This is a genomic window from Rhodanobacter thiooxydans LCS2 (assembly GCF_000264375.1).
GTDB lineage: Bacteria > Pseudomonadota > Gammaproteobacteria > Xanthomonadales > Rhodanobacteraceae > Rhodanobacter > Rhodanobacter thiooxydans.
The window spans coordinates 110,121-154,103 of sequence record NZ_AJXW01000020.1; the positions used below are offsets into that span (position 1 = coordinate 110,121).

The 43,983-nt window shown below is 67.4% G+C and carries 40 protein-coding genes and 6 tRNA genes (1 of these 46 cut by a window edge); 37 read left to right on the plus strand and 9 right to left on the minus strand.

What is annotated here, in order from left to right:
• From lon to UUA_RS04930, 5 genes are all read left to right on the plus strand, one after another.
• A protein-coding gene (lon, locus tag UUA_RS04910; protein ID WP_039953580.1) for an endopeptidase La crosses the window boundary here: on the plus strand, positions 1-918 show its 3' portion. 1,557 nt of this gene lie to the left of the window's left edge; 918 of the gene's 2,475 nt are visible here — the last part of the coding sequence; its start codon lies off the left edge, out of view; the stop codon is at positions 916-918.
• 346 nt (positions 919-1,264) lie between these two features.
• A complete protein-coding gene (locus UUA_RS04915; protein ID WP_007511239.1) occupies positions 1,265-1,537 on the plus strand; it encodes an HU family DNA-binding protein in 273 nt (90 codons plus the stop codon).
• Between the two features lie 19 nt (positions 1,538-1,556).
• A tRNA-Val gene (locus UUA_RS04920) sits at positions 1,557-1,631 on the plus strand.
• 9 nt (positions 1,632-1,640) lie between these two features.
• Positions 1,641-1,717, plus strand: a tRNA-Asp gene (locus UUA_RS04925).
• Positions 1,718-1,851: 134 nt separating this feature from the next.
• Positions 1,852-3,753, plus strand: a complete 1,902-nt coding sequence (locus tag UUA_RS04930; RefSeq protein ID WP_008434778.1) for a SurA N-terminal domain-containing protein — start codon at positions 1,852-1,854, stop codon at positions 3,751-3,753.
• Positions 3,754-3,923: 170 nt separating this feature from the next.
• Here UUA_RS04930 and UUA_RS04935 read toward each other — a convergent pair whose 3' ends face one another.
• Positions 3,924-4,964, minus strand: coding sequence for a transglycosylase SLT domain-containing protein (locus UUA_RS04935; RefSeq protein WP_008434780.1), 1,041 nt, complete (start codon positions 4,962-4,964; stop codon positions 3,924-3,926).
• 200 nt (positions 4,965-5,164) lie between these two features.
• The gene (gene gloB, locus UUA_RS04940; RefSeq protein WP_008434781.1) at positions 5,165-5,929 is read right to left on the minus strand and encodes a hydroxyacylglutathione hydrolase; all 765 of its coding nucleotides are present in this window, start codon (positions 5,927-5,929) and stop codon (positions 5,165-5,167) included.
• Between the two features lie 227 nt (positions 5,930-6,156).
• Here gloB and UUA_RS04945 point away from each other — a divergent pair, with 227 nt between their 5' ends.
• The 3 genes from UUA_RS04945 to dnaQ are packed head-to-tail and all read left to right on the plus strand — an operon-like array spanning position 6,157 to position 8,040.
• Entirely contained in the window at positions 6,157-6,864 is a 708-nt protein-coding gene (locus UUA_RS04945; protein ID WP_008434783.1) for a methyltransferase domain-containing protein, read from the plus strand.
• 25 nt (positions 6,865-6,889) lie between these two features.
• Entirely contained in the window at positions 6,890-7,333 is a 444-nt protein-coding gene (gene rnhA / locus UUA_RS04950; RefSeq protein WP_008434785.1) for a ribonuclease HI, read from the plus strand.
• On the plus strand, positions 7,330-8,040 hold the full coding sequence (dnaQ, locus tag UUA_RS04955) for a DNA polymerase III subunit epsilon (RefSeq protein ID WP_008434787.1): 711 nt from the start codon (positions 7,330-7,332) through the stop codon (positions 8,038-8,040). The genes rnhA and dnaQ overlap by 4 nt, the downstream gene beginning before the upstream one ends.
• 216 nt (positions 8,041-8,256) lie before the next feature.
• Here dnaQ and UUA_RS04960 read toward each other — a convergent pair.
• Positions 8,257-8,346 (minus strand) — tRNA-Ser (locus UUA_RS04960).
• 111 nt (positions 8,347-8,457) lie between these two features.
• On the opposite strand from UUA_RS04960, the gene UUA_RS04965 reads away from it, so the two are divergent.
• A complete protein-coding gene (locus UUA_RS04965) occupies positions 8,458-9,159 on the plus strand; it encodes a PP2C family protein-serine/threonine phosphatase (protein WP_008434789.1) in 702 nt (233 codons plus the stop codon).
• 95 nt (positions 9,160-9,254) lie between these two features.
• Here UUA_RS04965 and ppsA read toward each other — a convergent pair whose 3' ends face one another.
• Complete coding sequence (gene ppsA / locus UUA_RS04970; protein WP_008434791.1) at positions 9,255-11,627, minus strand: phosphoenolpyruvate synthase; 2,373 nt, start codon at positions 11,625-11,627, stop codon at positions 9,255-9,257.
• A gap of 219 nt (positions 11,628-11,846) precedes the next feature.
• Here ppsA and ppsR point away from each other — a divergent pair, with 219 nt between their 5' ends.
• The gene (gene ppsR / locus UUA_RS04975; protein WP_008434792.1) at positions 11,847-12,662 is read left to right on the plus strand and encodes a posphoenolpyruvate synthetase regulatory kinase/phosphorylase PpsR; all 816 of its coding nucleotides are present in this window, start codon (positions 11,847-11,849) and stop codon (positions 12,660-12,662) included.
• 18 nt (positions 12,663-12,680) lie between these two features.
• A complete protein-coding gene (locus UUA_RS04980; RefSeq protein ID WP_008434794.1) occupies positions 12,681-13,169 on the plus strand; it encodes a DUF1249 domain-containing protein in 489 nt (162 codons plus the stop codon).
• A gap of 191 nt (positions 13,170-13,360) precedes the next feature.
• Here the strand turns inward: UUA_RS04980 and UUA_RS04985 are convergent.
• The 3 genes from UUA_RS04985 to UUA_RS04995 form a co-directional block, all read right to left on the minus strand.
• Positions 13,361-13,437: transfer RNA gene (locus UUA_RS04985), tRNA-Asp, on the minus strand.
• A gap of 29 nt (positions 13,438-13,466) precedes the next feature.
• Positions 13,467-13,542: transfer RNA gene (locus UUA_RS04990), tRNA-Glu, on the minus strand.
• Positions 13,543-13,608: 66 nt separating this feature from the next.
• Positions 13,609-13,684: transfer RNA gene (locus UUA_RS04995), tRNA-Ala, on the minus strand.
• A 169-nt stretch (positions 13,685-13,853) separates the two neighbouring features.
• Here UUA_RS04995 and UUA_RS05000 point away from each other — a divergent pair.
• From UUA_RS05000 to UUA_RS05020, 5 genes are all read left to right on the plus strand, one after another.
• A complete protein-coding gene (locus tag UUA_RS05000; protein ID WP_008434795.1) occupies positions 13,854-15,620 on the plus strand; it encodes a cation:proton antiporter in 1,767 nt (588 codons plus the stop codon).
• 160 nt (positions 15,621-15,780) lie between these two features.
• Positions 15,781-16,527 (plus strand): FKBP-type peptidyl-prolyl cis-trans isomerase, encoded by a 747-nt coding sequence (locus UUA_RS05005; protein WP_008434797.1) that lies wholly within the window; start codon positions 15,781-15,783, stop codon positions 16,525-16,527.
• 154 nt (positions 16,528-16,681) lie between these two features.
• Positions 16,682-18,025: a UDP-glucose dehydrogenase family protein gene (locus UUA_RS05010; protein WP_008434799.1), complete on the plus strand. Its 1,344-nt coding sequence runs from the start codon at positions 16,682-16,684 to the stop codon at positions 18,023-18,025.
• Positions 18,022-18,246, plus strand: a complete 225-nt coding sequence (locus tag UUA_RS05015; protein ID WP_008434801.1) for a SlyX family protein — start codon at positions 18,022-18,024, stop codon at positions 18,244-18,246. The genes UUA_RS05010 and UUA_RS05015 overlap by 4 nt, the downstream gene beginning before the upstream one ends.
• 37 nt (positions 18,247-18,283) lie before the next feature.
• Positions 18,284-18,862, plus strand: coding sequence for a DUF2058 domain-containing protein (locus UUA_RS05020; protein ID WP_008434803.1), 579 nt, complete (start codon positions 18,284-18,286; stop codon positions 18,860-18,862).
• Positions 18,863-18,907: 45 nt separating this feature from the next.
• On the opposite strand, the gene UUA_RS05025 is transcribed toward UUA_RS05020, so the two are convergent.
• A complete protein-coding gene (locus tag UUA_RS05025) occupies positions 18,908-20,965 on the minus strand; it encodes a 3-hydroxyacyl-CoA dehydrogenase NAD-binding domain-containing protein (RefSeq protein WP_008434804.1) in 2,058 nt (685 codons plus the stop codon).
• Positions 20,966-21,169: 204 nt separating this feature from the next.
• Between UUA_RS05025 and UUA_RS05030 the strand changes: the two genes are divergently transcribed.
• The 11 genes from UUA_RS05030 to recO all read left to right on the plus strand — a co-directional run bounded on the left by UUA_RS05030 (position 21,170) and on the right by recO (position 33,330).
• Positions 21,170-21,664 carry a hypothetical protein gene (locus tag UUA_RS05030; protein WP_008434805.1) on the plus strand — a complete coding sequence of 165 codons (495 nt, stop codon included), beginning with the start codon at positions 21,170-21,172 and terminating at the stop codon, positions 21,662-21,664.
• A gap of 13 nt (positions 21,665-21,677) precedes the next feature.
• Positions 21,678-24,239: a putative bifunctional diguanylate cyclase/phosphodiesterase gene (locus tag UUA_RS05035; protein ID WP_008434807.1), complete on the plus strand. Its 2,562-nt coding sequence runs from the start codon at positions 21,678-21,680 to the stop codon at positions 24,237-24,239.
• Between the two features lie 171 nt (positions 24,240-24,410).
• Positions 24,411-25,025, plus strand: coding sequence for an RNA polymerase sigma factor RpoE (gene rpoE / locus UUA_RS05040; RefSeq protein ID WP_008434808.1), 615 nt, complete (start codon positions 24,411-24,413; stop codon positions 25,023-25,025).
• Positions 25,022-25,696, plus strand: coding sequence for a sigma-E factor negative regulatory protein (locus UUA_RS05045; RefSeq protein WP_008434809.1), 675 nt, complete (start codon positions 25,022-25,024; stop codon positions 25,694-25,696). The genes rpoE and UUA_RS05045 overlap by 4 nt, the downstream gene beginning before the upstream one ends.
• 159 nt (positions 25,697-25,855) lie before the next feature.
• The gene (locus tag UUA_RS05050) at positions 25,856-27,334 is read left to right on the plus strand and encodes a Do family serine endopeptidase (RefSeq protein ID WP_008434812.1); all 1,479 of its coding nucleotides are present in this window, start codon (positions 25,856-25,858) and stop codon (positions 27,332-27,334) included.
• Positions 27,335-27,493: 159 nt separating this feature from the next.
• Positions 27,494-29,284: a translation elongation factor 4 gene (gene lepA, locus UUA_RS05055; RefSeq protein WP_008434813.1), complete on the plus strand. Its 1,791-nt coding sequence runs from the start codon at positions 27,494-27,496 to the stop codon at positions 29,282-29,284.
• A 101-nt stretch (positions 29,285-29,385) separates the two neighbouring features.
• Positions 29,386-30,282, plus strand: a complete 897-nt coding sequence (gene lepB / locus UUA_RS05060) for a signal peptidase I (protein WP_008434814.1) — start codon at positions 29,386-29,388, stop codon at positions 30,280-30,282.
• 183 nt (positions 30,283-30,465) lie between these two features.
• On the plus strand, positions 30,466-30,849 hold the full coding sequence (locus UUA_RS05065; protein WP_008434816.1) for a DUF4845 domain-containing protein: 384 nt from the start codon (positions 30,466-30,468) through the stop codon (positions 30,847-30,849).
• Between the two features lie 3 nt (positions 30,850-30,852).
• Positions 30,853-31,512, plus strand: a complete 660-nt coding sequence (gene rnc, locus UUA_RS05070; RefSeq protein WP_008434818.1) for a ribonuclease III — start codon at positions 30,853-30,855, stop codon at positions 31,510-31,512.
• 82 nt (positions 31,513-31,594) lie between these two features.
• Complete coding sequence (gene era / locus UUA_RS05075; RefSeq protein WP_008434819.1) at positions 31,595-32,527, plus strand: GTPase Era; 933 nt, start codon at positions 31,595-31,597, stop codon at positions 32,525-32,527.
• A gap of 77 nt (positions 32,528-32,604) precedes the next feature.
• Complete coding sequence (gene recO / locus UUA_RS05080) at positions 32,605-33,330, plus strand: DNA repair protein RecO (protein ID WP_008434820.1); 726 nt, start codon at positions 32,605-32,607, stop codon at positions 33,328-33,330.
• Positions 33,331-33,384: 54 nt separating this feature from the next.
• Here the strand turns inward: recO and UUA_RS05085 are convergent, their stop codons facing one another.
• Positions 33,385-34,122 carry a response regulator gene (locus tag UUA_RS05085; RefSeq protein WP_235605932.1) on the minus strand — a complete coding sequence of 246 codons (738 nt, stop codon included), beginning with the start codon at positions 34,120-34,122 and terminating at the stop codon, positions 33,385-33,387.
• A 45-nt stretch (positions 34,123-34,167) separates the two neighbouring features.
• On the opposite strand from UUA_RS05085, the gene UUA_RS05090 reads away from it, so the two are divergent.
• The 10 genes from UUA_RS05090 to UUA_RS05135 all read left to right on the plus strand — a co-directional run bounded on the left by UUA_RS05090 (position 34,168) and on the right by UUA_RS05135 (position 43,914).
• Complete coding sequence (locus UUA_RS05090; RefSeq protein ID WP_008434822.1) at positions 34,168-36,192, plus strand: translocation/assembly module TamB domain-containing protein; 2,025 nt, start codon at positions 34,168-34,170, stop codon at positions 36,190-36,192.
• Between the two features lie 52 nt (positions 36,193-36,244).
• A complete protein-coding gene (locus UUA_RS05095) occupies positions 36,245-36,850 on the plus strand; it encodes a YdbL family probable chaperone protein (RefSeq protein WP_008434823.1) in 606 nt (201 codons plus the stop codon).
• Positions 36,851-37,034: 184 nt separating this feature from the next.
• Positions 37,035-38,372: a 23S rRNA (uracil(1939)-C(5))-methyltransferase RlmD gene (rlmD, locus tag UUA_RS05100; protein ID WP_008434824.1), complete on the plus strand. Its 1,338-nt coding sequence runs from the start codon at positions 37,035-37,037 to the stop codon at positions 38,370-38,372.
• Between the two features lie 165 nt (positions 38,373-38,537).
• Positions 38,538-39,059: a CYTH domain-containing protein gene (locus tag UUA_RS05105; RefSeq protein WP_008434825.1), complete on the plus strand. Its 522-nt coding sequence runs from the start codon at positions 38,538-38,540 to the stop codon at positions 39,057-39,059.
• Entirely contained in the window at positions 39,053-40,069 is a 1,017-nt protein-coding gene (nagZ, locus tag UUA_RS05110) for a beta-N-acetylhexosaminidase (protein ID WP_008434826.1), read from the plus strand. The genes UUA_RS05105 and nagZ overlap by 7 nt, the downstream gene beginning before the upstream one ends.
• Positions 40,066-40,629 (plus strand): hypoxanthine-guanine phosphoribosyltransferase, encoded by a 564-nt coding sequence (locus UUA_RS05115; protein ID WP_008434827.1) that lies wholly within the window; start codon positions 40,066-40,068, stop codon positions 40,627-40,629. The genes nagZ and UUA_RS05115 overlap by 4 nt, the downstream gene beginning before the upstream one ends.
• A 274-nt stretch (positions 40,630-40,903) precedes the next feature.
• A complete protein-coding gene (locus tag UUA_RS05120; RefSeq protein WP_008434828.1) occupies positions 40,904-41,665 on the plus strand; it encodes an S-methyl-5'-thioinosine phosphorylase in 762 nt (253 codons plus the stop codon).
• A 160-nt stretch (positions 41,666-41,825) separates the two neighbouring features.
• Positions 41,826-42,029: a cold-shock protein gene (locus UUA_RS05125; RefSeq protein ID WP_008434829.1), complete on the plus strand. Its 204-nt coding sequence runs from the start codon at positions 41,826-41,828 to the stop codon at positions 42,027-42,029.
• An 82-nt stretch (positions 42,030-42,111) separates the two neighbouring features.
• Positions 42,112-43,158: a glycosylasparaginase gene (locus UUA_RS05130; protein ID WP_008434830.1), complete on the plus strand. Its 1,047-nt coding sequence runs from the start codon at positions 42,112-42,114 to the stop codon at positions 43,156-43,158.
• Between the two features lie 12 nt (positions 43,159-43,170).
• Positions 43,171-43,914 carry a copper homeostasis protein CutC gene (locus UUA_RS05135; protein ID WP_008434831.1) on the plus strand — a complete coding sequence of 248 codons (744 nt, stop codon included), beginning with the start codon at positions 43,171-43,173 and terminating at the stop codon, positions 43,912-43,914.
• Positions 43,915-43,983 lie beyond the last annotated feature (69 nt).

A 43,983-nucleotide genomic window follows, 5' to 3' on the forward strand; every position in this document is an offset into this window, starting at 1 on the left:
CTGAAGCCGGAGGAACTCAGCGTCACCGAGGGTGCCTTGCGCGACATCGTGCGTTATTACACGCGCGAGTCGGGCGTGCGCAACCTGGAACGCGAGATCTCCAAGATCTGCCGCAAGGTGGTCAAGGAGCTGGCCCTGGGTCAGGTGAAGAAGGCCAAGGCGAAAGCTTCGCCGGCGAAGGCGGCCAAGGGCAAGGCGAAGGCCGGCCCCGACCGGGTCAAGGTGGATTCGTCCAACCTGGACCACTATCTGGGCGTGCGCCGCTTCGACTTCGGCCGCAAGGAACTGCAGAACGAGGTGGGCCTGGTCACCGGGCTGGCCTGGACCCAGGTTGGCGGCGAGCTGCTCAGCATCGAGGCCTCGGTGGTTCCAGGCAAGGGTCGGCTGGTGCATACCGGCCAGCTTGGCGACGTGATGAAGGAATCGATCCAGGCGGCGCTGTCGGTGGTGCGCGCGCGCGCCGACCGGCTGGGCATCGATCCGGAGTTCCATCAGAAGTTCGACATCCACGTGCACGTGCCCGAGGGCGCCACGCCGAAGGACGGCCCCAGCGCCGGCATCGCCATGTGCACCGCGCTGGTTTCCGTGCTGACCAAGGTGCCGGTGCGTTCGGAGGTGGCCATGACCGGCGAGATCACCCTGCGCGGCCGCGTGCTGCCGATCGGCGGCCTCAAGGAAAAACTGCTGGCGGCGCATCGCGGCGGGATCACCACGGTGATCATTCCGGAGGACAACAAGAAGGACCTGGTGGACATGCCGGCCAACATCACCTCGTCGCTGGAGATCCATCCGGTGCGCTGGATCGACGAGGTGCTGGATATCGCCCTGGAGCGCCCGTTGCAGCCGAATCCGGCCAAGGAAACCACCCCCGCTGCGGTTGCCGGCGAGTCGACGGAAGGGCACTCGTTGACGCACTGATTCGCCCGGTGTTGCTTCACCGGTGGTGTTCCATCCGAAGTGCCCTGCCATGCAGGGCACTTTTTTTGTTTTTCCCCGTGGGTCGACGAAGTTGTCCCACTGCTCCCGCGGTATCGGTTTTGCAAGCGTTTCCGCAAGTGGTGAATCTCCGGGAAACCTTGCTGTGACTTGTGTTGCGGAGCCCGGCAGGGCACTGGTATAAAGGCGCTACCGCAGTCCCGGCGTTGTATGTCAGCGCAGCGATGCGGGGTTGCGTTACGGCCCAGGCATGAGCCAACCATCCATGTCGCTGCTGTCCGTCTCCGTACCGACCGCACTGACGAAATCCGAACAAGGGAGTTTTTCAATGAATAAAACCGATCTGATCAATGCCATCGCCGAGAAGGCCGAGCTGACCAAGGCCGACGCTGGCCGTGCTCTCGAAGCCTTCTTCGAGACCGTGCAGAAGTCGTTGAAGAAAGGTGAGGATGTCTCGGTGGTGGGCTTCGGCACGTTCACGGTGCGCAAGCGCGCTGCCCGTACCGGCCGCAACCCGCGCACCAACGAGGCGATCAAGATCAAGGCCTCGAAGGTGCCTGCCTTCAAGGCTGGCAAGACCCTCAAAGATGCCCTAAACTAAGCGGCTAACGCTTGGTTTCGGGTGCTTAGCTCAGCGGTAGAGCGTCGCCCTTACAAGGCGGTGGTCGTAGGTTCGATCCCTACAGCACCCACCAGAAAAATGCGGAGTGGTAGTTCAGTCGGTTAGAATGCTGGCCTGTCACGCCGGAGGTCGCGGGTTCGAGTCCCGTCCACTCCGCCACAGTTCGCAAGGGCGCCCGTGTGGCGCCCTTGTCATTTGAGCGATGTGCGCACGCGCGGTCCTGCACGCACGTCGGCAGGCGGTTTGTTCCATCCGCGCATCATGCGCTTTCACCACCTTGCGGGAAGATTGCAATGCTGCAGGCAATGCGTAACAAGATGCACGGATGGCCGTCCATCATCGTGCTCGGCCTCGCCGTCCTGGCGATGTCGCTGTTCGGCATGGAGAGCTACTTCATGTCCAACGACGACGCCTTCGTGGCGAAGGTCGGCAAGCACGAGATCGACCAGCGCGCCTATCAGGATCGCGTGAACCAGCTGCGGCAGCAGGCAGCCGAACAGCAGGGCGAGCATTTCGATTCCAGCGCCTTCGAAAAGAACGAGACGAAGCTTCGCATCCTCGACGGCATGATCGACGAGCAGTTGCTGCTGCAGGCCAATACGGACTGGGGCCTGCGGGTTTCGGATCTGTCCATGCGTGATTACATCGCCTCGATCCCGGCGTTCCAGGTCAACGGCCAGTTCGACGCCACCAGCTACCGCGCATGGCTCACCAGCCAGTACAAGACGCCGGAGATATTCGAAAACGAGATCCGCGCGTCATTGGCCACCCAGTTGCTGCCGGCGGCGATCAGCGCCAGCACCAGCACCAGTGACGCCCAGCTCGACGGCTTCCTGAAGCTGCTCAGCCAGCGCCGCGACCTGCGCTACTTCCAGCTGCCGCGTCCCGCGCTGGAGAACAACGCGGTCAGCGATGCCGAGATCGAAAGCTGGTACAAGGCGCACCAGGCCGATTACATGAACCCCGAGCAGGTCTCGGTGAAGTACGTCGAAGTCGTCGGCGCCGACCTGCCGCTGGCGGCCGAGCCGAGCGACGAGGAGCTGAAGAAGCGCTACGCGAGCGAGAAGCAGCGTTTCGTGCAGCCGGAACAGCGGCAGGTCTCGCACATCCTGATCAACGTGCCGGCCAACGCCACGCCGGAGCAGCAGAAGGCCGCCCTGGCGAAGGCCGAGAAGATCGCTGCGGAGGCCAACCCGGGCGACTTCGCCAAGCTGGCCGAGCAGGATTCGCAGGACCTGGGTTCCCGTCGCCTGGGTGGCGACCTGGGCTGGCTGGAAAAGGGCGTGACCAACGAAGCCTTCGATTCGGCCCTGTTCGCGATGCAGAAGGGGCAGATTTCCAAGCCGGTGCTGTCCTCCGACGGCTACCACATCATCTGGCTGCGCGACATCCGCAGTGGCGAATCGAAGCCGTTCGAGGAGGTGCGCGAGCAGCTGGTCAAGGAAGCGACCACTGCCGAACGCGACCGTACCTACAACGACGTCGCGGGCAAGATGTCCGACAACACCTACCAGAACCCGACTTCGCTGGAGCCGGCCTCGGTCGCCCTGAAGCTGCCGATCAAGACCACGGCGCTGTTCACGCGCAAAGGTGGCGAGGGCGTGGCGGCGAACCCGAAGGTGATCGCGGCGGCGTTCAGTGACGACGTGCTGGTCCAGGGCAACAACTCGGGGTTGATCGAGCTGGGCAACAACCACTCGGTGGTTATTCATATCGACCAGCACGTGGCCGCGGCGGCCAGGCCGCTGGCGGAAGTGCGGGCCGACGTGCAGCAGAGGATCCTCGACGCGCGCGTCGCCGCCATCGAGAAGAAGCAGGCCGACGACGCCTTGGCCCGCCTGCGCAAAGGCGAGTCGATGGACGATGTAGCGAAATCGCTGAGTGCCAGCATCACTACGGCGAACGAAGTGGTCCGGCGTGCGCAGATGCCGGCGCCGCTGCTGACGCAGGCGTTCCTGCTGCCGCACCCGGCGGCGGGCAAGCCGCAGTACGCCGCGGTGGACATGCAGGACGGCAGCTATGTGCTGCTGGCCGTCGACAAGGTGCAGGACGGTGACTTGTCGAAGGTGCCGCCGGAGCAGCGCGAGTCGCTGCGCCAGCAGATGGCCCAGGCCTACGGCTATGAAGCCACGCGCGAGTTGATCGACCAGCTCAGGGCGAAGACCAAGATCAAGATCAACCAACAGCGACTCTGAGTCGTCGGCGAGCGGACGCGACCGGCACCATGCAGAAGGGGCAGCCAGTTTTCGGCTACCCCTTTTCACGTACGGCGGGGACTGCCGAGTGCTGCAGTGGAACACCGATAGTGCGGATGGTGCGGCGCTTGCCGTTCGGGCAATGGAGCCAGGGATTCTGTTCTGGCTCGTCATCCCCGCTTTTGCACGGGTGACGGCAGTTCTTCGGACCTTTCCTGGTTCGGCGCGCTTACCGTCAGGGTCTGGCCAGGCTTCAGTGCATGGCCGCCCAGGCGGTTCCAGCGCTGCAGCTGGCTGACGCTGATCGAATAGACGCGGGCGATCTGCCACAGGCTGTCGCCGCGCCTCACGGTATGGGTCTTCCGGACCATGCTTGCCTCAGGCGCCGGCCTGGCCGCGATGTCGCCGCCGCCCGGGCCGGCCAGCAAATCGCCGCCGGCGCTGCTGGCTTGTTCGAGTAGGGCATCGCGGAACTGGCGGGCGTGGCGGGCCGGCAGGATCAGGTAGGGGGCCTTGCTGGCATCGATCGTATTGCTGCGGAACGCCGGGTTGAGGTGTCTCAACGCCTCCACCGACATGCCGGCGTGATCAGCCGCCCGCGTGATCGGCATCGAGCGGGAGATCCCGGTCTGCACCAACTGCTGTTCGTCCGGCAGCGTGGGCAGGCTGACGTTGAAGCGTTCCGGTTCGCGTACTACGCAAGCCATGCCGAGCAGCCTGGTCAGGTGTTCGCGCGTCACCTTGCGCACGGGCAAGTGCGGGATCGCTGGCTGCTCCGCGGGCATGCCGTGCGTCCGGATCATCTGGCGTATCTTGAATTCGCCGGCGTTGTACGCGTAATCGGCCACGCGCCAGTCCTGGAACTGTTCGTGGTACTGCTCGAGCAGTTTCATCACGGCGTTGGCGGCGGCGGGCACGTCGAGCCGGCCGTCGTAGTGGCCATCGACACGCAGCCCCATCGCGCCGGCGGTCACCGGCATGATCTGCCACATGCCGGCCGGGCGGCGCTTGCGCGCAGCTACCGGCTGGAAGCGGCTTTCTACCCAGGGCAGCAGCACGAACTCGCCGGCGACGTCGTAGCGGTCCGCCACTTGCTGCACGTAGACCAGACGCGGCAGCACCGCCTGCAGCTGGCTTTCGAACTGCCGCGGATGGCGCGTGTAGTATCTGGCCCACGCCAGCACGGCGGGGTCGGCGTCGCAACCCGGCATGGCAAAGCTGCTGCGCAAGCGCTCCCAGACGTCTGCCTCGGGAGCGGGCGCAGGTTCGGCAGCCGGGGCTGCGGTTTCGGCGGAAACCGGGGATGCCGGCGGGTTCACTGCGGTCGGCGGTTGGGGGCTGTGTGTGGGAGCGCTGGCGCAGGCAGCGAGCGCCATCGCCAGAAATGCCGGCAGAAAGCGGGCAGCCCGCCTCATCCGGCGAATCCGTCTTTGGCACTGCGCATGGCCGCAAAGCGCGCGGTGCGGCCATGGCCGGCGCCCTGCCGCCCGCCCCAGGCGATGACGGCGTCGGCGTCGACGCGCAGGAACGGATTGGTCGCCCGCTCGCGGGCAAGCGGCACCGGCAGGGTCGGTCGAAGTTGCCCGCGCAGCGCGGCCACTTCCTGCAGCCGTTGCCGCAGGTCCGCATTGGCTGGTTCGATGGTGCGCGCGAAGCGCCCGTTGGCTTCGGTGTACTCGTGGCCGGCGCATACCAGGGTATCGCCAGGCAATTGCGCGAGGCGATCCAGCGAGGCGAGCATCTGCGCCGGCGTGCCCTCGAACAGGCGACCGCAGCCCAGGCTGAACAAGGTATCGCCGCACAGCAGGAAACCGGCGCCGACGTAGGCGACGTGGCTGAGCGTGTGGCCGGGAATCGCGATCACCTCGAAGTGCGCAGAGGGGGCGGCCAGCTCGACCCGATCGCCGTCGCGCACTCGTATGGTCACGCTGGCAATGCGTTCGTCGTCGGGCGCGTAGACCGGAACGTCGTGGCGTTCGCGCAGGGCCGGCACGCCGCCGATATGGTCGTGGTGGTGATGGGTCAGCAAAATCGCACGCAGTTGCAGACGATGCGTGGCCAGTGCCTGCTCGACCACCGCGGCATCGCCCGGGTCGACCACGATCGCGTTGCCGTCGTCGTCGTGCAGCAGCCAGATGTAGTTGTCGGTCAGCGCCGGTAACGGGATGAGATGCAAGGCGGGCTCCGCTGCGTTTGGGGAACATCCGGCGAACCGGGTGTCTTCCCTGTGGAACGACAGACGCAGCCATCCGGGGCGCGCATGAGGCGGTCGAATATAAAGGGGCGTCGATACTCGCTCGTTAGCAGAACGTTAACCCGCGGCGCTGCTGTTCAGCAGCGTGCGGCAGTTCCGTCTCGCCTGCGACCTGCTGCGCGATGTCGCCAGCGGCTACACTCCTTCAGATGAACGACCGGGTCAGCCGCAAGCAACAACGTGATGACCTCATCTATGCCAGCGCGCCGTTGCGTCGTTTGCTGGATGCGCAGAGCTGCGCGCTGAAGCCGGCCCTGCAGCGTTGTGCCGGCGTCCATGCGCTGTTGCTGGGCGCTGTCCGCGGCGATGCGCCGCCGGCGCTGCCGATGCTCGGCTGCTGGACCAGCCTGCACCTGCTGGAAGGACGCTTCGTGGGTGATCTGCGGGCCGCCGCGGACGAGCCCTTGCCCTTCATCGACGATGCGTTTGAACTGGTGTTGCTGCGGCATGCGCTGGAGGTGGCGCCGCTGCCCTCGAACCTGCTCGATGAGGCGGTACGCGTGCTGGCGCCGGGCGGCGTGCTGGCGTTGACCGGGATGCACCCGTTCAGCGGCTGGTCGCCATGGTGCCGCTGGCATGCGCGTCGCAGGCCCCCGGCCCTGCAGATGCCGTGGCGGCTTCGACGCCAGCTCGAGCTGGCCGGCATGACGATCGAGCAGCTGCAGCGGGTGGGCAGCGTGTGGCCGGGAGGAAAGACCGCGCGGCATACGCTCGCCGGCGCTTTCGGTGGCGGCTATGTGCTGGTGGCGCGCAAGCGTCGGCGCCTGGCCACGCCGCTGCGGCTCAAGCCGGCGTCGGTGCGCGTGCCGGCGAATGGTCGGCTGTCGCCGGGGACCCGGCGCAGCGCGGCTCTGTGATTTCCAATGGAGTACGTGGGCAACGATGAGCGAAGTGGAAGCATTTACCGACGGCGCCTGTCTCGGCAATCCGGGGCCGGGCGGCTGGGCCGCATTGTTGCGGGCCAAGGGCAGCGAACGCATGTTGGCCGGCGGGGACCCGGCTACCACCAACAACCGGATGGAGCTGATGGCCGCGATCGGTGCGCTGGAAGCATTGAGGCGGCCGTGCCGGGTGACCCTCACCACGGACTCGCGCTACGTGATGCAGGGCATCGAGCAGTGGCTGCCTAAATGGCGCGCGAACGGCTGGCGCACTGCCGACCGGAAGCCGGTGAAGAACCAGGACTTGTGGCAGCGCCTGTCCGATGCGATCGGCGACCACCAGGTGCGCTGGCAGTGGGTGAAAGGCCACAACGGCCACAGCGAGAATGAACGCGTCGACCAGGCCGCGCGCGAACAGGCCGAACTGTTGAAGGGCAGGGCATGAGGCAGATCGTTCTCGACACCGAAACCACCGGCCTGGAAGTGCGCCAGGGTCATCGGCTGGTGGAAATCGCCTGCGTGGAAATGGTGGAGCGCCGACTCACCGGCCGTCACTGGCAGACCTACCTCAACCCCGGGCGCGCGATGGACGAGGGCGCCAGCCAGGTCACCGGCATCCGCGATGAGCATCTGGTCGACAAGCCGCTGTTCGCCGACAAGGTGGACGAGTTCCTCGCTTTCGTCGATGGCGCCGAGCTGGTCATCCACAATGCCAGCTTCGACGTGGGCTTCCTCGATGCCGAGCTGGCGCGGCTGGGCGAATCCTATGGGCGCATCGGCGACCGCTGCAGCGTGCTGGACACCTTGGCGATGGCGCGCGAGCGCTACCCCGGCCAGCGCAACAGCCTCGATGCGCTGTGCAAGCGGCTCGGCGTGGACAACTCGCGGCGCGACCTTCACGGCGGCCTGATCGACGCGCAGCTGCTGGCCGATGTGTACCTGGCGATGACCTCGGGGCAGGTGGCCTTCGACCTTGGCTTCGAGGGTGCGAGCGAACAGCTCGACGTAGTGGTGACGGCGCCGATGGTGCTGCACGCGCGGCCGCAGGTGCTGCGTGCCTCAATGGAGGAGTTGTCGGCGCACGAGCAACGTCTGGATGCGCTGGACAAGGGCAGCGCGGAAGGGCAGAGCGTGTGGCGGCGGTTGGGGTGATGCGTTCAGCGTGACAAGCAAGATGCCCCGCGAGAGTGGGCTGCAGGTGGGATTGTTCGGCCCATCCATGGGCTGAACCCCTTCGCGCTGCGCGCTGCGGGGCCAGCCTTCGGCTGTCCAAATTCGTTCCTGACGAATTTGTCGAACCGGTGGGTTCTCATCCAGCCATCGCCACTAGAAAAGCAAAACGCCCCACTTGGGGGCGTTTTGCTTTTCTGGCGGAGAGGGTGGGATTCGAACCCACGGTACGCTTGCACGTACGCCTGATTTCGAGTCAGGTACATTCGACCACTCTGCCACCTCTCCGGTGCGGTGCATGGTGGCGCATGCGAGCCGGGAATCATACGCGAGCGAACTTGCCGTGACAACAACCCGCGCTTCCGGCATGCTGCAGCGGATCGCACCCGCTGAAAACCCATGATCGAATTCGGACACGGAACGCACGTCGGCCTGCGCCGCACGCGCAATGAGGACACTTATTACGCCGATGCCTCGCTTGGCCTGTTCCTGGTGGCCGATGGCATGGGCGGGCATCAGCATGGCGAGGTGGCGTCGGCGCTGGTGCGTGACACCGTGGTCGAACTGGTCGGCCAGGGGCATGGCCTGGTCGAGGCCGCGCGCACCGCCGCGGAGCGACTGCTTGCGCACGCCCGACCCAGCTTCGACGTGCTGCCCATGGGCACCACCGTCGCTGCGCTGCGCATCGTCGGCGAAGGCTACGAGGTCGCCTGGGTCGGCGACAGCCGGATCTACCTGTGGAAGAAGGAGCTGAGGCAGATCAGCCACGACCACTCATTGGTGCAGGCACTGGTCGAAGCCGGCCAGCTCGATCCGACGCAGGCGGCCCAGCATCCGCAGCGCAACGTGCTGACTCAGGCGCTGGGCGTGACCGCCATCGAACAACTGCATATCGGCATGGCGCGGGGGCAACTGGAACCGGGCATGGGCTTCCTGCTGTGCAGCGACGGATTGACCGAGGGCGTCAGTGACACCTCGATCGCGCGGGTGGTGGCGCGTACCGACCTGGCTGCCCAGGAGTGCGTGGACCAGTTGCTGTTGAGCGCTCTCGACAGTGGCGGCGACGACAACGTCACGGCATTGCTCGTGCGTTGCAGCTGAATCCGGCGGTCGCGCGCCGAAAAAGGGCCGGTTGATTCCGGCCCTTTGCTCGTCTGCGGCGTGGGTGTGCGGGCTTGGCGGCAGGCGGTGGCGGCTCAGCCAGCCTTCTTTTTCGCCAGCCGCAGCCAGGTGTCGACGACGGTGTCCGGGTTCAGCGACAACGATTCGATGCCCTGTTCCATCAGCCACTCGGCCAGGTCCGGGTGGTCGCTGGGACCCTGGCCGCAGATGCCGATGTACTTGCCCTTGGCGCGCGCGGTCTTGATCGCCATCGCCAGCAGCTTCTTCACCGCCGGATCGCGTTCGTCGAACAGGCCGGCGACGATGGACGAATCGCGGTCCAGGCCCAGGGTGAGCTGGGTGAGGTCGTTGGAGCCGATCGAGAAGCCATCGAAGATGTCCAGGAACTCGTCGGCAAGCAGGGCGTTCGAGGGCACCTCGCACATCATGATGACCTTGAGCTCGTGCTCGCCCTGCTTGAGGCCGTTCTTTGCCAGCGCCTCGATCACCTTGCGGCCTTCGCCGAGCGTGCGCACGAACGGGATCATCACCCACACGTTGGTCAGACCCATCACCTCGCGCACGCGCTTGGCCGCCTGGCACTCCAGCGCGAATGCCGCCTCGAAACTCGGGTCGATGTAGCGGCTGGCGCCACGGAAGCCGATCATCGGGTTTTCCTCGTGCGGCTCGTAGCGCGAGCCGCCGATCAGACCGGCGTATTCGTTGGACTTGAAGTCGGACAGGCGCACGATCACCGGCTTCGGGTAGACCGAGGCGGCGATGGTGGCGATGCCCTCGGCGAGGCGGTCGACGTAGAACGACACCGGATCGGCGTAGCCAGCCATGCGTTCATCGATCTTCGCCTTGGTCTCGGCATCCTGCTTGGCATATTCCAGCAGCGCCTTCGGGTGTACGCCGATGTGGCTGGCGATGATCATCTCCAGTCGGGCCAGGCCGATGCCGGCGTTGGGCAGCAAGCCAAAGTCGAACGCGCGCTCGGGGTTGGCCACGTTCATCATGATCTTCAGCGGGGCCTCGGGCATCGCGCCGAGGTCGGCGGTGATGCGCTCGAACTTCAGGAGGCCCTCGTAGATCGTGCCGGTGTCGCCTTCGGCGCAGGACACGGTGACGTCGGCGCCGTCCGGGATCAGCTCCAGCGCGTTGCCGGTGCCGACTACGGCGGGCACGCCCAGCTCGCGCGCGATGATCGCCGCGTGGCAGGTGCGGCCGCCGCGATTGGTGACGATCGCCGAGGCGCGCTTCATCACCGGCTCCCAGTCGGGGTCGGTCATGTCGGCCACCAGTACGTCGCCGTTCTGCACCTTGTTCATGTCGGCCAGCGAGCGGACCACGCGCGCTTTGCCGGCGCCGATCTTCTGGCCGATGGCGCGGCCCGTGGCAAGCACCTTGCCCTTCTCGTTGAGCTGGAAGCGCTCGAGCTGGGTGGCATGGGCGCGCGATTTCACCGTTTCCGGACGTGCCTGCACGATGTACAGCTTGCCGCTGTAGCCGTCCTTCGCCCACTCGATGTCCATCGGACGGCCATAGTGCTGCTCGATGATCAGCGCCTGCTTCGCCAGCTCCTGCACGTCTGCATCGCTGATGCAGAAGCGGTTGCGCAGTTCGGCCGGAGTGTCTTCGGTTTTCACCCGCTCGCCCGGCACGCTGGAATAGACCATGCGCAACTGCTTGGCGCCGAGGCTGCGGCGGAGCAGGGCGGGCTTGCCGGCCTTCAGCGTGGGCTTGAACACGTAGAACTCGTCGGGGTTCACTGCGCCCTGCACGACCATCTCGCCCAGACCATAGCTGCCGGTGACGAACACCACGTCGCGGAAGCCCGACTCGGTGTCCAGCGTGAACAGCACGCCGGCGGCACCCACGTCCGAGCGCACCATCAGCTGCACGCCGGCGGACAGGGACACGTCCTCGTGCTTGAAGCCCTGGTGCACGCGGTAGGCGATGGCGCGGTCGTTGTACAGCGAGGCGAAGACTTCCTTGACCCTGTACAGCACGTCGTCAATGCCGATCACGTTGAGGAAGGTTTCCTGCTGGCCGGCAAACGAGGCGTCGGGCAGGTCTTCCGCCGTCGCCGAAGAGCGCACCGCCACGGCGATATTGTCGGCGCCGGCGTCCTTGCACAGCTTGGCGTAGGCGTCGCGGATGGCCTGCTCGAGCTCGGCCGGCAGGGCGGTGTCGATGATCCAGCCGCGGATCTCCTTGCCAGCCGCCACCAGGGTGTCGACGTCGTCGACATCGAGCGACGCCAGCCGCTCCTGGATGCGCTTGGCCAGCCCGCTCTTTTCCAGGTATTGCTGGAACGCGCTGGCGGTGGTGGCGAAGCCGCCGGGCACCGACACGCCGAGCTTGGCGAGGTTGCCGATCATCTCGCCGAGCGAGGCGTTCTTGCCGCCGACCTTGCCCAGGTCGGTCATGCGCAGGTGGTCGAGCCAAAGCACCAGGTCGTTCAAGGGTGTCTCCTCATGGAAAGCACTGCAGGTAAGTGGAATGGGCGCGCCACGAAGGCCCGGAGCGGGTTGCAAAGAACTGGTATTGTCCGCTGCGGATGGTGCGCGGCACAAGAAGACCATTGCAGGCAGATGTCATTCCAACGGCATACCAGTCAGCTGGCGGTTGATTTCCCGCTTGCGCTAAGGTGCCCCAAACGCCTACCCCAGGCAGGACCCCGTATGCAGCGAACGGTTTTCTTCATCTCCGACTCCACCGGCATCACCGCGGAGACGATCGGCAACAGCATCCTGGCGCAGTTCGAGGGCATGCGATTCGACAAGCATCGGCTGCCATTCACCGACAATGCGCACAAGGCGGAAACCGCCGCGCTGCGGATCAAGACCAACTACGCGCAGACCGGGCAGCGGCCGATCGTGGTCAACACCATGGCCGATCGCGCACTGTGCGAGATCGTCGCCACCAGTGGCGCGCTGATGCTGGACGTGTTCGCGCCGTTCATCGGCCCGCTGGAGGACGAGCTCGGCACCAAGCGCACCGGCCTGGTGAACCGCTCGCACGGACTGGTCGATTTCGACAAGTACGAAGCACGTATCAACGCCACCAACTATGCGCTCACGCATGACGACGGCATCGACGTGAACTACGCCGAGGCCGACCTGATCCTGGTGGGCGTGTCGCGCTCGGGCAAGACGCCGACCTGCCTCTACATGGCCTTGCATTACGGGGTGCGCGCCGCCAATTATCCGCTGACCGACGAGGACCTCGAGAAACTCGAACTGCCGTCGCGCCTGCGTCCGTACCGGGACCGGCTGTACGGACTGACCATCGACCCGGTGCGGCTGGCGCAGATCCGCGAGCAGCGTCGCGCCGGCAGCCGCTACGCCACCTTGCAGCAGTGCCGCTGGGAACTGGAACAGGCCGATCGGCTGATGCGCCAGGCCGGCATCCCCAGCCTCAACACCACGCATGTGTCGATCGAGGAGATCGCCAGCAAGATCTTCGACCGCTTCGGTATCGAGCGGACCATGTTCTGACAGGAGCCCGCGTTTCGCATGAGCGTCGTACTGGACAACCGCCGCAGCCTGTTGCCGGGACGCTTCGAGTTCCTGATGGGGCTGTACGCGGAGAACTATCATCGGCTGACGCGGCTGTTCGCGCCGCAGCAGCTGGCGCCGGGCCGCTACGTCTCCGACGCCGGCGACGGGCTGGATGTGCACCTGTACCTGCAGGAGTGCCACCCGTACACGCTGGAGCTGGAGCTCACCTACGATTTCGTCGACGCACATACCGGCCAGCGCGCGCCGTCGGCACAGTTGCGCATGTATACCGACGCGCACGTGGCGGAAGCCTTGCACTGCCATCCCGGCCGCCACCTGTGGCAGGTGCTGGGACCGTTCCCGCCGGCGCATACCGTGTTCCAGCATCGTCTGCGCATGAACGGATTCCTTTCGCGCTGGCTGGAATATCTGGCCGAGCAGGGACACTCCGTCGGCACGCTGCAGCCGCAACCTGGACTGCCGGAAGGCGGCAGCCTTATTTGAAAGTACGGCCAGGGATGGCCGCTTTTTGACCTTCCAGCGCGCAGGTACAAGCGCATAGGTACAAGCGCGTAGGTACAAGCAAGTGCAGCCATGGGTGGCTGCTTCTTGATCCTTGTGCACACGGATGAGCGCACCAGTACACTGACACCACAGCAAAAAGCCCGCGCAAGGCGGGCTCTTTGCTCGAATAATGGCGGAGTGGACGGGACTCGAACCCGCGACCTCCGGCGTGACAGGCCAGCATTCTAACCGACTGAACTACCACTCCGCGTTTGCAACGCTTTCCGCGAGCCAACTTGGCGTCCCCACGGGGATTCGAACCCCGGTCGCCACCGTGAAAGGGTGATGTCCTAGGCCTCTAGACGATGGGGACGTTGCTTTTTCGAAAAGTCCGCACATGGAAGTGCGGGTTCTCGCAAAAGGACTTGCACTGAATCAATGGTGGAGCCAGGCGGGATCGAACCGCCGACCTCCTGCATGCCATGCAGGCGCTCTCCCAGCTGAGCTATGGCCCCGCCGCTGGAAGCCGAGAAGAATAGGTGCGACCAACATGTCCGTCAAGCTTTTTTGTGCATGTCGATGCGAAATTGTCCGCCGCCATCGTCCCGTCCGGCGATCCGGCTGGATGCCGTCGTGCTTCGTTTAAGCTGCAGCGATTCGCGCGTTCTTCTACAGGGTTGATGCATGCACGAAATCGGCTTCATCCGCGACCTGGCCGTGGTGATGATCGTGGCCGGCGCCACCACGATCCTGTTCCAGCGGATGCGGCAACCGGTGCTGCTGGGCTACATCCTGGCCGGCGTGCTGATCGGGCCGCACACGCCGGGCGTGCTGGTGGGCGATCCGCGCGCGATCGACGACATCTCCAATCTCGGCGTGGTGCTGCTGATGTTCACCCTGGGCCTCGAGTTCAGCGTGCGCAAGCTGCGCGAGGTCGGTGTCGGCGTGCTGGTCGCGGCCGTGGCCGAGGTCGGGCTGATGCTGTGGATCGGCTACGGCATCGGCGGCCTGTTCGGCTGGAGCGGCAAGGACGCACTCTTTCTTGGCGCGATCATTTCGCTGTCCTCCACCATGGTGGCGACGCGCACGCTGGCGGAAGGCGGCCAGCGGCAGCAACCGTTCGCGCAATTGGTGGTCGGGCTGCTGGTGGCCGAGGACATGCTGGCCATCGTCATGCTGACCTTGCTCACCGCGGTGGCGATCGGCGGCTCGGTGCAGGCGGAGACTGCGTTCGCGCTGGTCGGCCACCTGGGCCTGTTCGTGATCGTCGGGATGATCCTGGGCTTGTTGTTGCTGCCGCGGCTGGTGGATTACGTTGCCGGTTTCGATCGCGACGAAACGCTGCTGGTCAGCGTGCTCGGCATCTGTTTCGGTGCCAGCCTGTTCGCGGCATGGATGGGTTTCAGCGTGGCGCTGGGCGCTTTCCTGGCCGGCGCGGTGGTGGCCGAGTCGCGCAGCGTGGGCAGGGTGCTGCACCTGGTGGAGCCGCTGCGCGACATGTTCGCGGCGCTGTTCTTCGTGGCGATCGGTCTGAAGATCGACCCGGCGATGCTGCTGCAATACGCGCTGCCAGCGCTGCTGATCGCTGCAGTCGTCATCGTCGGCAAGACGCTGACCTGCGGCCTGGGCGTTTTCATGATCGGGCATGAACCACGCACGGCGCTGCGTGCCGGCCTGGGCATGGCGCAGATCGGCGAGTTCTCCTTCGTCATCGCCACGCTGGGGCTTTCACTCGGTGTCATCAGCGATTTCATCTATCCGATCGCGGTGGCGGTCTCGGTGCTGTGCATGGCCACCTCGCCCTACCTGACCCGTTCCGCCGACGCTCTGGCCGATGGCCTGCGCAGGTTGACCCCGCGTTCGTTGAGGTTGCTGGCGACCAGCTACAGCGGTTGGCTGGAGAACCTCAAGCCGGTCGATGAAAACGCGGCGATCGCCGCCATGTTCCGCCGCCTGCTGTGGCATATCGGCATCAACGTGCTGCTGGTGGTGGCGCTGTTCGTGATCGGCGCCTACGTCAATGCGCACAACTGGAGCTGGTTCTCGATGCTGGGGATCGACCGGGAGCTGCGCCACACGCTGATCTGGGCCGCCGCGCTGTTCCTGTCGCTGCCCATGCTGATCGCGGTCTACCGCAAGGCCGGGGCGCTGGGCATGCTGCTGGCGGAGATCGGCATACGCGAGCGGTTTGCCGGCGCCTACACCCAGGCCATCCGCAACGTGTTGGCGAGGGTCATTCCGCTGGCCACCCTGCTAGCGCTGGCGCTGCTGGTGAGCGCACTCAGTTCGGCCATCCTGCCGCCCCGCGGCGTCGCGCTGTCCCTGCTCGTGCTGGGCGTGCTGGCGGCGGTGGTGCTGTGGCGCGGCCTGGTGAAGATGCATGCGCGGCTGCAGGCGGCGCTGAAGGAGACCCTGGAAAAGCCCGCCCCGCCCGGGGACGGCGCGGGCTGACGCACGCGGGCGCCCGGGAAGGTTGAACCTTTATCTCGACTGACGGTCACAGCCCGGACTCGTTGCCAAGACCAGACAAGCGCCGCACAATGCGGAGCCTGCCTCTATCGGAGAGGCTCGGACGGCAATGCCGGCATATCCATACATGAGGGAGTTACGAATGAAGCACTTTCTGCGTCCCACGCTGACGGCGGTCGCGATGGCCGTGGCGCTGGGCATGACGGCCAGCGCTGTCGCCCAGACCGCTGGCGCGGCCGGTACCGTCGACAAGGCGAAGGCCAGCTATGTGGTGGGTTGGGAGATTGCTTCCCAGGTTCCGCCGATCATGCGCGACGAGCTGGATCCGAACGCGGTGGCCAATGCGGTGAAGGCGGCGTTGTCCGGCCAGAAGCCGACCATGAGCGAAACCGAAGCCAAGCAGGTGCACGAAGCCTTCATGGCCAAGATCCAGGCCAAGTATCAGGCCGAGATGACCAAGCTGGCGGCCAAGAACAAGACTGAGGGCGACGCCTTCCTGGCCAAGAACAAGACGGCGGCGGGCGTGAAGACCACCGCGTCTGGCCTGCAGTACCAGGTGCTCAGCCAGGGCACGGGCGCCCGTCCGGGCCCGAATGACACGGTCGAGATCAACTACACCGGCAGCTTCGTCGACGGCCAGGTGTTCGACGCCTCCGACAAGCACAACCCGCCGGGCGCGGCCAAGATTCCGCTGGCCGGCGTGATCCCGGGCTTCCGCGAAGGCCTGCAGCTGATGCAGGTGGGCGGCCATTACAAGCTGTTCATCCCGGCTGCGCTGGCCTATGGCGCCGAGCCGCAGCCGCCGATGCCGCCGAATGCCACGCTGATCTTCGATGTGACCCTGGTCAAGACCGGTCCGACGCCGGCGGGTGCCCCGGCCGGCAAGTAATCGAAGTTCCACCGCCGCCTTGCGGCAACGATCCGGCGAAAGGGCGCGAAGCGATTCGCGCCCTTTCGTTTTTCGTCGTCGGGCATGCTGCCGCCTGGCGCGCTCGAGCGGCTAGAATAGACGGCTTGATTTTCAAGGGATTGCTGCAACGATGATGAAAGTCACCATCTTCGGTACCGGTTATGTGGGCCTGGTCACCGGTGCCTGCCTGGCGGAAATGGGCAACCACGTGGTCTGCGTCGACATCGACGCGGGCAAGGTCGAGCGGCTGAAGCGCGGCGAGGTCCCGATCTACGAGCCGGGCCTGGAGTCGATCGTGCAAAGCAACCACGCCAGCGGCAGGCTCGATTTCACTACCGAGGCGGCCCCGGCGATCGCCCACGGCGAGCTGATCTTCATCGCCGTCGGCACCCCGCCGGACGAGGACGGCAGCGCCGACCTGCAGTACGTGCAGAAGGTGGCCGCCACCATCGGCCGGCATCTGGAGCGTTACGCCGTGGTGGTGAACAAGTCGACCGTGCCGATGGGCACCGCCGACCGCGTGCGCGAGGCCATCGCGGCCGAGCTGGCGGCGCGCCGTGCCACGGTGGAATTCGACGTGGTGTCGAATCCGGAGTTCCTGAAGGAAGGCGCCGCGGTGGAAGACTGCCTGCGCCCCGACCGCATCGTGGTGGGTGCTTCCAGCACGCGCGCGGTGGCGTTGCTGCGCAAGCTGTACGCGCCGTTCAACCGCAACCACGACCGCATGGTGGTGATGGACGAGCGCTCGGCCGAGCTGACCAAGTACGCCGCCAACGCGATGCTGGCGACCAAGATCAGCTTCATGAACGAGATCGCGAACATCGCCGAGCGCGTGGGCGCCGACGTGGAACTGGTGCGCCAGGGCATCGGCTCCGACCCGCGCATCGGCTACAGCTTCATCTATCCGGGCGCCGGTTACGGCGGTTCGTGCTTTCCCAAGGACGTGCAGGCGCTGGAACGCACCGCGCACGCGCACGGCTACGAGGCGCGCCTGCTCGGTGCGGTCGAGGCGGTCAACCGGCAGCAGAAGGGCAAGCTGTTCGAGCTGATTTCGCGGCATTTCGACGGCCAGCTGGCCGGCCGCACGATTGCGCTGTGGGGGCTCGCGTTCAAGCCGAATACCGACGACATGCGCGAGGCCTCCAGCCGGCGCCTGATGGAACAGCTGTGGGAAGCCGGCGCGAAGGTGCGCGCGTTCGATCCCGAAGCGCGCGACGAAGCCCGGCGGCTGTACGGCGAGCGCGCCGATCTGGTGCTGTGCGAGCACGCCATGGACGCCGTGCAGGGCGCCGACGTGCTGGCGGTGGTCACCGAGTGGAAAACGTTCCGCAGCCCCGATTTTGCAGCGATCCGCGCGGCGCTGGCGGTGCCGGCCATCTTCGACGGGCGCAACCTGTACGACCCGGCCGTGGTGGAGGAGGCGGGCCTGGCCTACTATGGCATCGGCCGCGGCCGCAGCCTGCAAGCGCCGCAATGAACGGCCCGAACGACATGCTCGCCCGCCGGCTCGACGAGATGGAGGTCAAGCTGACCTTCATCGACGAGGCGGTGCAGGCGCTGACCACGGCGGACGCCGACCAGTCGCAACGGATCGCCGCACTGGAGCGCGCGCTGCGCGACCTGCGCGGCGAGATGGCGTCGATGCGCATTGCGCAGGGCGACGATCCGCACAACGAACCGCCACCGCCGCATTACTGAGCCAATCCATTCCAACCGTCGATCACGGACTACCCGCATGGCCGATTCCCTGCGCGATCAGCTGCTCAAGAGCGGCATCGTCAAACAGGTCCAGCAGGACCGGGCGCGCGAGCCCAGGCGCCCGCCCCCGCCGTCGTCGGGCAAGCCCGTACGCAAGGGCGGCAAGCCACATGCGGCGTCGCACGCCGCACGGCCAGCGGGGCAGGGCCAGCAGGACATCGATCTGGCCAGGGCATACGCGCTGCGCGCCCAGACCGAGGCGCGCGAACGCCAGCGGATCGAACGCGAGGCCGCCGAACAGGCCCGGTTGCGGCGCGAGCGCAAGCAGCAGATCCAGCGGCTGCTCGAAGGCAAGGCGCTGAACAAGGCCGAGGCCGACCACCCGCGCAATTTCGAGTACGCCGGCAAGATCCGCCGCGTGCATGTGGATGCCGCGCAACTGGCGGCGCTCAACGCCGGCGAACTGGGCGTGGTGCAGCACGGCGGCCGTTACCTGCTGGTCAGCCGGGGGATTGCCGAGCAGGTGCGCGAGATCGATCCGCACCTGCTGGCGCTGCTGGTTGATCCGTCTGCCGGCGCGGGCGACGATGGCGTGCCTGACGACCTGATGTGGTGATCTGGCGGGAGACGGCTTGGCGCCGCCTCCCATGCCCGCGGCTTGCTACTCGTTGCCCTGTGCCAGCGCCGGAAGCTCCCAGCCGTTCTTCGGCCGGAAGCGGTCGCCATAGCGCTGAGCCAGCTGTTCGAGCCTGGCCTTGAGCTTGTCGGCGCCTTCACTGCGCGCGTACTGGATGGGGCCGCCGCGGAACGGCGCGAAGCCGGTGCCGAAGATCACCCCGGCGTCGAGCAGGTCGGCGTCGTCGACCACACCGTCGGCGAGGCAGGCGACCGCCTCGTTGACCATCGGCAGGATCATCCGCTCCTGCACGTCCGGCGGGACCACGTAGTCCTTGTCGATCTCGGGCTTCTCCGGCTTGCCGTCCTGCCACACGTACAGGCCCTGGCCGTCCTTCTTGCCGCGCTTGCCGGCCGCGAGTTTCTCCTCCAGCCCCGGCGGCAGTTCCAGCCCCAGGAACGGCGCCAGTTCCTTGCCGACCGAGGCGCACACGTCCAGGCCTACCGTGTCGGCCAGCTCGATCGGGCCCATCGGCATGCCGAACTTCTTCGCTTCCCGGTCCAGCACCGGGCCGGGCACACCCTCGCTGTACAGGCGCAGCGCTTCCAGCAGGTACGGCATCAGGATGCGGTTGACCAGGAAGCCCGGCGTGCCCTTGACCGCCACCGGCAGCTTGCCGATCGCCTTGCAGAACGCCAGCGCGCGCTTCTCGATGGCCGGGTCGAGCTGGTCGTGGCGCACCACCTCCACCAGCGGCATCTGCGCCACCGGGTTGAAGAAGTGCAGGCCGAGGAATCGCTGCGGTGCTTTCAGGTTCCCGCGCAGCTCGTCCAGCGGGATACTGGAGGTATTGCTGGCGAGGATTTCGTCGGCCCGGAACTGCGGTTCGATGCCGGCGTACAAGGCTTCCTTCGCCCGGGCGTTCTCGTAAATCGCCTCGATCGCCAGGTCCGCCGAGGCCACGCCGCCGCCTTCAACGTCCGCACGCAGGCGCCGCATCGCGGCCTCGACCTTCTCCGGCGCCTTCAGTTTCTTCTCGTAAAGCTGGCGGGCGCGATCCAGCGCAGGCTGGACGAATTTCATCTCGCGGTCCTGCAGGGTCACCTCGAACCCCTTCAACGCCGCCCACGCGGCGATGTCGCCGCCCATCACCCCGGCGCCGATCACGTGCACGTGCTTGATGCCGTGCTCGATACCGCTGCCCTGGGCCTTCAGCCGTTCCTGCAGGAAGAAGATGCGGATCAGGTTCCGTGCGGTCGGCGTCTGCGCCAGCTTCGCCACCGAGCGCGCCTCGACCTTCAGCCGCTGCTGGATGGACGCGCCGCCGCGCTGCCATACGTCGATCATCGCGAACGGCGCGGGGTAGTGATCCTTGCGCACCTTCGCGGCAGTCTGCCGGTACACCATCGGCGCCAGGATCTGCCGGGCCAGCCAGGTGTTGCTGGCCCACGCCTTGGCGCGCCGGGCGAACGGGCGCGGCGCGGGGTGGCGCAACAGCAGTTTCGCTTCGGCGAGCAGTTCGTCCGGGCGGGCCAGCCGGTCGACCACGCCGAGGCCCAGCGCACGCTTCGCCGACAGCGACTTGCCGGTCAGCATCAACGGCAGCGCCTCGGTGGCGCCGATCAACCGCGGCAGGCGCGCGGTGCCGCCCCAGCCGGGGTGGATGCCCAGCATTACCTCGGGCAGCGCGATCTTCGTCTTGTCGTCGTCGGCAGCGATGCGCTGGCGGCAGGCCAGCATCAGCTCGGTGCCGCCGCCCATGCAGGCGCCGTGCACGGCCGCCACGGTCGGGCAGGGCAGCCGCGCCAGCGCCTCGTAGACGCGCTGGCCGTGCTCGATGTTCTCCAGCACGCTGTCGTGCTTCGCGTACCCGATGAATTCCTTGACGTCGGCGCCGACGGCAAAGCCCGAGGGCTTCGCCGAATGGACGATGACGCCGGCCGGCTTCTCGATCGCCAGCCGCTCGACGATCTGTTCCAGCTCGTCCAGCACCGCGCGGGAAATCGCATTGACGCTGCTGCCGGCGCGGTCGAGAGTCAGCGTGACGACGCCGTCGTCGCCTTCGCTGGTCTTCCAGTGGTTGAAACGCAATCCTTCGAACATGGGCGTAGGGGCGTGGTGGTCGAGGCCTGAACCATACCGTTCCGCCGCCATGATTGCGAGATGTGACGCGCTTGCTTGACCGTGCGCCGGCGCCGGTGTGAAATCGGGTCCGGTTCCGCAAAACCGCCCGCCGCAGCCGGCCGGGCGGTGGCCAGCGGGGTGGTTTCACCGCCCACTATCGCCAGACGGCAGGACGCAGACGCAATGACTTCAGCACTGGCCTCCGTTCCGCCGCAAGCCGGCGCCGAGATTTTCGAGCGCGTCCTGGCCGCTCCCAGCGGTCTGGTGGTACTGGATTGCAAGGACGTCCATGCCCTGATCGACCAATTCCGCGCAATCGCCCGGCACACCGGGCAGGCGGTGTACCTGTGGCAGCCTGACACCGGCCTGGGCAGCCTGCGCGATGCACAGGTGCGGGTACCGGAGTGCCAGCGGCTGGGCAACGCGTTGCGCTACATGCAGCAGAGCATGCATTTCGGTGTGTATTTCCTGCTCGGACTGGAGCTGCCGCTGTCGGCGATGGACGCCACCTTGCTGCGCCAGCTTGCCCGCGCGCCCAAGGGCCACCTGCGCCGCGTGGTACTGATCGACGCACCAGTGGCGCTGGTCGAGCACCTGGGCGAACTGGCGATACGCGTGGGCAGCGAAGACAGCCAGCCGCGGCAACTGCGTCTGCGCGACGGCCGCTGGCTGGTTTGAGGCCGGTACGCAGATGAATTCCGGCATTCTGGTGGTTGCCGCCCAGCGCGAACTGCGCCGCAGCCTGTTCGACGCCCTCGACCAGGCGGGCTATCCGCAGATCCACAGCGCGCGCGACGTGTCGCACGCGGCCATCCTGCTCGAAGGCCGTGCAGCGCTGCCGCCGCTGCAGCTGATCGTGGTGGTGCTGGCCGGTGACGAGGTGCAGGCGCGCATTGCTTGCGAGCAGCTGCACCGCCTGCCGGGCGGTGCCGACACGCCGCTGATCGTGGTGCTGGGCGATGAGGCCACGCTGGGTCCGGCCGACCTGCCGGCCGGCGTCGCCGACTGGCTTTCGGCCGCGCAGATCGGCGGTGAACTGGTGCCGCGCTGGCGGCGCTGGCAGGCCCGCAACGGCCAGCGGCGCCCTCCTGCGGCCGCCTCCGACGGTGACGCCCATGAGGATTACCGCTACGTGTTCGACGAGAGCGACAGCGAGTGGCTGATCGCCGATGCGCAGACCGGCCGCCTGCTCGAGGTCAGTCCCACGGTGGCGCGGCACAGCCGCATGCATGCCAGCCAGTGGGAAGGGCTGCCGCTGGCCGAGGTGCTGCGCTTCGAGGGCATTGCGATCGACCAGGTGCTGGCCGAGGCCAACCGCGGCTGGTATCCCTGCCAGCGCAAGTCGGCGATCGGCGCCGATACCGGCCAGGCCAGCGTGCGGCGCATCCGACATGCCGGGCGCGAGGCACTGGCCTTGATGTTCCGCAGCGATCGCGCCGACCTGCGGGCGGAAGCTGCATTGTCGTTGCTGTCGCGCATCTTCGCCTCGACCAGCGGCGTCGACGCGCAGACCGCCGCCGGCCGCCTGCTGTTCGACGAGCTGGGCCTGGACTACCTGGCCGTCTGGTCGGCGCGCCAGGACGGCGACGCGCCGGTCCAGATGCTGCAGCTGTGGAACGGCGACGAACCGGCCTGGCCGCCGCCAACGCTGCAGAGTTCACTGCAGTTGGTGCTCGGCGGGAAGCCCATTCTGTACCGCACCGACGCGAAACGGCTGGCGTCAGTGGACCCGCTGCTGCAGCAACTCGACCTGGCCGGGTTTGCCGGCCTGCCGTTGTACGACGAGCGGCATACCGTGCTCGGCGCCATGCTGGCCGGCAGTCGGCGCGGCTTCGGCAAGATGGGCATCATCGAGCCGGTGCTGCGCTGCGCCGCGGCGCGCTTCGCGCAGATGCTGGAGCTGGGCCGCACCCGCGAGCAGGGCCGCGCGGAGGGCCTGGTCGACGCACTGACCGGCCTGCCGAACCGGTTGCTGTTCAACGACCGGCTGGACACCATCATCCGCGAGGCGACCCGCAACGGCGAGTGCTTCGCGGTACTGTTCGTCGACCTCGACCGCTTCAAGGCGATCAACGACACCTACGGCCATGCCGCCGGCGACCAGGTGCTGCGCATGGTCACCCAGCGCCTGTGCGGCAGCATCCGTGCTTCCGATACGGTGGCGCGCTACGCCGGCGACGAGTTCACCGTCGTGCTGCGCCACATCGTGAAGAATGACGACGTATTGCGCGTGGCCGAGAAGATCGTGCAGGTGATGGAGACGCCGCTGTTCCTGGAGGACGGCACCGAACTGCAGGTGACCGCGTCGATGGGCCTGAGCTTCTTCCCCGACGACGCCGGCGACGCACAGACCCTGCTCAAGCATGCCGATGAGGCGATGTACGCGGCCAAGCACCAGGGCCGCAACACCTTCCAGATCTACGAGGTGAGCCCGGAGTACGCCCAGCAGCACGGCATGGCACTGAAGACGCGCCTGCGCCACGCCGAGGGCAACGGCGAACTGCGCGTGGTCTACCAGCCGCAGGTCAACACCGAGACCGAGGACATCATGGGGATGGAGGCGCTGGTGCGCTGGGAGCATCCCGAGCTGGGCATGATCAGCCCGGCGGTATTCATCCCGCTGGCCGAGGAAAGCGGGCTGATCGTCTCCATCGGCGAGTGGGTGATGCGCACCGCCTGCCGCCAGGCGAAGGAATGGGAACAGCTTTACGGCCTGCGCCTGCGCCTGGGCGTGAACCTGTCCGCGGTGCAGTTGATGGAACCGCAGTTGCTGGAAACCGTGGCGACCGTGCTGCGCGAAACCGGGCTGGATCCCACCCTGCTGGAAATGGAGGTCACCGAGAGCATCAGCATCAAGGAGGCGCCGAACCTGGTCGAGAACCTGCACGCGCTGCATCGGCTGGGCTGTCACATCGCGATAGACGATTTCGGTACCGGCGCAGCCTCGCTGGACTACCTGCGCCGGCTGCCGGCCGATCGCATCAAGATCGACCAGAGCTTCGTGCGCAACATCGGGGTAGACCCCGACGACGAAGCGATCGTGCGCGCCACCATCGAGATGGCCCATCGGCTGAAACGCGCGGTGGTGGCGGAAGGCGTGGAGATCGAGCAGCACCTGCAGTTCCTGCGCCAGCACGGTTGCGACGAACTGCAGGGCTACCTGTTCTGCCGCCCGCTGCCGCCGGCAAGTTTCGACAAGCTGCTGGCCGAGCGCCAGCGCCTGCTGGAGGCGCGGGTGGCCGAGCCGGCTTGAGCCCGCGGCCGGTGCCCCCATAACTTGGTCGACCCGTCACGGGTCCGGGCGCGCCCGTGCCAGGCATGGCGTTGTGGCCGGGCGATACCCGGTGCATGCTGAACTCCGGCGCCGGATCGCGGTCTGAGCGCCGCGTTCAGTTCAAAACAGCTCCCGCAGCGGAAGACGGCATTGACGACGGATACGGCCCGGACGGGCGAAAACGAACTGGACCGCGCGCTGGTCGAACGGGTCCAGCAGGGCGACCGGCGAGCCTTCGACCTGCTGGTGCGCAAGTACCAGCACAAGGTGATCGGACTGGTCTCGCGCTACGTGCGCACCCACGCTGAATGCGAGGACATCGCGCAGGAATCGTTCATCCGCGCGTGGCGGGCGATCGGCTCGTTCCGCGGCGACAGCGCGTTCTACACCTGGCTGTACAAGATCGCGGTGAACACCGCCAAGAACCACCTGGTGGCGATGGGCCGGCGCCCGCCCTCCGGCGACATCGACGCGGACGAGGCGGAGTTCATGGCCGGCGCCGAACGCATGCACGACAGCGCCACGCCCGAGCGCGAGTTGATGCGCCAGGAAATTGAACAATCCGTGTTTTCCACTGTCCAATCTTTGCCCGAAGAGCTGCGGACCGCCATCACGCTGCGCGAGGTGGATGGCCTCAGCTACGATGAAATCGCCGAAGCGATGGGCTGCCCGATCGGCACGGTGCGTTCGCGCATCTTCCGGGCGCGCGAGGCGATCGACGAGAAGCTGCGGCCGCTGTTGTCGGACCGCGAGGATCAGACATGAATCAGGCAGGCACGAATCAGGACTCCCGGGAAAGCCTTTCCGCGGGCATCGACGGCGAATTGCCGAAGGAGCAACTGCGCTTCCTGCTGCGCCGGCTCGATCACGACGCCTCGCTGCAGCAGGCCTGGGGTCGCTACCACGTCGCCCGCGACAGCCTGCGCCGGCAGTTGCCGCCGCTGGCCGGTTCCGGTTTCGCCGCGCGGGTGATGCTGGCGATCGAGCAGGAATCGAAGCCTGCCGCAACCTCCGCCCGGCGCAACCACTGGCTGCGCTGGTCCACCGGCGGCGCGATCGCCGCCAGCGTGGCCGCCGCCGCGCTGATGATCGGCCAGCCGACGGGCGACGGCGAGCGTCTGACCGCGTCGACCACCCAGCAGAAGGCCAGTGCGGTTGCCGCCGCGCCGGCGAGCAAGCCGACGACCTCTCCCGCCGCGGTGCCGCCATGGCTCAGCGGCAATTCCGCCGGTTTGCTCAGCCAGCAGGCCTCGGCCACCTTCGGCGCGCCGTTCGGCCAGAGCCAGCCGGTCTACGCGCGGCGCCTGTCGGGTTATCCCTCGATGGCCCGTTACCGCATGCTCGACAACAACGACGGCAGCTACCTGCTGCTGCTCGACCCGGAGCGGCAGGCCGCACCAGATCCCTCGCGCCGGGCTTCCGCCGTCGCGCAATGAAACGAGCCCGCGTGATTGTCCGCGGCTCGCTCTGTCCCTTTTGCCTCCACCGGCCCATCGCACGGGCCGCTCGGCGGCGCGTGTCCGCATCGGGCACGTCGCCATCCGAACCACCAATCCACTCGAAGCCTACCGGCCGACATCAACCATGGAGGAGTCATGAACCATTCCATCTTGCGCAGCCTGGCGTGCCTTGCGCTGCTGGGCATCGCCAGTGCCGGTACGGTGCAGGCGCAGGCGCCGGCCGCGGCGAAGCTGCCGGACTTCACCGGCATCGTGCAGAAGAACGCGCCGGCCGTGGTGAACGTCGAGGCCCGCTACAACGGCGAGCGGCAGGGCAACAGCCGCAGCATGCGCGGGCAGACGATGCCCGGCCAGGGCATGCCGGACGACCAGCAGGCAGAGATCCTGCGGCGCTTCTTCGGCATGCCGATGATGCCGTCGCCGCAGGATCAGAAGCACACCTCGCTGGGCTCGGGCTTCATCATTTCCGGCGACGGCTACATCCTCACCAACAACCACGTGGTCGACCATGCCGACAAGGTGACCGTGCGCCTGCAGGACCAGCGCACGCTGACTGCCAAGGTGATCGGCACCGACCCGACCTATGACATCGCCCTGCTCAAGGTGGATGCCGGCGGCAGCCTGCCGGCGGTGACCCTCGGCGACTCGCGCAGCCTCAAGCCGGGGCAGTGGGTGCTGGCGATCGGCTCGCCGTTCGGCTTCGACTACACGGTGACCCAGGGCATCGTCAGCGCAGTAGGCCGCAACCTGGGCCAGCGCGACCAGCCGTACACCTCGTTCATCCAGACCGATGTGCCGATCAACCGCGGCAATTCCGGCGGTCCGCTGTTCGACCTGCAGGGCCGGGTGGTGGGCGTCAACTCGCAGATCTATTCCAACACCGGCACCTACTCCGGGGTGGCGTTCTCGATCCCGATCGACGTGGCGATGAACGCGGTGCAGCAGCTCAAGAGCAAGGGCTATGTGTCGCGTGGCATGCTCGGGGTGACGGTGCAGCCAGTCGACGACGACATGGTCAAGGCGTTCGGCCTGGACAACAGCGTGGGCGCGGCGGTGGTCGACGTCACCGCGGGCAGCGGTGCGGCCAAGGCCGGCATCCAGTCCGGCGACGTGATCCTGGCCTACGACGGGCGGGCTGTGCAGCAGGCCGCGGACCTGCCGCCGCTGGTGGGCATGACCAAGCCGGGCAGCAAGGTGCCGATGGAAATCCTGCGCAACGGCAAGAAGCAGACGCTCGAGGTCGCCATCGGCGAAGCCTCGCGCGACCGCAACGCGATGAATGGCCAGGGCGCGGCCCCGTCGCTGGCGAGCAGCGGCTCGACCGCGCTGGGTCTGACCGTACAATCGATCGACGACGACACCCGCACCCAGCTCGGCCTGAAGCCGGGGCAGGGCGTGGTGATCGGCGACATCACCGGGCCGGTGGCAGCGCAGGCCGGATTGCAGGCGGGCGACGTCATCCTGATGGTCAACCAGCAGGAGGTCGGCAGCGTGGCCGAGTTCGAGGCGGCCACCAAGGGCGTGAAGGCCGGCAGCACGGTACTGCTGCTGGTGCGCCGCGACGGACAGAGCAGTTTCATCGGCCTGACCGTGCCGGATGCGGATGGCAAATGATCGCGGCGGCACGCGACTGGCGGTAATGCGGCGCCGCACGGTTTGCGCATGACGGCGGCGGGTTCTGCGATAATGCCGGGTTAGCGTCACTTTGTGCTGACGCGTCGCCATGCATGGTGCGTGGCGGCAAGCCCAAGCCCGACAGGCCGCCCGCGCTCCATGGAATTGATCCGCAACTTCTCCATCATCGCCCACATCGACCACGGCAAGTCGACCCTGGCCGATCGCATCATCCAGATCTGCGGCGGCCTGGCCGAGCGCGAGATGGAAGCGCAGGTGCTGGACGACAACCCGATCGAGCGCGAGCGCGGCATCACCATCAAGGCGCGCTCGGTGTCGCTGCCGTACAAGGCGCGCAACGGCAAGACCTACCAGCTCAACTTCATCGACACCCCGGGCCACGTCGACTTCTCCTACGAGGTCAGCCGCTCGCTGGCCGCCTGCGAAGGTGCGCTGCTGGTGGTGGACGCCGCCCAGGGCGTGGAAGCGCAGTCGGTGGCCAACTGCTACACGGCCATCGAGATGGGACTGGAAGTGGTGCCGGTGCTGAACAAGATCGACCTGCCGACTGCCGACATCGAGAAGGTGAAGGGCGAGATCGAGGCGGTGATCGGCATCGACGCCACCGACGCGGTGCCGATCAGCGCCAAGACCGGCCTCAACGTGGTCGAGGTGCTGGAAGCGATCGTGGCGCGCATCCCGCCGCCCAAGCCGCGCGATACCGACCGGCTGCAGGCGCTGATCATCGATTCCTGGTTCGACAACTACCTCGGCGTGGTGTCGCTGGTGCGTGTGATGCAGGGCGAAATCAAGCCCGGCGACAAGCTGCTGGTGATGTCCACCGGGCGCACCCACGAGGTGGACGACGTCGGCGTGTTCACGCCCAAGCGCAAGAAGCTGGACAAGCTGGGCGCTGGCGAGGTGGGCTGGATCAACGCCTCGATCAAGGACGTGCACGGCGCGCCGGTCGGCGACACGCTGACGCTCGCCGCAAAACCCGCGGAAAAGGCGTTGCCCGGTTTCCAGACCATGCAGCCGCGCGTGTTCGCCGGCCTGTTCCCCGTGTCGTCGGACGACTTTCCGGCGATGCGCGAGGCGCTGGACAAGCTGCGCCTGAACGACGCCGCGCTGTTCTTCGAGCCGGAATCCTCCGAGGCGATGGGCTTCGGCTTCCGCTGCGGCTTCCTCGGCATGCTGCACATGGAGATCGTGCAGGAGCGGCTGGAGCGCGAGTACGACCTGGATCTAATCACCACCGCGCCCACCGTGGTCTACGAGATCCTGAAGAGCGACGGCTCCACGATGATGCTGGACAACCCGGCCAAGCTGCCGTCGTCGCCGCAGGTGCAGGAGATTCGTGAGCCGATCATCGTCGCCAACATCCTCACCCCGCCGGACTACATCGGCAACGTGATCACCCTGTGCGAGGAGAAGCGCGGCGTGCAGCGCTCGATCCAGTACCTGGCCACCCAGGTGCAGATCAGCTACGAGATGCCGCTGGCCGAGGTGGTGATGGATTTCTTCGACCGGCTGAAATCCGTTTCGCGCGGGTACGCCTCGATGGACTACCACTTCGAGCGTTTCGATGCCGGCCCGTTCGTGCGCGTGGACGTGCTGATCAATGGCGACCGCGTCGACGCGCTCTCGCTGATCGTGCACCGCAGCCACGCCGACCGCCGCGGCCGCGACCTGGTCGAGCGGATGAAGGACCTGATCCCGCGCCAGCAGTTCGACGTGGCGATCCAGGCCGCGATCGGTGCGCAGGTCATCGCGCGTTCCACGGTGAAAGCCCTGCGCAAGAATGTTCTGGCCAAGTGCTACGGTGGCGACGTCAGCCGCAAGAAGAAGCTGCTGGAGAAGCAGAAGGAAGGCAAGAAACGCATGAAGCAGGTCGGTCGCGTGGAAATTCCCCAGGAAGCCTTCCTGGCGGTTTTGAAAGTGGATAAATAGCCGGGAATGGAGAAGGGGGAATAGGGAATCGGAAGAGCAGCGCGTTGCCGCTTTTCCATCCCTGTTCCCCATTCCCTGTTCCCAGCTCCGAAGGAGCCCCCATGGAATTCGATTTTTCTGCCATCCTGCTTGGCCTCACCGTGCTGTTCGGCGTGGTGTGGGGGCTGGACCGGCTGTTTCTGTACAAGAAGCGCAAGGCGCGGCTGGAGGCAGCTGGCGAGGAGTATCGCGACCCGGCCCCGGTGGACTGGTCGCGCTCGCTGTTTCCGGTGGTGCTGGTGGTGCTGCTGCTGCGCTCGTTCGTGGCAGAACCCTTTCGCATTCCGTCGGGCTCGATGATGCCGACGCTGGACGTGGGCGATTTCATCCTGGTCAACAAGTTCGCCTACGGCCTGCGCATGCCCGCGTTCAACAACAAGCTGGTCGATCTCGGCGAGCCGCAGCGTGGCGACGTGGTGGTGTTCCGCTTCCCCGGCTACCTGTGTGAGGAAGGCGGCAAGCTGGTGCGCAGCGGCGACATGAGCTGCAGTGATCCGCACGCGTCGGTGCCGGCGCAGAACTGGATCAAGCGGGTGATCGGCCTGCCGGGCGACAGCATTGAGGTGCATGGCGCCGAGCTGTGGGTGAACGGCCAGCGCGTGAACGCCGAGGAGATCGGCCCCTATGTGGGCAACCCGCAGCGCAGCGTGGACCAGATCATGCTGAACATGGGAGCCACGGTGTGGACCGAGCACCTGGGCAAGGTCAACCACATGATTGCGCGGATGCCGGCCTATACCACGCCCAATCCGATCCCGAACGACCGCGTGCCCTCGAAGGTGCCGCCGGGGTGCTACCTGGTGATGGGCGACAACCGCTACGACAGCCTGGACAGCCGCTGGTGGGGCTGCATGCCGGAGCAGAACCTGGCCGGCAAGGCGTTCCTGATCTGGATGAGCTGGAAGGGCTGGGGCACCGGTGGGGTGGACTTCTCGCGCATCGGCACGGTGATCCACTGAGGCTGATCGTGGCGGCCCGGCTGGCGAAAGCGTGACGGGGTCGAACCGCCGCGCGCGTGTGGCGGCCGACAGTGCGAGAATCCGCAGGCATAATCGGCACGCCCGCATGGGCGGCGACGGTCGCCGTGCGCGGGTCACCATACACACACAGGCACGCCAAGCAGGCGGCATAGCGAGGGGACTATGAAATCGAAGCAGTCGGGTATCACCCTGGTCGGGTTCCTGATGGTCATGGCCATCGTGGGCTTCCTGGCCTACATGGGCATGAAGCTGCTGCCGTCATACTCTGAGTACATGGGCGTGGTGAAGGCGATGAACCAGGTCGCCACCGAGGGCACCAACGGCAGGTCGCTGGACGATATTCGCCGCGGCCTGATGTTCAAGATGGGCTTCCAGTATGTGGACGACGCCACCATCAAGCCGGCGAACATCACCATCGTGCGCAACAGCGGCGGCGCCAATCAGCTGCGCGTGGCCTACGACAAGCAGATTCCGTTCATGTACAACATCGACTTCCTGCTGCACTTCGAGAAGAGCGTGCCGCTGCAGGGCAACGTGGGCGAGTAACTTTTGGAACCGAACTACCGTTTTCGCGACCCGACGCTGGCGCAGCTGGCGCTGACCCACCGCAGCGTCGGCAAGCCGAACAACGAGCGACTGGAGTTCCTCGGCGATGCGCTGCTCGGCGCGATCGTCGCCGAGATGCTGTACGAAGCCCACCCCAGGGCCAGCGAAGGCGAGTTGTCGCGGTTGCGTGCGCAACTGGTCAACGGCCAGGCGCTGGCCGTGGTGGCACGCGAACTGGCGCTGGGCGACGGGCTGAAGCTCGGCCCCGGCGAATTGAAGAGCGGCGGCTTCCGGCGCGATTCGATCCTCGCCGACGCGTTCGAGGCGATGGTCGCCGCGGTCTACCAGGACGGCGGCTTCGACGCCTGCCGCGAGTTCGTGCGCGGGCTGTTCGCCGAACGCATCGTCGCCCTGCGCCGTTCCTCCAAGGACGCCAAGACGCGGCTGCAGGAATGGCTGCAGGCCAAGGGCCTGCCGTTGCCGCAGTACGAACTGGTCGCCAGCCATGGCGAGGACCACGCCAAGACCTTCGACGTCAGCTGCCGCATCGGCGAACCGCTGGCGTTCATCGCCGAAGCGCATGGCGGCAGCCGCCGTGCCGCGGAGCAGGACGCGGCCGAGACCGTGTTGAACCGGCTGCTGGAGCAGCAGCGCGACGCCTGACCCCGCTGCTTCCGCCTGCCGCGCCCGCGTGCCGCCTCCGGCGAAGCACTACACTTGCCACCCGACCCGAGCGACCCGCGCCATGAACCACGAACTGGACCCCGCCGGCGGCACGCTGCCGCACGAGAACTTCCGTTGCGGCCTGGTGGCGCTGGCCGGGCGGCCGAACGTGGGCAAGTCCACCTTGCTCAACGCGCTGATCGGCTTTCGCCTGTCGATCACCAGCCCGCGGCCGCAGACCACCCGCCACCGCATCCTCGGCATCAGTACCAGCGAGGCCGGGCAGATCATGTACGTCGACACGCCGGGCCTGCATCGCGGCGCCAAGCGCGCGATGAACCGCAGCCTGAATCGCGCCGCGCGCTCGGCCATCAGCGACGTCGACCTGGTGGTGCAGGTGATCGAGGCCGGCCGCTGGACCGACGAGGACGAGGCGCTGTACGCCGCCCTGGTCGAGCAGCCGACGCCACGCCTGCTGGCGATCAACAAGGTCGACCTCAGCAAGGACAAGTCGGCGATGCTGCCGTTCGTCGCCGGGTTGGCGGCGGAACACAGCTACGACGAGATCCACTACCTCAGCGCGCTCAAGCGCAAGGGCCTGAAGGAGCTGGAGCGGGCGATCCTGCAGCGCCTGCCGGTGCGCCCGCCGGTATTCGGCGAGGACGAGATCACCGACCGCAGCGAACGCTTCCTCGCCGCCGAGATGGTGCGTGAGCAGCTGATGCTGCGGCTGGATCAGGAGCTGCCGTACGCCACCACGGTGGAGATCGAGCAGTTCAGCGACCGCCCCGACGGCATCGCCGAGATCCATGCGGTGATCTGGGTCGAGCGCGACGGCCAGAAGGCGATCGTGATCGGCAACGGCGGCGCCCAGCTCAAGGCGATCGGCAGCAACGCGCGGCGCCACATGGAGCGCATGTTCGAGCGCAAGGTGTTCCTGAAGCTGTGGGTGAAGGTGCGCGAAGGCTGGGTCGACGACGAGAACATGCTGAAGAAGTTCGGCTATACGGATTGAGAGCAGGGAATAGGGAATAGGGAATCGTAGAAGCTGCCGCTTTTGCTCCCCTATTCCCGATTCCCTGCTGACCAGCCATGCGCCTCGAACAGCAACCCGCCTACGTCCTGCATGCGCGTGCGTACCGCGAGACGTCGCTGCTGCTGGAGTGCCTGACCCGCGAGCACGGCCGGCTCGGCGTGGTGGCGCGTGGCGTCCGTGGCGAGCGCTCGCGCCTGCGGCGGGCGCAACTGGAGCCGTTCCAGCCGCTGGCGTTGGATCTGCTGCTGCGCGGCGAGCTGGCCACGCTGACCGCGGTCGAAACGGTGGGCACGCCGACGCGCCTGCCGGGCGACGCCGGCCTGGCCGGGCTGTATCTCAACGAACTGGTGGTGCGCCTGACCGGCCGGCAGGACCCGTACCCGCGGTTGTTCGATGCCTATGCGCGCACCCTGGCGCGGCTGGCCGCCGGCGAGTCGCTGGCCTGGAGCCTGCGCCGCTTCGAGCGTGACCTGCTGGAGGCGATCGGCTACGGCCTGCAGCTGCTGCACGACGCGGAATCCGGCGAGCCGCTGGAGCCGTCGGCGTGCTACCGCTATCACGTCGAGCAGGGCGCCGTGCGCTGCGCCGCCAGCACGCCGCATGCGCTGCGCGGCAGCGACCTGCTGGCGCTCGGGCAGGACAGCATGCCCGACGCCCATGGCCTGAAAACCTTGCGCGACCTGATGCGGGAAGTGATCCGCTTCCACCTGGGCGGGAGCGAGCTGCGTGCCTGGCGCGTGCTGGCGACGGCGGTCTCGGGGCGCAAGGCGCCGCCTGGCTAGGAGCGTGGAAGGCCGACGCTCTTGCAGCCCTGAAGATTTCTGCCGTCCACGCTCCTAGTTGTCCAGCACCTGCAGCGTCGCCAGCAGGGCACGGCGGAAGCGCGCCAGGGCGATTGGCGTGGCCCCACGCTGCAGCAATTGCCGCTGCAGCAGCACGGTCTGTATGGACAGCGTGGCCGCGCCACAGAAGCCGCAGGAGGAGCGCAGCCGGTGCAGGCGCTCGCCGAAGCCGGCAGGGTCGCGGCTCAGCGCATCGAGTTCCTGGTGCAGCAGGGCGAGTTCCTCGCGCAGCAGCAGGCGCAGGGCGCGCATGGTGGTGGCGTCGCCGCTGGCGGTCAGGGCGGCCTGGTCGTCCAGCATGCCAGCGGCCTGCCGCTCCGGCTGCACCAGGGCCAGCACCTTCTGCAATTCGGCCAGGCCACACGGTTTCAGCAGGATCTGGCTGAAGCCGGCGTCGAGCAGCGACTGCCGCGCGCCCGGTTCCAGCTCGGCCGTGGTGGCCACCGCAATGCTTTCCGCCGAGCGGGCCCGCTCGTCCTCGCGCAGCGCGGTCAGGATCTGCAGCGCGCCGGCACCGGGCATGCGGCAATCCAGCAGCAGCAGGTCGAACGGTTCGGCGCGTGCCCGCTGCAAGGCCGTCGCGCCGTCCAGGCAGGCCTCCGTGCGGGCACCCATCACGTCCAGCCCGTCGCACAGGAAACGGCAGCTGCCGGGATCGTCGTCGGCCACCAGTACCCGCACGCGGCTGGCAGGGGTGGGCTCGGAATCGGTGTTGACGAGGGGGCTGCTCATGACGAAATCCATATCGTTCATCTTGATTTGGCAGAATGGCCCGACATGCGCCCGACTTCAAGCCACTTGCTGCTGTGCTGCTGCCTGCTGCTGGGGATCGGCTGGATGCTGCCTGCGCAGGCGCAGGTGCTGCTGACGGCGAAGTCGATCAGCGTGCCGGGGGTGCGCCTGCAGGGGGTAAGCCTGCGCCTCGACGAGGAGGCTGCCGGGGTCCTGCGGCTGCAATTGAGCGCCGAGCAGGCCGACGTGCCGGCGATGGGCTGGCGGCGGCTGGGCCTGAGCCTCGACGGCAACCTGCAGCGCGATGCCCGCCTGCGCTGGAGCCTCGACGGCAACGTGCGCCTGGCCGGCGCGCCGGGCGGGGCGCTCAGCGACGCCCGCGTCAACATCCTGCTCAGTGAGGCGGCCAACACCCTGCTGGTCGACATCACCCAGGGCAAGGCGCACGCCAGCACCGCGCTGCCGCTGGACCAGCCCACGCATGCGCAGATCAGCCTGGACAATCTTCCCGCCGGCTGGCTGCAGGGCCTGCTGGGCACGGTCTGGTCGGGGCGCCCCACCGGCGGCCGGCTGGATGCCGAACTGGCGCTGGACCTGCGCGATCCCGGCCTGCAGTCGTCCGGACAGTTCAGCGTGGCCAAGCTGGGTTTCGACACCCCCGGTGGCACCCTGGCCGGGCAGGGGCTGGACGGCAACGGGCGCTTCAGTCTGGACACCACCGCCGGCCCGGCGCGGATCGAGCTGGACTCCACCCTGCGCCGCGGCGAGCTGCTGCTGGGGCCGATCTACGCCAGGCTGCCGGATCATCCGGTGCAACTGGCGCTGCACGCGAGTGCGCAGAGCGGCACCTTCGAACTGAGCCACCTGCGACTGAACGACACCGACGCGCTGCAGCTCGACGGTGCGCTGGCCTTCGACGCGAAAGGCGCGCTGAAGAGCCTGCGGCTGGACCGCCTGCGCGCGACTTTTCCGGCGGCCTACCAGCGTTATGGCGAGGCCTGGCTGAGCACGCTGGGGCTGCGCGACATGCGCATCGCCGGCCAGCTGAGCGGCAGCCTGGACCTGCGCGCAGATGGCCCGCATGCCTTTGCGTTCAACACCGAGGGGCTGAACCTGGCCGACGCGGATGGCCGGCTGGCCGTCGATGGCCTGCAGGGCGGGCTGGATTGGGCGAGCGACGGCGAGCGGCCGGCCACCACCCTGGGCTGGCGCAGCCTGCAGTTGTTCCACCGCCTGACCCACGGCGCCGCGCAATCGCGCTGGCAAAGCCGCGGCGGCACGCTCGGCCTGCAGCGACCCTTACTGGTGCCGGTGCTTGAGGGGCAGCTGCGCATCGGCCAGCTGGACTGGCGCCCGGCGGCGGCCGAAGGGCAGCGGCTGGCGGCCTCGCTGGCGCTGACCGGCGTCGACATGGCCGCGTTCAGCCGGGCGATGGGCTGGCCAGCGTTCCCCGGCACGCTTGCCGGGGCGATTCCGTCGCTGCGCTGGGTCGACGACCGTTTCGAACTGGCCGGCGGCCTGTCAGCCAGCGTGTTCGGCGGTTTCGTCGACGTTACCGCGCTCTCGCTGCAGCAGCCGTTTGGCGCCACCCCGGTGCTGACCGGCGACATCACGCTGACGCAGCTGGACCTGGCCGCGATCACCAGCGTGTTCGACTTCGGCAGCATCACCGGCCCGCTGGACGGGTCGATCGAGGACCTGCGCCTGGTCAACTGGAGCCCGGTCGCGTTCAAGGCCAGCCTGCTGGCGGGCACGGGCGGCCGGATCAGCCAGCGGGCGGTGAACAACCTCACCAGCGTCGGTGGCGGCGGCATCGCCGCCGGCCTGCAGGGCGCCGTGCTGAAGCTGTTCAAGACCTTCGGCTACAAGCGCATTGGCCTCAACTGCACGCTGCAGGGCACGCTGTGCAAGATGAGCGGTCTGGAAGCCACCGGCGACGGCTACACTATCGTCGAAGGCAGTGGTCTGCCGCGGTTGCAGGTGGTCGGCCACCAGACCCAGGTCGACTGGCCGACCCTGGTGCGGCGCCTGCAGGACGCCATCCACGGCGAAGCGCCGCAGATTCGCTGAACGAAGTGCGGGTGGCGGCGTTTCCCCACCTTTTCAACTACAGGAGTTGGTCATGCGCAAGCTCGTTTACGTCGTCCTGACTTCGCTGGCCGTGGCGCTGGTCGGTTGCGTCACCATCAACGTGTACTTCCCTGAGGCGGCGGCGCAGAAGGCCGCCGACCAGTTCATCGGCAACGTGCTGAACCAGACGACGCCCGCCGCGCCGGCGCCGAAGATGCCGAAGCCGACGGCGAAGGATGGCGGCGCACAGCCATCGGCGATGCTGCTCGACCTGCTGCTGCCGGCCGCGCACGCCGCCGAGACGCCGGACATCCGCATCCAGACCGCGGCCACCGAGGCGATCCGTGGCCGCATGCAGGGCCGCTTCCAGGGCGCGCTGGGCGAGTTGCTCGACAGCGGCGCGGTGGGCTTCACCCGCGACGGCATGGTGGCCATGCGCGATGCCGCCAAGGTGCCGCTGAGCCAGCGCGCGCAGGCGAATACCACCGTGGCCGACGAGAACCGCGACCGCACCGCGCTGTACCGTGAGATCGCCAACGCCAACAACCATCCGGAGTGGGAGGCGCAGATCCGCGCCACCTTCGCCAAGAGCTGGATCGAGAAGGCCCACGCCGGCTGGTATTACCAGGACGCCTCCGGCGCCTGGCAGAAGAAGTGATCCGTCGCCTCGGAATGATTCGCCATCTCGTAGGGCGGGCACCGCCCGCCGGATCTTGATGGGGTAGATCGGCAGGCGGTGCCCGCCCTACGGTGCTGCCGGGGATATTGGACAGGGGCGCTCAACAGGGCGCCCACTGGCCCGATCTGGGATAATCGGCGGCCAGTCCTCCTGTTTGCGCCTCATGTCCCGAGCCAACTCCGCGCCGTCGACGCCTTTCGAAGCCCATATCACCGCGCTCGCGCATGACGGCCGCGGCGTGGCGCGGATCGACGGCAAGACGGTGTTCGTCAGCGGCGCGCTGCTCGGCGAGCAAGTGACGGCGAAGCTGCGCAAGCGCCATCGCCATTTCGACGAGGCGGAGGTGGTCGAGGTGATCGTGGCATCGCCGCACCGCGTGGAGCCGCGCTGCCGCCACTTCGCCGAGTGCAGCGGCTGCTCGCTGCAGCACCTGGACGCCGCCGCGCAGATCGAGTCCAAGCAGCGCGTGCTGGCGGAAAACTTCGAGCGCATCGGCAAGGTCGCACCCGCCTCATGGTTGCCGCCGCTCACCGCCGAACCGTGGGGCTACCGGCGCAAGGGCCGGCTGTCGGTGCGCAACGTGGCGAAGAAGGGCCGCGTGCTGGTGGGGTTCCGCGAGGAGCAGAACCCGCGCTTCGTCACCGAGATCCAGCAGTGCGAGGTGATGCACCCGGCGCTCGGCCCCAAGGTCGGCCTGCTCGCCGACCTGCTCAGCACGATGGATGCGGTCAACGACATCCCGCAGATCGAGTTCGCCGCCGGCGACGATTTGATGGCGCTGGTGTTCCGTCACATGCAGCCGCTCTCCGAACGCGACCTGGCCGCACTGACCGCGTTCGGCCAGCAGCACGGTTTCGCGATCTACCTGCAGCCGGGCGGCATCAGCAGCGTGCACCCGCTGTGGCCGGAACACCCGCGGCTGGCCTTCCGCATCGCCAGCGGCGACGCGCGCTACGCCGACGTCGAGCTGGAGTTCCAGCCGCTCGACTTCGTGCAGGTCAACGCCGGCATGAACCAGCTGATGATGGCGCGCGCGCTGGGGCTGCTCGACCCGCAGCCGACCGACCACGTGCTGGACCTGTTCTGTGGCCTCGGCAACTTCACCCTGCCGATCGCCCGCCGCGTGGCCGAAGTCGTCGGCGTGGAAGGCGAGCATGGCCTGGTCGAGCGTGCCGCGCAGAACGCCGCGCGCAACGGCATCGCCAACGCGCGCTTCCACGTGGCCAACCTGTTCGAGGACCAGCGCACCGCCGACTGGGCGAAGCAGCCGTGGGACAAGCTGCTGCTCGACCCGCCGCGCGCCGGCGCGGACAAGCTGCTGGACTACCTGCCGCACAAGGCCACCAAGCGTATCGTCTACGTCTCCTGCCATCCCGCCTCGCTGGCGCGCGACGCCGGCATCCTGGTCGAGCGGCACGGTTTCAGGCTCGCTGCGGCGGGGGTGATGGACATGTTCCCGCATACGTCGCATGTCGAGTCGATTGCTTTATTTGAGCGGTGATGCTTGTGCATTCATCCATGAATGCAAAAGTCAAAAAGCGGACATCCTTGGAGTGGCTCATGCATCCGTCCATGGATGCGAAAATCAAAATGCGGCCATCCGTGGCCGCACTTTTCAATAAAAGCCGATTCATTGCAGACGGTCGCTGGTTGAAATCTGGATTCCATGGCTATCGAGATCGAACGAAAATTCCTGTTGGCCAATGACGACTGGCGCGTCGCCGTCGAGCGCAGCGAGTCGATCGCGCAGGGCTACCTGGTGGGCGCGCAGGCGTTGCGCGCCGGTCTGGCGCATGCCTCGGTGCGCGTGCGCCTCGCCGGCGAGCGGGCGTGGCTCAACGTCAAGGCCGCCACGGCGGGTATTGCGCGGGCCGAGTTCGAGTACCCGATTCCGGTCGACGAGGCGAAGGCCATGCTGGCCACGTTGTGCGATGGCGTGTTGGAGAAAACCCGCCACTACGTGCGCGTCGACGGCACCGTGTTCGAGATCGACGAGTTTGCCGGCGAGAACGCGGGCCTGGTCGTTGCCGAGATCGAACTGGCGGCGGTCGATGCGGCGTTTCCGCGACCATCGTGGCTGGGTAGCGAGGTGAGCACGCAGGTGCGCTACTACAACGTCAACCTGATCGCGCATCCGTACCGGCAATGGTCGCCGGGGGAACGCGTCGCGGAGGGCGCCGCATGCTGATGATCGGCGTGGCCGGGCTGCAGCTGGCCGAACACGAGCAGCGCTGGCTGCGCGCGCCCGGTGTGGCCGGCGTGCTGCTGTTCGCGCGTAACTACGCCTCGCGCGAACAGCTGATCGCGTTGTGCGAGGCGATCCGCGAGGCCGGCGGCGAGGAGCTGCTGATCGCGGTCGACCAGGAAGGTGGCCCGGTGCAGCGCTTCCGCGACGGCTTCACCCGTCTGCCGCCGCTGGCCGCGATTGGTGCGGTATATGACCGCGACCCGGCCGAGGCGGTGCGCCTGACCGAGGAGCACGCCTGGGTGATGGCCAGCGAGCTGCGCGCCAGCGGCGTCGATTTCAGTTTTGCGCCGGTGGTGGACCTGGCCCGCGGCAACGCGGCGATCGGCCAGCGTGCGTTCCACGCCGACCCGGCAGTGACCGCCGAACTCGGCCAGGCCTACGTGCGCGGCATGCACCTGGGCGGCATGGCGGCGGTGCTCAAGCACTTTCCCGGCCACGGTTCGGTGGCCGCCGACACGCACAAGGCGCCGGCGATCGACTCGCGCAGCCTGGATGCGATCCGGCGTGACGACCTGCTGCCGTTCGCCGAATGCATCGAGGCGCGGGTCGAGGCGGTGATGATGGCGCACGTCACCTACCCGGCGGTGGACAGCCGGCCGGCCGGTTATTCGCGCATCTGGATCCAAGACATCCTGCGCGGCGAGCTGGGCTTTGCCGGCGCCGTGGTCAGCGACGACATCAGCATGGCGGCCGCCGGCGCCGCTGGCAGCGTGGGCGAGCGCGTGCGCGCGCACCTGGACGCCGGCTGTGACCTCGTGCTGGCCTGCTTCCCCGAGGTGGTGGAGGAGGCGATCGCCGCGCTGCCGGCTGAAGCGTCGCCGATGTCGCCGTCACTGGCCGCCCTGCGCGGCTCGCTGGGCTCCAGCTGGGCCGGCCTGCTGGACAACCCGCAGCGCGACCGCTTCGTCGCGCGTATCACGGCGCTGCACGCCGACCAAGGAACCGCATGAATACCCCGCTCCCACCGCTGGCCGACGCACTCGCGCAGGCCGAATTGTTGTACGACCGCGCCACGCTGGAAAGCGTGATCGCCGACATCGGCCGCCGGATCGATGCCACGCTGGACGGCGAGCGCGCGGTGTTCCTCACGGTGATGAACGGCGCGCTGATCTTCGCCGGCCAGCTGGCGCTGGCGATCCGCACCGATCTGGAATTCGACTACGTGCACGCCACCCGCTACCGCGGCGCCACCAGCGGCAGCGAGCTGCACTGGCTGCGCGAGCCGGCCGTGCCGCTGGCCGGTCGCACGGTGCTGCTGGTCGACGACATCCTCGACGAAGGCCACACGCTGAAGGCGGTGCGCGACGACTGCTACCGGCGTGGGGCGAACAAGGTGCTGATCGTCAGCCTGTGCACCAAGCGCCACGACCGACTGGCCGACGGCATTGCCTCGGATTTCAACGGCGTCGAGCTGCCGGACCGCTACGTGTTCGGCTACGGCATGGACTACTACGAGCAAGGCCGCAACCTGCCGGGGATCTATGCGTTGAAAGACGAGAGTGGGAGCTAGGGTTCGCCCAGGCGCGCCCGCGCTCTGCGTAGGGCGGGCACTGCCCGCCGTGCTTTTCGGTGGCATACAAGGTTGGGATGGGCGGGCAGTGCCCGTCCTACGAAACTGGCTTTTTCTCCTCCCCTTGCTGCGCAGGGGGAGGTAGGGAGGGGGTAAAGCTGTTGCTCTTGGCTTGAAGATCAAGAGCGACCCCACCCCAGCCCTCCCCTGCTGCGCAGGGGAGGGGACAAAGCCGGCATTCCCGTTGGCTTCACCCGAACAATGGATCACCACAATGCCTCACCCCGACCGCGCCCCCATCGACCTCGCCATCATCGGCGGCAGCGGCCTGTACAAGTTCCCCGGCCTGGAAAACACCACGCGACAGGCGGTGGACACGCCCTACGGGCCTGCCTCGGGCGACGTGGTACTCGGCGATTTCGCCGGCAAGCGCCTGGCCTTCCTGGCCCGCCACGGCGAGAGCCACACGTTGCCGCCGCATCGGGTGAATTACCGCGCCAATCTGTGGGCGCTGCACAGCCTGGGCGCGCGCCGGGTGGTCGGCGTGAACGCGGTGGGCGGCATCCGCGGCGACATGGGGCCGCGGGTGATCGTGGTGCCCGACCAGTTGATCGACTACACCCACGGCCGCACCACCAGCTATTGCGATGTCGAGGGCGCCGAGGTGAGGCACATCGACTTCAGCGAGCCGTACACCGAGGCGTTGCGCCTGCAACTGCTGGCGGCGGCGCGGGCGGCAAACGTCGAGGTGATCGGCGGCGGCTGCTATGGCGCCACCCAGGGGCCGCGGCTGGAAACCCGCGCGGAGATCGCCCGCATGAAGCGCGACGGCTGCGACCTGGTCGGCATGACCGGCATGCCGGAGGCCGTGCTGGCGCGCGAGCTGGGGCTGGAGTATGCCTGCCTGGCGCTGGTCGCCAACTTCGCCGCCGGCTGCGGCGACGAGGCGGAAATCAGCATCGAGGAAATCTTTGCCCACCTGGCGGCAGCCACCGCCGAGGTTCCGCGCATCCTCGACGCCATGCTGAAAAACTGAGCGCTGCAGCGAATTCACGCACTGGCGGGGTATTTTCGTATTGCGCTCAGCCTTCACATATTGATACTTTTCCTCCGGCCAGGGCGGCGAACCTCAGGGGGAGACTAGGGTTCAGCGCAGATCCTGGCGCACCCAATCCATGGATCCAGAGGTTCACGCAATGCGTTTCGGTACGGTCAAATGGTTCAACGATGCCAAGGGTTTCGGTTTCATCGCGCCTGAGGATGGTGGGGAGGACGTGTTCGTCCATTTTTCGGCCATCAACTCCAAGGGCTTCCGCAGCCTGCAGGAAGGCCAGCGCGTACAGTTCGAAGTGACCCAGGGACCGAAGGGCGCCCAGGCATCGGCAGTCGAAGCCGCCTGATCTTCCAGGCCAGGCTTGTAAAGCACGAACGAAGCCCCGCATCCTGTGCGGGGTTTCTTTTTTCCGGATCAGGAGCAGGCCGATGACCGACCGCAGGCGTTTCCTCAAGGCCTCCGTGCTGGGAGTGTCGGCGTCGATGTTCGCCTGGAGCAACCGGCTGGCCGCATGGCCGGCGGCCCGGCTGGTGAAGGGCTCGAACGCGCGGGTGGTCTCGACCTGGGATTTCGGCATCGCCGCCAACCAGGCGGCCTGGGCGATCCTCGGCCAGGGCGGTCATGCGCTGGATGCGGTCGAGGCCGGCGCGCAGGTGCCCGAGTCGGACCTGAAGAACCACAGCGTCGGCAAGGGCGGCTACCCGGACCGCGACGGCCACGTCACCCTCGACGCCAGCATCATGGACGCCGACGGCAACTGCGGCGCGGTGGCTGCGCTGGAACATATCGAGCATCCGATCTCGGTGGCGCGACGGGTGATGGAACGCACGCCGCACGTGCTGCTGGTCGGCGACGGCGCGCTACAGTTTGCGCTGGAACAGGGCTTCAGCAAGGAAAACCTGCTCACGCCGGAAGCCGAGCAGGCCTGGCACGAGTGGCAGAAGAGCGCGCACTACCAGCCGTCGATCAACAGCGAGGTACGCGATTACGGCAAGGGCGCCGCTGGCCTGCCCGGCGGTGCGAGCAACCACGACACCATCGGCATGCTGGCGCTGGACGCCCACGGCAAACTGGCCGGCGCCTGCACCACCAGCGGCATGGCGTGGAAGCTGCACGGCCGCGTGGGCGACAGCCCGATCATCGGTGCCGGCCTGTACGTGGACGGCGAGGTGGGCGGCGCCACCTCCACCGGCGTGGGCGAGGAAGTGATCCGCAACGCCGGCAGCTTCCTGGTGGTCGAGCTGATGCGCCACGGCCGCTCGCCGCAGGCAGCGTGCGAGGAGGCGGTGATGCGCATAGTGAAGAAACGCCCGCAGGCCTCGAAGACCCTGCAGGTCGGCTTCCTGGCGATGAACCGCGCCGGCGAAGTCGGTGCGTACGCGATCCAGCGTGGCTTCTCCTACGCCGTGTGCGACGCGAACAAGCAGGACGGCCTGATCGCCTCGCCCAGCGTCTACACCACGAACTACTCGTGATCCCGGTTGCCCATGTTGCTTGAGATCGCCGCCAACTCGGTCGCCTCCGCGCTGGCGGCGCAAGAGGGCGGGGCGGACCGGGTCGAACTGTGCATCGCGCTGGAACTGGGCGGCCTGACGCCCTCGCACGCGCAGATCGCGCTGGCCCGCGAGCGCCTGCGCATCCCGCTGTACGTGCTGATCCGCCCGCGCGCCGGCGATTTCCTCTACGACGACCTCGAATGCGAGACCATGCAGCGCGACATCGAAGCCTGCGTGGCGCTGGGCTGCGATGGCGTGGTGCTGGGCGTGCTCGACGCCGAGGGCGAGGTGGACATGCCGCGCTGCCGCGCCCTGATCGCCGCCGCCGGCAAGCTTGGCGTGACCTTCCACCGCGCCTTCGACCTGAGCCGCGACCCGGCGCGCGGGCTGGAGGACATCGTCGCGCTGGGCTGCGAGCGCGTGCTGACCTCGGGCGCGCAGGCCAGCGCCGTCAAGGGCGTTGCGCTGATCCGCGACCTGGTAGCGCAGGCGAACGGGCGCCTGACGGTGATGCCCGGCGCCGGCATCACCGCACAGAACATCGCCGCGCTGGCCGCCGCCACCGGCGCACGCGAGTTCCATACCTCCGCCAAACGCCAGCTGCCCTCGGGCATGCGCCATCGGCGCCCGGTGCTGGACGACATGCAAGCCGGCGAACTGCGCAGCGATGCCGGGCAGGTGCGCGCCATGGCTGCGGCGCTGGTGATCGCGGCGCAAGACGCGACAAGCTTCTGAGCGAATTTCAATCGAGAGACGCTCCTCCGAAGCACCTCGCCCCCCCATGCCGTCATTCCGGCGAAAGCC

What these genes read in the sequence shown, in the direction of transcription:
- UUA_RS05090 (WP_008434822.1), top strand. Translation starts at nt 34,168, where the DNA reads ATGCGCCCGACTTCAAGCCACTTGCTGCTGTGCTGCTGCCTGCTGCTG.
- UUA_RS05130 (WP_008434830.1), top strand. Translation starts at nt 42,112, where the DNA reads ATGACCGACCGCAGGCGTTTCCTCAAGGCCTCCGTGCTGGGAGTGTCG.
- rlmD (WP_008434824.1), top strand. Translation starts at nt 37,035, where the DNA reads ATGTCCCGAGCCAACTCCGCGCCGTCGACGCCTTTCGAAGCCCATATC.
- UUA_RS04945 (WP_008434783.1), top strand. Translation starts at nt 6,157, where the DNA reads ATGAACGACCGGGTCAGCCGCAAGCAACAACGTGATGACCTCATCTAT.
- UUA_RS05015 (WP_008434801.1), top strand. Translation starts at nt 18,022, where the DNA reads ATGAACGGCCCGAACGACATGCTCGCCCGCCGGCTCGACGAGATGGAG.
- UUA_RS05050 (WP_008434812.1), top strand. Translation starts at nt 25,856, where the DNA reads ATGAACCATTCCATCTTGCGCAGCCTGGCGTGCCTTGCGCTGCTGGGC.
- nagZ (WP_008434826.1), top strand. Translation starts at nt 39,053, where the DNA reads ATGCTGATGATCGGCGTGGCCGGGCTGCAGCTGGCCGAACACGAGCAG.
- UUA_RS04930 (WP_008434778.1), top strand. Translation starts at nt 1,852, where the DNA reads ATGCTGCAGGCAATGCGTAACAAGATGCACGGATGGCCGTCCATCATC.
- UUA_RS05125 (WP_008434829.1), top strand. Translation starts at nt 41,826, where the DNA reads ATGCGTTTCGGTACGGTCAAATGGTTCAACGATGCCAAGGGTTTCGGT.
- UUA_RS04935 (WP_008434780.1), bottom strand. Translation starts at nt 4,964, where the DNA reads ATGCCGGGTTGCGACGCCGACCCCGCCGTGCTGGCGTGGGCCAGATAC.
- UUA_RS05020 (WP_008434803.1), top strand. Translation starts at nt 18,284, where the DNA reads ATGGCCGATTCCCTGCGCGATCAGCTGCTCAAGAGCGGCATCGTCAAA.
- ppsR (WP_008434792.1), top strand. Translation starts at nt 11,847, where the DNA reads ATGCAGCGAACGGTTTTCTTCATCTCCGACTCCACCGGCATCACCGCG.
- UUA_RS05120 (WP_008434828.1), top strand. Translation starts at nt 40,904, where the DNA reads ATGCCTCACCCCGACCGCGCCCCCATCGACCTCGCCATCATCGGCGGC.
- UUA_RS04915 (WP_007511239.1), top strand. Translation starts at nt 1,265, where the DNA reads ATGAATAAAACCGATCTGATCAATGCCATCGCCGAGAAGGCCGAGCTG.
- UUA_RS04965 (WP_008434789.1), top strand. Translation starts at nt 8,458, where the DNA reads ATGATCGAATTCGGACACGGAACGCACGTCGGCCTGCGCCGCACGCGC.
- dnaQ (WP_008434787.1), top strand. Translation starts at nt 7,330, where the DNA reads ATGAGGCAGATCGTTCTCGACACCGAAACCACCGGCCTGGAAGTGCGC.
- UUA_RS05095 (WP_008434823.1), top strand. Translation starts at nt 36,245, where the DNA reads ATGCGCAAGCTCGTTTACGTCGTCCTGACTTCGCTGGCCGTGGCGCTG.
- rnhA (WP_008434785.1), top strand. Translation starts at nt 6,890, where the DNA reads ATGAGCGAAGTGGAAGCATTTACCGACGGCGCCTGTCTCGGCAATCCG.
- UUA_RS05010 (WP_008434799.1), top strand. Translation starts at nt 16,682, where the DNA reads ATGAAAGTCACCATCTTCGGTACCGGTTATGTGGGCCTGGTCACCGGT.
- UUA_RS05135 (WP_008434831.1), top strand. Translation starts at nt 43,171, where the DNA reads ATGTTGCTTGAGATCGCCGCCAACTCGGTCGCCTCCGCGCTGGCGGCG.
- lepA (WP_008434813.1), top strand. Translation starts at nt 27,494, where the DNA reads ATGGAATTGATCCGCAACTTCTCCATCATCGCCCACATCGACCACGGC.
- UUA_RS05030 (WP_008434805.1), top strand. Translation starts at nt 21,170, where the DNA reads ATGACTTCAGCACTGGCCTCCGTTCCGCCGCAAGCCGGCGCCGAGATT.
- UUA_RS05005 (WP_008434797.1), top strand. Translation starts at nt 15,781, where the DNA reads ATGAAGCACTTTCTGCGTCCCACGCTGACGGCGGTCGCGATGGCCGTG.
- UUA_RS05045 (WP_008434809.1), top strand. Translation starts at nt 25,022, where the DNA reads ATGAATCAGGCAGGCACGAATCAGGACTCCCGGGAAAGCCTTTCCGCG.
- UUA_RS05025 (WP_008434804.1), bottom strand. Translation starts at nt 20,965, where the DNA reads ATGTTCGAAGGATTGCGTTTCAACCACTGGAAGACCAGCGAAGGCGAC.
- UUA_RS04980 (WP_008434794.1), top strand. Translation starts at nt 12,681, where the DNA reads ATGAGCGTCGTACTGGACAACCGCCGCAGCCTGTTGCCGGGACGCTTC.
- era (WP_008434819.1), top strand. Translation starts at nt 31,595, where the DNA reads ATGAACCACGAACTGGACCCCGCCGGCGGCACGCTGCCGCACGAGAAC.
- UUA_RS05065 (WP_008434816.1), top strand. Translation starts at nt 30,466, where the DNA reads ATGAAATCGAAGCAGTCGGGTATCACCCTGGTCGGGTTCCTGATGGTC.
- lepB (WP_008434814.1), top strand. Translation starts at nt 29,386, where the DNA reads ATGGAATTCGATTTTTCTGCCATCCTGCTTGGCCTCACCGTGCTGTTC.
- UUA_RS05000 (WP_008434795.1), top strand. Translation starts at nt 13,854, where the DNA reads ATGCACGAAATCGGCTTCATCCGCGACCTGGCCGTGGTGATGATCGTG.
- UUA_RS05105 (WP_008434825.1), top strand. Translation starts at nt 38,538, where the DNA reads ATGGCTATCGAGATCGAACGAAAATTCCTGTTGGCCAATGACGACTGG.
- UUA_RS05115 (WP_008434827.1), top strand. Translation starts at nt 40,066, where the DNA reads ATGAATACCCCGCTCCCACCGCTGGCCGACGCACTCGCGCAGGCCGAA.
- UUA_RS05085 (WP_235605932.1), bottom strand. Translation starts at nt 34,122, where the DNA reads ATGAGCAGCCCCCTCGTCAACACCGATTCCGAGCCCACCCCTGCCAGC.
- recO (WP_008434820.1), top strand. Translation starts at nt 32,605, where the DNA reads ATGCGCCTCGAACAGCAACCCGCCTACGTCCTGCATGCGCGTGCGTAC.
- UUA_RS05035 (WP_008434807.1), top strand. Translation starts at nt 21,678, where the DNA reads ATGAATTCCGGCATTCTGGTGGTTGCCGCCCAGCGCGAACTGCGCCGC.